The organism is Methylomonas rapida (assembly GCF_024360925.2).
In the GTDB taxonomy this organism is placed as follows: Bacteria; Pseudomonadota; Gammaproteobacteria; order Methylococcales; family Methylomonadaceae; genus Methylomonas; species Methylomonas rapida.
The window spans coordinates 3992673-4050343 of record NZ_CP113517.1; the positions used below are offsets into that span (position 1 = coordinate 3992673).

Sequence of the window (57671 nt, forward strand, 5' to 3'; positions counted from 1 at the left end):
GTCGTCATCGTTTGCTGAATGGCCTGGACGACATTGGCTTGACCTTGCAACATGCCGACAAGATCAAGGCCTATGAAGCGGAACGCGCGAAACGCGCACCGTGGCTGTTCAAAGACGCATAAGTTCGATGCAAGGTAGAGTCATGGCTAAAAAAATTGCAGTTTTGCCGGGTGACGGGATTGGCCCCGAGATTGTCGCCGAGGCCCTCAAGATTTTGAGCTTTTTGAATACCGATATGAATCTGGATCTGGTATTCGAGAACGCGCTGATCGGTGGCGCCGCATACGACGCTTTCGGTACGCCGCTGCCGCAAATCACGCTAAACCTGTGCAAAAACGCCGATGCGGTTTTACTGGGCGCGGTGGGCGGGCCGAAATGGGAACCTTTGCCTCATGCGGTGCGCCCAGAACGCGGTTTGTTGAGCATACGCTCGGAGCTAAACCTGTTTTCGAATCTGCGTCCGGCGATTCTATGTCCGCAGTTAGTCGATGCCTCTACCTTGAAACCCGAAGTCGTGTCCGGGCTGGACATCATGATCGTGCGCGAATTGACCGGCGGTATCTATTTCGGTCAACCGCGCGGCATTCGCCTATTGGAAAATGGCGAACAGCAAGGCTACAACACGCTGGTTTATAGCGAATCAGAAATTCGCCGTATTGCTCATTCGGCCTTCAAAACCGCGCAAAAACGCCATAAAAAGCTCTGTTCGGTAGATAAGGCCAATGTACTGGAAGTCACCGAACTGTGGCGCAATGTAATGACCGAAGTCGGCAAGGACTATCCGGACGTGCAGCTCACTCACATGTATGTCGACAATGCCGCGATGCAACTGGTCCGTGCGCCGAAACAGTTCGACGTGATCGTCACGACCAATATGTTCGGCGACATCCTGTCGGACATCGCCGCGATGCTGACCGGCTCGATCGGCATGCTGCCGTCGGCTTCGCTGGATGCCAGCGGCAAAGGCATGTACGAGCCTATCCACGGTTCGGCGCCAGATATTGCCGGCAAAGGCATCGCCAACCCGCTGGCTACCATTCTGTCGGTTGCGATGATGCTGCGCTACACCTTCAATCAGCCCGCAGCCGCTGATCGCATCGAACAAGCCGTCAACGCTGCATTGGATGCACAAGTCAGAACGGCGGATATTCATTCTGAGGGCATGGTCAAAGTCAGCACCTCGGAAATGGGCGATACTGTGCTCGATGCATTGCGCCGCCAGTCACGGCAAACCAGCCTTCAAATGCATGATTCCCAATCGGTCGGAGTTTAAACATGTCGAAAACCTATAATGTTGCAGTAGTCGGCGCTACCGGTGCGGTCGGCGAAACCATGATTGCCATCCTGGAAGAACGCAACTTTCCAGTCGGTAACGTCTATGCCCTGGCCAGCGAGCGCTCGGCCGGCAAACGCATTCCGTTCAAGGGCGGTTCATTGGTCGTCGAAGACCTTGCCACTTTTGATTTTTCCAAGGTGCAGATCGGCCTGTTCTCGCCCGGCGCTTCGGTCTCGGCCGAATACGCGCCGAAAGCCGCGGCAGCCGGTTGCGTGGTGATCGACAACACCTCGCAGTTCCGTTATGACGACGACATTCCACTGGTCGTACCGGAAGTCAATCCGGAAAAAGTGGCCGATTATAAAAATCGTGGCATCATCGCCAATCCGAATTGCTCGACGATACAGATGCTGGTGGCGCTGAAACCGATTTACGACGCAGTCGGCATCAGCCGCATCAACGTCGCCACGTATCAAGCCGTATCGGGCACCGGCAAGGAAGCGATAGAGGAACTGGCGACGCAAACCGCCAACCTGCTGAACGCCAAACCCATCAAACCTAGCGTCTATCCAAAGCAGATTGCCTTCAACGTGTTGCCGCAGATCGATGTATTCATGGACAACGGTTACACCAAGGAAGAAATGAAAATGGTCTGGGAAACCCGCAAAATCATGGGCGACGACAGCATTCAAGTCAATCCGACCGCCGTGCGGGTGCCCGTGTTTTACGGACATTCCGAAGCGGTACATATTGAAACCAAGGAAAAGATTTCGGTAGAACGCGTGCGCGAGCTATTGAGCAAAGCACCCGGCGTCACGTTGCTCGATGAGCGCGTGAACGGCGGTTATCCGACAGCCGTCACCGAGTCATCAGGCCACGATGACGTCTATGTCGGCCGGATTCGCGAGGATATTTCTCATCCCAATGGAATCGACCTGTGGGTGGTAGGCGACAATGTCAGAAAAGGTGCGGCACTTAACAGTGTGCAGATAGCCGAGGTGCTGGTAAAAAATTACATCTAGTCTAAGATTAGCAAGCGACTTAAATGCGTCTGTCAGATAGTGCCGAGGTAATCCCAGTGAAGGAAAAGAATGTGAAACATTTAACTAAAACGTTAGCGGTTGTATCGTTGCTCGCACCGATGACCGCGCAGCCGTTAGGGATCGGCGATATCCAGTTGCATTCTGCCCTGAACGAAAAACTTAACGCCGAAATCCGCTTGCACTTGGCTCCTGGCGAAAACCCTTCCGATGTCACCGTTCGACTGGCCCCGCCGGAAAAATTCGATAAAGCGGGCGTGCCGTGGAATTACTTTCTATCGAAAATCAAGTTCCAGACGGTAGAGCAATCCAATGGAAATCTGGTGATCAAAGTCACCTCCCGCGAACCGCTCACCGAACCGTTTTTGGACTTTTTGCTGGAAGTAAACTGGCCACAGGGCACTCAATTCCGCGAGTTTACCGTGCTGCTGGACCCGCCTGCCGACTACCGTCCGCCGGTAATTCCAAGCGCCACAACTCCCGCGTATCCCAGCTATCAAGTTGACCCCCTAGACGATTACCAGCCGCCGGTTCGCAAAGCTCGCACCGTCAAAAAACGTGCTGCGCGTGCGCCCGCTGTATCCAATATCACGCCGCAAACGCCAACCAGCGGCGAATATGGCCCGACGCAGAAATCCGACACACTATGGCGTATCGCCGAACAGTTGGGTAGCGAACGCGGTGTACCAACCCGGCAAATGCTGACAGCGCTTTATCAAGCCAATCCCAATGCCTTCAACCGAAACGACATGGATGCGCTGAAGGCCGGCGTCGTGCTGAAAATCCCGGAAACCGATGCCATTTTGCAATCCGGCAAGGCCCGCCCTGAACAAAAGGTGGCACGCAAGGAGCCAGTACCTGCGCCCAAACCCGTTGTCAGCGAAACCAAACAGCTGGAACTGGTAGCCCCCACCGACGGCAAAGTACCTGACACGGCACAACTGGCCGAACAAACCAGACCGGGCGCCGAAACTGGCACCCCCGGAAGCACTGGCGCAAGTCCCGATAGCGAAGCCGCCACGGGTAAAGATATAGCACTGCAAGATCGCATCGATAGACTGGAACAGCAGCTCAACATGATGCAGCAGTTGCTGGCATTGAAGGATCAACAGCTGGCCGCCCTGCAAAGCAAGGATACTACAGCCGCTCAACAAGCCGCGGAAACCGCCAAAACCTTGCAAGCTCAGCAACCGCCGGCTCAAGCCCCTGTTGAGCAAGCACCGGCCACTCCCGAGACGCAAGCCACTACTGTACCGGCACCAGCCCCAACGCCCGCGCAACCTACTCCCCCGGCTCCCGCACCGGAGATCAAACCAGCGCCGGTACCCCAGCCCCCGAAACCCGCACCGGCCGCCCCCGTCGCAGCCGAAGAAAGCTTATTTTCATCGCCCGCGTATTACCTCACCTTTGGCGGTCTCGGTACTGGCATACTCGGCGCGCTGGGTTGGCTATGGTGGCGCAAACGCAAAATAGAAAGCCAAACCAACACCGAAAGCATGTTTGCTAGCGCCAGCCAGATCAGGCTGCCGGATTCCGACAGTAGCCTGTCGGTCCCCGTACTGGACATGACCAGCCCGGGTTCTTACGATGTCGGCACGGTAGGCGAAAGTTCGTTCATCAGTGACTTTACGCCCAGCGATTTCGAAGCTTTCGATACCGATCAAAGCGAAGTCGATCCTTTGTCCGAGGCCGATGTCTACCTGGCTTACGGTCGCTATCAGCAGGCCGAAGACCTGATCCGGCATGCGATTCGCGAGCAACCGAAAAAGGACGAATACAAATTAAAATTGCTGGAGATTTTCTACGCCAACGAAAACAAGGAAGGTTTTGCCGCGTATGCGCAAGAACTGGCCGACGCCGGCAAATCCGCGGACAAATCATTCTGGACCAAAGTCTCCGACATGGCCAAGGAAATCGTTCCGAATTCGCCGTTGTTTGGAGGCGCGCCTACTCCGGATAATCAAGCATCCACTGATGCCCCGGATACCGATTTGAAAATCGATCTGGAAAGTCCGGCCACTAAAAAACCCTCAATACTCGATAGTGACGACCGGTTCGACTTCAACGAAGCCAGTGATTCGGAAGATGATCTGGTCGATCTGGAAGCGCCGACATTGCCCGATCTGGAATTGATGAAAGAGGTCGATGCCGAACTTGCCGATTTTCAGTTGAATCAGGAGCAGACCGAAGCAGACGACAACAGCCTGGATTTCGATCTAAGCTCGTTCTCGGAAAAAAAACCAACCACTTCACAGACTGACGCGGAAGAGTCCGTTGTCGACATCGAATCAATCGACTTCGATTTGAGCGGTTTTGCTAACGAACCGGCGGAAAAACCGGAGCCCGCAGCCGAAACACCTGGCGACACGCTGGAAACCTTCGACTTTAATTTCGATTTCGATGCGGAGAGCTCCGCCGAAAACAAGGATTCTGCAACTCGCGATATCGGCACGCCCGCCGCCCAGGAAGAGTTCGACCTGGCCAGCCTGGAAAGCTTCGATTTCCCTGAGTTGGGTTCGCTGACCACAGAAGCAAAGCCTGCCTCGAGTACACCCGAGTTAGGCAGTACCTCGCTGGAGACTCCGGACGAATTTGATTTCAATTTCGATTTCAACGCCCCAACCAGCGAAAGTGACGACGACAGCATCGATCTTGGCGAGGTTTCCGACTTGACCGACATGGACGAGTTCGAAACCAAGATCGATCTGGCCAAAGCCTATATCGACATGGGCGATGCGGAGGCCGCCAAAAACATTGCCTCGGAAGTTCTGGAAAAGGGTAATCAGGCACAAAAACAAGCCGCCCAGGCCATTCTGGACGAATTGCAATGATTCGCCGCTGCTCAGAGGCATCCATAAAGAACAGTCTTTCGAGTCTGTTCTTTTCCGCTACCCTGTTTTCTCCCCCGTAGCGCCGCTAGGTACAGGCTATTTCACCAGCAACTCGATCCAATGCAATACCGGAACGGTGGATTTTTCCTGTAAATACAAACAGCAGCCGATATTTGCACTGGCGATCAACGCCGGATTGCAAGGCACTTAATTTGTCATCGCGCAAACGGCCCGCCAATCGCGGCTGCAACATCGAATAGCTGCCGACGGAACCGCAACATAGAATGCGCATCGGCCACCGGTGGCCAGGGTAAACCCCAAGCGCGTCAACAGCATTTCCACGATCCCACTGAGCCTTAAACCATGTTGTAACGTACAAGGTACGTGAAAGGCGATTCGCCTTGGTTTTATGCGCAATCCCGACACATCCTCGGCTTGCAAAATCTCGGCGAGGTCTTTCACCAAGCCGAGCAAGCCTTCCGATCCTATCGCCAATGCCAGCAAATCATAGCCCGGCGCATCCAGTCCGCCCGAGTCCAAGATCAAGATCAAAAGCTCGCCATCCATCGTCACCAGTTTGATTTGCCATACATTGTGCACGGTCAGGCCATATTTCAAGCAGTGGACGCCGCCGGCATTTTCAGCGACATTGCCACCTATGCTACAGGCGATTTGCGAGGATGGATCGGCGCGTAATACAAACCGTGAGCCTTGGCGGCTTCGGAAATCGCCACGTTGCGTACGCCGGGCTGCACTGTCGTGCTACCGTTTACAGGATCGACCGCGAGTATTTTGTTCATCTTGCTCAAGCCCCGCACGATGCCATCGGCAACCGGCAAGGCAGCGCCGGCACCTGTCGATAGGCGGACAAGGCATCGCATTCGTATGCACCTAGGCTTTCAGGGTCGCTAATCACGTTATCGACGCCCAGCAAAGACCGACAATGCTTAACAAACGCATTCGGCAACGCCATATACTCTCCCGATAAAAAGCGAAATTTTGCCCGATCATGCGAGAAGCTTAGCCCAGGCACAAGCCTGGTGCCACCGAGCCTAGTAGACGCCATGACCGAATTAAGTTAGTTTTAAGCGAGCCTGCGCAAAATCCGCCGCAACTGAAACATTTTCCAGATTAGGAGTCGATATGTTCAGAATCGCAAAAATCATCATCGTTAGCGTGCTGTTTTCATCGCCGGCATTGGCCGATCACCGCCACTGGCACGATCATCACGGCCATGGGCATCATCGCCATCACCATCATCATGGCCATTACCCTCGTTATCGTGAAGAGATCGTTTACGTTCCTGGCCGTATCGTCGAGTACGTCCCCGCGCCGCGTTATTATGCTCCACCGCCTCCACCGCCAGTAAGCTACTATCGTTACGACCAACGTTCGCCGCAGGGGTTGGTGGGCGGCATGGTCGGCAGCGTCATGGGTTATGAAATGGGTCGGGGCGATCCGCTGGCCGCCGGAATCGGGGCCGCCGCCGGTGCCTGGCTAGGCAACGGCATGTACTAAATCCAGTGCAATGAGGGTATGATGCAGCAGACATGCCATCGCGTTACCGCGAATGAACGCTTCATGTCAGCCATCGACTCAGCCCTAATCATCACCCGCAGTCGACTGTAAGATAATTTATTTTTCCCGGAGGATTCATGAAATCTTTGCTGAAAACCTTGCTCGTCATTGCAACCTTGAGCTTCACGGCAACCGGTATCGCCGAACAAGCTCATCATCCCAAACCCATAGATGCAGGAAAGAGCGACAAAGCCATGGCCCACGACATGGAAGGCATGGACCCTGCCAAAATGTCCGAGCATCTGAAACAAAAGCAGGAGCACATGCTGATGATGCACGATCTGTCCAATAAGATCCTGGCCGAAACCGATCCCGCCAAACAACAAGCCCTGAAAGACCAACAACTGGAAATCATGAAAGCGCATCATATGAAAATGATGTCGATGCATCATGGCAAAGGCATGATGCACGAATAAACCGTTGCCGATTGCTGCTTTAACCGGATTACCGGCGTCATCCAGGATGACGCGGTTATGGTAAGTGCGTAATCGCTGCGGCCTTGTTTTTTCGAACAAGGCCGCAGCTTTTATTGCCCAGCTGGCACGATCAAGCCATCGATTTCATGCATCAGCTTGTTAAAACCAAGCTCGGCATGGTTCATCATCGGTTCGACAAGCACTTGACTCGGCTCTTCAATGAATTGTTCTTGTAACGCTTTCATTAAAGCCGATAGCTGCGCGGCCCCGATCGCACTCAAGGCACCACTGAGTGCATGCGCCTGCTGTGCGGCGGCTTGATAATCCCCGGCGGCATAGGCCGACTTGATCATCGATATCGTGTCGGCGTGTTGCTGCCTAAGAGTCCGCAATAATCTGCAATATAGGCCAGCATCACCCGAGACGCCATTCCTGGCCAGGTTGCGATCCACACCGGCAAGCGCGGGAAAATCACCTGCAACACCTCTTTTTTCTGGCGTCAAACCCAACTCACGCAAAGAGCGCGGCTTGGTCCAGTGCCCAAGCTTTTCCAGTAGCTGATCCCAGTGAATCGGTTTGCCGATATGATCGTTCATTCCACTCGCCAGACAGCGTTGCTTTTCTTCGGCCATCACGTTCGCAGTCATCGCAATGATGGGTAGATCGGCAAAGCGAGGATTTTTGCGGATGGTTTCGGTAGCAATAAACCCGTCCATGACCGGCATCAAGCAATCCATCAGCACGGTGGCATATTCATGTTTTGCCACCAATTCCAGGGCTTCCGCGCCGTTGCAAGCCAAATCCACGATTAAACCATGATTGCGCAAGACTTCCTGAACCAGCTCCTGATTGACCGGGTTGTCTTCGACCACCAACAGATGCACGCCTTCCAAATCGCTCCAGTGATACGCGGGCGCTTCCGCCGGAAGCGCCTTGGCGAGTCTTCCGTTACTTGCAAGTCCCAGTTTGATCGTAAAGGAAAAGCGACTGCCAAGGCCCACACGGCTTTCAATACTGATGCGCCCCCCCCATCGCCTCGACCAACTCCTTACAGATGGTCAGGCCCAATCCCGTGCCGCCATATTGCCGCGTGGTCGAGTCATCCGCTTGGGTAAACGGCTCGAACAATCGCTCCTGTTGTTCTTCACTGATACCGATGCCAGTATCGATCACGTTAAAACGCAAAGTCACGTCCTCGGCGCCAATAGTTAGCGGCTTGATTTGAACGGTAATCGTGCCCGCTTCAGTAAATTTGATGGCATTGCTGATCAGATTGAGCAAAACCTGACCTAAACGCAGCTGATCACCCACCAGTAGTGGAATATTCGGATCGACGGCAAACCGCAAGTCCACCGGCTTGTCGTTTAACAGGGGCGTTGTGACGTCCGCCAGATACTTGATAACCGTATCTAGCCGAAAGCTCTTCAGTTCCAGGCTAATCTTGCCGGATTCGAGCTTAGAGTAATCCAGAATATCGTTGATAATGCCCAATAACCATTTGGCCGCGTCATTGGCCTTGATGATGTAACTACGTTGTTTTGCCGATAATTCGGTTTGCAGCACCAAATGCAACATGCCTAAAATCGCATTCATCGGCGTGCGGATTTCATGACTCATATTGGCCAGGAATGCGCTTTTGATTCTCAAGGCGGCACTCAACTCTTCCGTACGTTGCCTGACCTTGTTCTCGAGCTCCGAATTCAATTGCAGAATTTCCGCCTCCCTGCTGCGAACCTGTTGCATCAGAAAGTTAAAGGCTTCGGACAGCCGGCTGATCTCGTCGTTTTGTCGCTTCGGATAGGAGAATAATTCGTCCCTCCCTGGTTGGCGCGCGATTCGTCGCGCATGGGTTTCGAGCCGCTGGATCGACGACATCACGAATTGCCTCAATAATAACGACAACACGAAGCTGCAGATCACCGCAACCAATACAGCCGCGATAATAAACACCATTTCCAAACGCTGAAGTTCCCGATATTCATCGAGATGAAAGGCGCCTTTCAATAGGCCTAGATTTTGCTGATTGTGTGAGATGGAAATGTTGAAATAAAGCTTGTTACCGCGCCAGATATATTCCTGCCCGGCAGCCATTAACGGCGACTCGCTGGCGATATTCACAGGGTCGTAATTCGTCATGATCTCGCCGTTGGCATTTTCCAGCCGCACATAGGCAATACGGGAATCCTGCAGGAGTTTGCTCAATTGCTCTTCTGCTCCGGCCTTGTCGTTAAAGACCAGCGGCAATGTCGTATATTGACCGACCAGTTTGACAAGCAGCAAATTGTTGCGAATAAAACTCTGCCGATGCTGCTGGTCGTTATGCCAATATAAAAAGCCAGCGATAGAGACCACCGTAATGATTACGACGGTCATGATCACGCCCAATATTTTTGTCTTTAGCGGCTGAAACAGCAGCCATTGCGTTAATTTATTCAACAATTCTAGCCGCCCCTAGCAAATGATAACTAGCCTTCAGATTATTCTTACTTAACGCCGCGCGGTTGACCTCCAAACGCAGACGATTATCTTCCACAAAGAAATCCACGTGAGCGCCCCGGCTTACATCATCCCTTTTCTCGGTAATGATCAGGACAGGTTGAGAGGCTATTGTTTGCAGAATATCTTCTAGCCTTGCATTTTCCCCTACCCCTAAATATAAGATATGGCACTCGGAAAAAGACTTGAAGTTCTTTGCCGTAAACAGCTTGATTGGATTATTGTCTGTGTCGCTGCTTGCATAATAGGTTTCCAGAGCCGGCAACAACGACGTATTTGCATACACGCATAAGTTCATGGGACCTTGATTCGAGTCCGGCCATTGGATAAAGCCCGCGATTTTCTCTATCACGGACGCGCGGATCAGTTCACTGTTTGCCACGGCTTCGGCATTAACAACCGATGGCAAAGTGAACCCTGTTGCTAAAACCAATAGAATGACTATCCGGAATATGGCCATCAATGTCTGTTTGAAATAAGCATCGCAGAATGCTAGAAATTAATGGCTATTTCACCGTAGACCGATCTGCCGGGTGACGCGGGAATGGTATTGATGACCTTTCGATTAAACTCCGGATAATAAAACTTCTCGTCCAGCACGTTATCGAGATAAAAAGAAAAGGTAACCTGCTTAACATGCGAAATCCCTAACAATTTATCCAGACTATAATTCGTCTGGATGCTGAGATTATGATAATCCTCGGCGGCTGGATTGACGGCCATGGCGGACGGCATGACCTTGGCCGCGCTAAAATAGGTATCAAAGGCGCTGATTTGCAACTCAGGTGTAACGTCGAAACTCAAGCCGATTTTTGCCATATGATTGGGCATCTGAGTGGCATTGTTTTGCCCATCTCCCTTCTTATTGGTTTGAAACGTATAGGAACCTTTCCAGGACAAACGCTCGGTCAACCTGGCGTCGGCTTCGAATTCCAGACCTTCGAAGGTGGCGCTACCGGCATTGTTGTATTGTAAACGCTGCGGATCGGTATTGGGCACCGGAACCCTAACAATTAGATTGCGCACCTCGCTTCTAAAGGCGGTTATGGAGGCCTGATAATCGTCGGCATGGTAAAAAAGCTGCGCATCCATGGTATCGACCTGTTCTGGCTCTATGTTTCTGTTGCCCAGCACCACTGCGGATTGCGCGCCCAATTCCCCCGCGCTTGGCGCCCGATAGGCCTGATTGTAGAGCAGCTTGGCGCCAAACTCCGAGTTTATCTGATATACCAAGCCGGCCCGCCCGACCAGACCCGTAGTGGGCTCGCCATCATCCCAAATGCCTTCCGGCGTTTGTTTTAAGTTTTCATAATGATGATATTGCCCACCCAGGGTCAATTCCAAGTCATCCAGTAACGGATAACTTGCTTCTCCGTAAATGCTCGCTCTTAACTGCGAATAAGGTTCCAAGGTATTGGGATTGGACTGTTGCTTTACCCCGCCGTCCTCCCAGGCAATCAAACCGCCCAGCGTGATATTCAATTTATCATCGAGGAACGTCAAATAATTGGTTTGTTCCAGCAAGATGTTGTCTTCGTATAAATCAGTGAGATAAGGCACGCCATTGACAGGTAAATCATAATTTTGCGTGAAATGGGTGTAAGTCAGATTAAGCGTGCCAAGCCAGTTGCTGGCGATTTGATTTTTATAGCCGGTATCGAAAAAGAATTTCCGATTCTAAATCGGCTGACCTGAGCCAATGGGCACAGCTCCCCAATGGTTATGCTGATTGTTCACGACAAATAGATTGAAGTTGAAATCGCCCCACTCCCCCCACAGGCTGGCGCTAATATCTTCGCCGTCTTTACGAAAATTCGCCGGCTGCCCTTTTTCATCGATCGAGGAAGATAACCAGCCATCGCTGCCGCGATAGCGCACTGCCCCGGTAATGGCCGCATCATCGTTTTTCCAGGCAAATTCGCTTTCGGCCTGGCCGGTGTTGAAGCTACCGTAACGTCCGCGCACGGTAAACGCATTGTCCCGATGTTTTTTGGTCACGACATTGATCACGCCGGTAAAGGCATTGCTGCCGTAAAGCACGGAACCCGGCCCGCGTATCACTTCGATTTGTTCGATGTGGTGAATCGGAAAGTCGCGGAACATGGTTTCGTTCAAGCCGCCATAAGCGCTGTCGCGAATCGGCCTGCCGTTGATCAAAACCAGGGTATGGTTGTTGACATGGGTCAAGGCGTCGCCTCTGACGGCGGCAGTGCTATCCGACCAGATATACGTGCTGAGCATATAAATGCTGGTCACTCGATTCAGCAGGTCGGCCAGGGTATTGCCGCCGTACCGCTTGATATCGTCTTCCGTCACCACGCTGACGATGCCGGCGGCGGTGTTTTTATCCTCTTTCTTTTTGGAAACCACCTCGACTTGTAAAATTTCCTGCAAAGACATGGCCTTAAGCTTGGAAACCGACAAATCTTCCTCGCCATGACTGATTGGCGCGTAGCCTTGCAAGCCGACAAAAATACCCACAGCCGATAATAAACGCCGCATCACATCGATGAACTTATACGCAAACGTTACTCTGAAAGTAGCAAAAGGTGCGGTTGCTTGTTGGACAGGCGTCGGCGGCAAGGATGCCGACGTCGAGCCTACATGGATGTATTCACGGCGGCCTGTCCGGCAAGCAACCGAACCCTGAGAGACTATTTTCATTTGCCGGGACGATAGCGCGCTAAGGTGATTACACTGATGCATAAGCCGGAGGGGCCATCCGATAAAAGGGTTAGAGTCAAGTCAAACACGGTTTCAGTCGATCAAAGCGAAATCAAAATCGGCACCGACAACCTATCTTATTGCTGCGCAAGTCGCTTCAGCCAGTCGGCAGCCAATTCAGGCTTGCTGAATAAATATCCCTGATGAATCACGTCACCACGCGCATTCAAAAAACTGGCTTGCTCCTCGGTTTCCACGCCTTCGGCGACCACTTGCAATTTCATGTGCTTGGCCACCGCTAGAATAGACTCGACCAAAGTGGCATCGTCGGGATTGATCGTCACGTCCTGCACGAACGAGCGATCGATTTTCAACTCCTGGATCGGCAACCGCTTGAGGTAGGCCAGCGACGAGTAGCCGGTACCAAAGTCATCCAGGGAAAAACGAATCCCCAATGCCGCCAATTCGATCATTTTGGCGATCACATCATTCATGTTGTGAATCAACAAATTTTCCGTGACTTCCAGCTTGAGATGCGTCGGGTCGGCTCCCGTCTCTGCCAGCAGATGCTTGATGCTGGCGGCGAAACGAGGCTGTCTGAATTGCTTCGGGCTGATATTGACCGATAAAACAATCGAGCGCCCGGCTAAACCCTCGCAAGTCAAAAGCCGGCAAGCTTCCGTGAGCACCCAGCGCCCAATCTCGATAATCAAATCGGATTCTTCGGCGATGTGGATGAACGCAGTCGGCGAGATGAAACCGCGTTCCGGATGCTGCCAGCGCACCAAAGCCTCGGCACCCACAATGACACCGGCATTATTGACCTGGGATTGCAGGAACAACTTCAATTGCCCGCTGTGTACCGCCTGGCGCAATTCACGCTCGATCAAGAAATGGTTCTCGACGGATTTGCTCATGGAATGATCGAAAATGATGCTTTGATTGCCGCCCTCGGTCTTGGCGCGATGCATCGCCGTATCCACCCGCCTCAACACATCGCCCGTCGTATCGTCGGCATCCATGGGAAAAGATGCAATGCCAATACTGCTTGAAACCGTGATTTCCTCGGTATCGACCCGTAACGGGCGCGTGAGCGCGATTTGAATCTTTTCCGCCAACTGGTCGGCCAATACATCGATCGATGGCGAATTCTGCTTTGCCCGCACCAGCAAAATGGCAAACTCATCCGCCGACATGCGCGCCAGCATATCGCCCGCCTCCACCACGGAGTTGATACGCTCCGCCACGGCGCGCAACAGGACATCGCCCGAAGCGTGGCCGCGCGCATCGTTAAGAGTCTTGAAACGATCCAGGTTGAGCAATATCAGCGCGCCATCACACTGCGCCGCCTCGCACTTCGAAATGGCTTTGTCGATGCTTTCTATCAACAGCGATCGGTTGGGCAATGCCGTCAACGGATCATAATAGGCTAGCTGTTCGATGTTGAGCCTGCTTTTTTCCCGTTCTTCATAATCTTGAAAAAGCAGGGAAATCAGCATGGTTGCCAACGGATAAACCAAAAAGATGGTAGCGCCCAGTTCCTTGAATACCTGGTATCCCTTGTAATGCGGCAAAAACATGAAAATAGCCAACATCACGCCGTGCACCAAAAAACCGAACCCCAGCAAACTGAGCGGCCCCAAGTAATGCCCCGTCCTTTGCCTGATGAAATAGAACATGACACCCAAAGCTGCCGTGGCGAAGATGACCGAAATGCCAACGGGCGCGCCAATACCGCCTAGCCATAGCCTGTATACAGCCATTATCAGGGCGCTGAGAGTAGCCACCAAAGGGCCGCCAATCAGGCCGGCAACCGCCAAAAGCACCGATCTGCCGTCGAAAATGATGCCATCATTATCATAGTGAATCGGCGTCATCATCCCTAACACCCCCACCACGCCAAACATCAGGCCAAACAAAATCCGCTGGGAAAACAAACTTTTGTTCAGATGGGCAAGCATTACGGGATACATGGCGGCCAATGCCACCAGAAGCGCTGTGTTCTTGATTAATTCAACGATGATCACGCAAGACCCGCATTAGTGATTCGAAAAAACCAACACACCTGCATGACATTTGTTGTCGGTTGATAGTAGACAAATTATCCATCCTCGCTGGGGACATTTTTTTGAATCGTAGGCTATCAGTGTTTTGCCTGTGTTTCAAACCAGACCCCAAATTCAATCACGAGCAAACCGCGGCGTCTTGTTCCCGTCGTCGAGTAAGGCGAGCCCCCTAAAACTCATCTCCATTTAACTTTAATAAAGGAGATTAAACGGTTGTTTATATTGAAGCTATTGATTTCATTCACATTCCAAGCCTGAACACCCCGTAAAAGTGCTATTGAGTTTTGCTTCATTAGTGGCAAACTGTCTTGCATCCGTCCCACTCAACTATAAAAATTGGTCAAAAAACCACGTGGCCGGATGAGGAGAGTGATATGAAAATAGTAACTGTACTGATAGTAGTCGGCTTGGGTTATGGTTTTGTGCGTCTCATAACCGGCGTCATCAAAGAGCTGGCGGAAATTGCCGCCGAAGCATGGCACAGCGGAGAAACCGGCCGGTAATCTGGGCTGATTGAAACCGCCAAATCGACTCGAGCCCGCATGGAAGCTCTTGGCGCAAAGCCAGGAACTCCATGCGGCAATTTGATTGCAAATCCAGCCTTAGCCTAATCCTTGCGCAACTGATCCCGTATCGGCAATTGCCGGATGCGCTGACCGGTAGCGGCAAAAATCGCATTGCACAACGCCGGCGCGATGGGCGGCACGCCGGGTTCGCCGACGCCACCGAGCGGCGTGTCGTATTCGGTGGGCGCCAGCAGATGCACGCGGATGTCGCGCGGCGCATCATCGATGCGGGTCAGCTGATAGGCATGAAAGTTATCCTCCACTACCGCACCCTCTTTAAAGCTGATTTCCCCCAAAGTCGCCAAACTGACCCCCATGATGCAGGCGCCTTCCAATTGCGAGCGAATGCGTTCCGGGTTGACCTGGGGACCACAGTCCACGGCAATGTCGACGCGCGGAATCGTCACTACCCCTTCCTCGTCAACCATCACTTCCAAAACCACCGCAACATAAGTGACGAAACTGTAATGCGCCGCCAGGCCCAAGCCCCCGCCTTTAGGCAAGTTACGCCCCCAACCGGCTTCGCGCGTGGCCGTTTCGATCACACGCCGCAAGCGCCCGGTATCGAGCGGATATAACTCGGGCGATTCCCCTTGATTCCAGTTGTCTCCCAAGCTGCGTGGATCGATACGGCGCGGCGGGCCGATCAAATCCAGCAAATAGTCTTTATGATCCCGTCCCGCGGCGGCGGCCAGTTCGGCGACGAAGGATTGAATGGCAAAGGCGCGCGGAATATTCGACACCGAACGAAACCAGCCGATGCGGGTATGCGCCTCGGCTTCCGGGTTTTCGACCCGCAGATTGGGAATCGAAAACGGCACATTGAGCACGCCCATGCCCAACTCGGCCGGCATTTGATGCTTGCTGTCCGGCCCGAACGTCGATGCAATGCTGGGCGCCACGGTTCTATGCAACCAGGCCAGCGGCTTGCCTTGCGCATCCAGCCCCGCCTCGATACGCTCGACCGACACGGTGTGAAAATATGAATGCCGCAAGTCGTCTTCCCGGGTCCAGGTCAGCTTGACCGGACTGCCTTTCATGGCCTTGGACAGCAAGGCCGCTTCGATGAGGTAATCGGGCTTGGATTTGCGGCCAAAACCGCCGCCCAGCAAGGTGACGTGCACGGTGACCTTATCTTCGGACAATTTCAGCCATTTGGCGACGCGCTCCCGCGAGGCTTGCGGCGCCTGCGTACAGGCCCACACTTCGCAATGACCATTGACGATGCGGGCGGTGGCCGCGGGCGGCTCCATCGGCGCTTGGGCCAGATGCGGCGCGTAATATTCGGCTTCCACGCGTTTGGCGGCCGTCTCGAAGGCGGCATCGACATCGCCGTCGTTACGCACCACCTTGCCCGGCTGACGGGCGGCCGCTTCCATTTCGGCCCTGAACTTCATCGAGTCGTAGGCCGCATGCGGGCCGTGATCCCATTCGATTTTTAGTGCATTACGCCCTTGAATCGCCGCCCAGGTATGCCTCGCAATTACGGCAATGCCGCCGAGTGGATTGAAATCGGCCGGCGGCGGGCTGCTTTCCAGCTCCACCACCTTGACGACGCCGGGCACTTTCAGCGCGGCAGTGGCATCGTAACGCGCAACCTTGCCTCCGAACACCGGCGGCCGCGCGATCACGGCGTAATACATGCCGTCCAGGCGCGTGTCTATCCCATACTGACCGCGGCCAGAAACGATATCGAGACCGTCATAAATCTTCAATTCGCCCTTGCCGATATATCGAAATTCCGCCGACGGTTTCAGACGCAAGGTTTCGCGCGCCGGCACCGGCAATTTGGCCGCCGCCGTCGCCAGTTCGCCATAACTCAAGGTGCGGCCGGAGGCGGGATGCACGATGCGGTGCAATTCGGCCTTGACCTCCTGCACCGGCACTTGCCATTGGGCAGCGGCCGCGGCTTCCAACATGTGCCGCGCGGCCGCGCCAACCCGGCGCATCGGCATGAAAAAATGCCGCATGCTGCGGGAACCATCCGTATCCTGATTGCCGTATTTCTTCTCGTCGCCCGGCGCCTGCTCGACGCGGACATTCAGCCAGTTGGCCTCCATCTCATCCGCCACCACCATGGGCAGACTGGTACGTACTCCCTGCCCCATTTCAGAACGATGACAGACTATCGTCACCGTACCGTCTTCGGCAATGGCGACGAATACCAGCGGATTGTCCACCCAGCCGTGCGGCATCGCATCGGCGCCGTATTTAGTCGAATCACCGGAACTCGTCGTTTCATCCGCTCGAATCAGGCTTGGAAAACCGGCCACCAACACGAATCCGGTCAGCGCCATGTCCTTCAAAAAACTGCGCCGGCTGACATTGACAATGCTGAACTGAGCCTCGGTGTCAGCGGATACAACGCTCAGGTCGAGCAAATCGCTGGGCTTTTTCATGACGAGACCTCCGTCGAACCTGCCACCTGTTTGATAGCGGCCCGAATACGCGGATACGTGCCGCAGCGGCAGAGATTGCCGCTCATGGCCTTGTCGATATCGGCATCCGTGGGCTTTGGCGTATGCTTGAGCAAGGCCGTGGCTGCCATCACCTGTCCCGGCTGGCAATAGCCGCATTGCGGTACATTCACGCTGAGCCAGGCATCCTGTACTTTTTTGCCGATCTCGTCCTGGTCGATGGCCTCTATCGTGACGATTTGCTTGTCGACGACGGCGGAAATGGGCGTCACGCAGGCGCGAATGGCCTCGCCATTGGCATGCACAGTACAAACACCGCAGGCCGAAATGCCGCAACCGAATTTAGTCCCCGTCAGCCCCAAATAATCGCGTAGCGCCCAAAGCAATGGCGTATCGGAGGGGAGATCGATCTGGCGGCGCAAACCGTTGATATTGAGCGTAAACATCGGGTATTCCTCCTGCCGGCCGGCAAAAGTCAAAGGCATTTTCAGTCAATGCCTGCAAATTGGTGTTCGAATACTACACGGCCAACAGCAGGCGGTAAAGGCAAGTCTTCAGGGGGTTACCGCGCTCAAGGGCTGTCCATGGCCGCCGCGCCTGATCATGATCATCTCACTGACAATGGACAAGGCAATTTCCTCCGGCAGCTTACCGCCCAAGCCCAGCCCGGCGGGGGCGCGAACCCGAGCCAGACTGTCTTGGGAAAATCCTTCTTGCGCCAGCCGGTTCAAAACCAGTTGCGCCCTTTTACGGCTGGAAACCAGCGCAATATAGACAGCATCGGACTGTAACGCTTGCGTCAGCGCTTCATAATCCCCCTTGTGATGCGTGGCGATGACAACGAAATCGCCGGCTTGCGGCCGTAATTGCCGATAGCGCTGATCGTCGTTGATGACCTGGCAAGCCATGGGGAAACTTTCCATGCACGCTTGCGGATCGTCGACGCTAATGTCAAACCCCAAACGAAAAGCGAATTCAGCCAGACTCTCGACGATGCGACCATGCCCCATCAACCACAACATGGGCTTGGGCAGCACAGGCTCGACATAAACCCGCATGTGACCGCCGCAGGGCATGCCGGCACCAAAAATTTCGTCGGTCAAATCGATGTCGATCACCTTCGGCTCCCCTGTCGCAAAACATTCAATGGCGGCTCGAGACACCATGGACTGCGCGCAACCACCGCCGATCCAGCCGGCGACGACTTTCCCGGTTTGATCTATCAGCGCCTTAGCCGCCGGTTTGGCCGACGAGGAACCGATGATTTCCACGACGGTAGCCACGGCATGAGGCCTGCGGTTTTTCTGGAGGCTGAGCTGTAGTTCCAGGATATCCAAGGTCACAAGAATCGTTTGCCGTTTCGTTTGTTCAAATCATTTGGCTGGTCTATGTCCAGCAATATACCCGGATCATCGCATGGCAACAGCCGAAGCTGAGCGCCGTGTGCCTGAATGACCGATTTTGCCCCCACGTCGCCGGTCAATCCCTGCAACGGCTGGCGCAACGCTCCCGCGAAACCAACCGGATGCCCGCGCTGACCTTGCCAACTAGGCGCTGCGATCGTCGCTCCGGCTCGCAAGGCATCGGTTACCCTGACGATGGTCGAGGGCTCTATCCAAGGCATGTCGGCCAAAGCCACCACCCAGCCCAACGCATCGGCGGAAGCCTGAACAGCAAAAGCCAGGCTTGCCCCCATGCCCAACCCGGCATCGTCACAGACGTGCACGCTAGCACCTTCATCGCGCAATCTTTCGGCCAGTACATCGCTTCCCGACCGCACCACCGCCAGCACCTGATCCGTGCCGAGCAATAAGTTACGGCAGGCGCGCACCGCTACCGCTTCGCCCTCCGTCAAAGGTTGCAGCAATTTGTCGGCGCCGAAGCGGGTACTGGCACCGGCGGCCAGCAGAATACCAACGACAAGCGACATTGGTCTCAACCCTCGCCAGCGAGATGACGGACCAAGGTGTTTTGTCTAATCATCTGAAGTATCCCGGTTGATTGATAAAATGTCATCCTTGTCCGTGCAAGGCTAACCCAAAGCGCCAGCTCAACCCTATATTTGACATGGCCTGCTACAAACTCATGCAGGCTAGTGTAGCGCTTTAGGCACCGAATCGGTTAATCGGGATTTTGCGGAGCCTCTGCGGATACAGTATCCTCGAAGGCGCGAATTTTTTGCAACACTCCCTGCGTCATCGATGAAACCTCATCGCCGTTTACCGCCAAGTCCATCCGATAAACGCCATTGTCGTATTTCCCCACCGCACCCAATTCGCCCAGCCAGTTAAGCATGACGTCATTTTCCGGAAGCACGTAACCCCTGAGTATTTCAACGCCTTCCAAGCCAGCCATGAGATGGAGCACCGCCATTAACACGCGGCCAATACCTCTATGCTGATAACTATCGATGACCGTCACGGCAAATTCGGCAATCGCAGGCTGATCATCCGAGCGGATGAAGCGCGCTATCCCCACGCCTGGATGTTCCATCCGCTGATGGACAAGCGCAATCCACGCCACATGCTGGTGTTGGTCGACTTCCGTGAAGTAGCGCAATAAATCATCCGGCAACTTGGCAATGGGCGAAAAAAATCGCAGATAACGCGATTGCGCCGACAATGCGGACATACCGTCTTGTATCGTCTCCCAATCCGTCGGCCTAACCGGTCTGAAATCGATCAACTCGCCATCCGCCAATGGCAGGGTAAAGCCATTGAGGCCGTCAAAATATTTTAGTGCCATTTTATGCTCAAACTTTTTGCCATAATGGCAATTCTAGTGCGTTGCCTGACAAACAGCTATCAACGCCTTTCGCCAATCTTCGCATCGACGTTGCTTGCGTTGCGCCGCATTCGGCACGGCCAACAAAAAACTGTGAAATCAGCCACTTATTCATTTAGTTTTCAGCCAAACGCGTATCATTACACAGGCGGCTTTCAAAAATCTCGCCACTAAATGCGGGTAAATTCAAATTCGCTTTGCAATCAAATGCTATAATTAGAAGCTGCCCGTTTGGGCTATAGACTTCGGAATCAATAACTATCCGAATGATGTTGAATTGGGAGATTATGGATGCTGAGACATAATGTAGAAAATGATAGCCATGTGAAAGACGAGATAGAACGATCTCGACGCAGTTTTTTCAGTCGCTTGGCTGTTGGTGCGGTTTTATCCATAGCAATGCCCGGCGTAGTTCATGCTGCAAAAAGCGCGGCCGTAAAAGCCGACAAAAACCATCGGTTGGCAAAGTCCACTCGGAGCGCCGTGCGCCTGCCGAAACAAAGCGACATCCAGAAAACCAAATTAGCTCGTCAAACAAGTAAAGTTGTGTCAAGCCATAAAGCTGGGAAGCCACAGAAAACGTCGAGCGGAAAATCCACCACTCATCACAAGCCGGCCGCTGCCGAACGGGGCCATTTACATACTGCCCACGGGCAACACAATGCCCGGGTGCGTGATGTTTACAACGGCAAAAATCACACGACACATGTTGCCGCCAATCACTCCGGCAAAAACATTAACCATGCAGGCAGAACACAATCGGTCATTCAACCCGTTGAAAGAGAACCGATTATAGAAACGACTCAACGGCCGATGTTTTTGGCCGACCATGGCCGCCTGCCCAGCCATCGTTCCCTGGCATTTCAAAATCCGCATACCGGCGACAAATTGAGCCTGACGTATTTTGAAAAAGGCCGTTATTTGACCGATGCATTGGAGGAAATCAACTTTTTGCTCCGCGATTATCGCACAGGTGACGTACATCCGATTGATCCGGGCCTCCTGGACCAACTGCATGACTTAAAGCAAATGCTGGGCTTAGCCCAACCGTTTGACGTAATCAGCGGCTATCGTTCGCCTTTGACCAATGCACGCCTCCACGCCGAACACGCGGGTGTCGCCAATAACAGCTTTCACATTCAAGGCCGCGCGGTGGATATTCGTATCGAGCGACTGGATATCCGCCGTATCCACAATGCAGCAATAGCCATGCATCGCGGCGGCGTGGGTTATTACCCCAAGTCCAATTTTATCCACCTGGACACCGGAACCTTCAGAACCTGGACGCTATAAAGGCTTGCAAGCATCACCAACAAAGGGCCCGGATTTTCCCTCAAATCCGGGACCTTCCTGTTTAACATCATCCGTCAAACCCAACCAAGGCCGCGCGAATGCCTTTATGCTCCTGTCGAAGACAGCATAAAATTTGCTGATGATATTGGCGTGACCGGCTAATATCGTGCCGCTATTTGCTGCAGGCTGAAATCAACCAGCGCTTGCGCCCGTTCGATGCTGTCTGCCTCGGCATAGCAACGTAGCTCGGGCGCATTACCCGACGGCCGCAGATGCACGATTTCGCCGTTCTCGAACAGCAAGCGCAAACCATCGGTCGAATCTCGCCGCGCAACCACGCCCAACGCATCCCCCCACAAGCCGCGATAAGCGCCATCGTCGTCTTGCAGTTCGTCCAACAATGCTCGACTATTGCTGCCCGGAAAATTCTGCAAGCGATCACTCGCAGTAAAGCGCCTGGGCAAACCCGTCATCAGCTGCGATAGCTTGACACCCTGTTGCTTGGCCATGACCAACAGAGACAAGGCTGGCAACACCGCATCACGGGTCGGTAACGCCACCAAGGCCCGACCGTTTACCGCCAGGCCTTTACCGGCCAGAAAACCGCCGTTGGCTTCAAAACCGGCTACGGCCACGCTGCCGCCGGCTTCAGCCTGTTCCATGCCAGCAATCACGTACGGCGAGCCTATCCGCGTGCGCAAAACCTGCTTGAACAAACCCGAGGCCTCGATGGCCGTATTACAACTGACGGGGGTAACGACCGTCTCGGCGCCCAGGAAACGCGCGCATAGCAAACCGACGATGTCGCCGCGCAACCAGTCGCCGGTTTCATCGGCGATCAGCGGCCGGTCGCCGTCGCCGTCGGTCGAAATGATCGCATCGAAGCGATGCTCCCCGGCCCAGCTTAGGCCTCTTTGTCGATCTTCTTCGCTGACCGCTTCGGTATCAATGGGCACGAAGGTGTCGGTGCGCGCCAGGCCTATGACCTCCGCGCCCAACGCCTGCAAGATGTCGCGCAGGCAATCGCGGGCCACGCTGGAATGTTCGTAGATGCCGATGCACCAACCGGCCAGCAAATCGGCGGAAAATAGATCGGTATAGCGTTGTTTATAGTGCTTCAGCGCGGCGGCATTGACGGAGGGCATGACGCCGTCGTCGCGGAAATCGGCCACTTCGACGACGGCTGCGGTCATTGCTGCTTCATCGGCTTTACTGATTTCTCCTTCGGCCCGGTAAAACTTGATGCCGTTGCGGTCAAAGGGAATATGACTACCTGTCACCATGATCGCAGGCACTCCCTGCGTCATGGCATAGCATGCCAATGCCGGCGTGGGCAACGCGCCATAAAAATCGACCTCGCAACCGGCCTGCCGGATCGCGGCGGCGCAGGCGCGAACGATAGCCGGACTCGAAGGCCGCAAATCCATGCCTAACGCGATTCTTTGTCCTGGCTTGGCCAAACCGAGTCCATATATAAATGCAAGCGTGTAGGCAGCACAAACCTGATCGGTCATTTGGCTGACCAATCCGCGCGCGCCACTGGTGCCGAATGCAACACCGCTGTCGACCATCATTTGTTGGATACCGATTGTAGTCATGATATTTGTCACGGAGTTCTTAGGCATGGGAAAAATGGCGCAAGTGTAATAGGGCGGCACCAAATCCGCCAATGTAGTCGAAGGCATGGAGTAGAAAAACGCCGTCCCTGGCATGCATACCCCCCTGAGCGCTAGCGCATGGGTTTTTAAGCGATACCGGCTAGGCAGCCGAGGCTTTGCGGCCAAAAAATCCAATCATACCCAGCAAACCACCGCCAAACATCCAGACCGCGGGCGGCAACGGAACTTCCGAGACAGGGGCACCCAATGTGACGCTGCTGTTACTGCGCGCCCATACTTCCGCATTCAACGAACCTGAAGTTGTATGAATCCCATCGCTGAATATAGCCAAGCTGAACAAGCCACTCTGGCTATACGCGCCATTATAGGTGTCAAGTTCAAAAACGGAAGATGATGAGCCGAAAGCCCCCCAGCCATTTGAGAAGCTACCCGTAATATTGACACCGGAACTGGCGTAATCAGAAAAATCATTCGTGGCGTCGCTAACGCCCGAGATTGACCAGGCCAGAGAGATCAAGGCTATGCCTTTGCCATTCATCGTAAAGCTACCCCAATTAGAGACACTGGCGTAGGCGTTGTTATTGTCAGGAAGCGACAAGATAGTCTCGGATGTTTCGGAAGCGTCGCTTGCGGCGTTGACTTCGAGAGTTTGACTGCTCCTCAAGCCACTGCTTTGCGCATACTGAGTAATGGCATCGGTAAACAAGCTCTTGGTGAAATTAGATGCCTGTCTATAATGAGCTCTTTGATCGTTTGGATCATAAGTGAAAGCTTCCGAATTCGAATTGCCATTTTGGCCTGACCAGCTAAGAACGGGGTGGTTGTTGCCAGACGACATGTCGAAATATTGAACCGTCAAGCTATCCCAATCGATACTGGCTTGCGCGGAAGATGAGGCGTTGGCTATTTCCGCGCTTACCGCGAATGCAGTTGTCAAGCTAACGGCGAGAATCCTTTTCGAAAAATGACTCATATTGATGATCTCCAGTGAAAAATACTCGGTTTCCTGTTTCTCCTTTTAAGATTGCGATCCATGTACTGGCTTACCAAGCAAAAAGCCAGATTTTTTAATGCAAATATTGGGGCAAAAAACGCATTTATTTGCAGCGGGTCACATTATATATTGAGAAGCGTAATACGCATCGGCAAAAAACTGACATTGATTATTCTCAAGTATTATCTGCGTTTCGCACCGCCCAACAATGACCCCAAAACACCTCGGATGAGTTGTCTGCCGACTTCCTGGCCTATGCTGCGGGCGGCGCTTTTGGCGGCGGATTCCAATACGCCTTGACGCTTACGACCCCCACCGCCGAGCAAAATATTGGCGATATCAAATCCACCAAATGACGAATTCGATGATCCTCCAGCTTCTGTTGAGCCGGATGCCGCCTCCTCGGCACGCGCCTTGAGAATTTCGTAAGCCGATTCCCGATCGATCTGTTTCTCGTAATGACCATAAATCAACGACTGTTCGATGCTTCGTCGACGCTCCTCGTCGCTGACCGGGCCTATGCGCGAACAAGGTGGCTTGATCAGCGCGCGCTCGACCGGTAGCGGCGCGCCTTTTGCATCCAGAAACGACACCAACGCTTCACCTACACCCAATTCGGTAATGGCTTGCTCCACATCCAAGCCGGGATTGCTCCTGAAGGTTTCGGCCGCGGCTTTGACGGCTTTTAGATCGCGCGGGGTGAAGGCGCGCAACGCATGCTGCACCCGGTTGCCCAATTGACCAAGGATTACATCGGGAATATCCAGCGGATTCTGGCTGACGAAATAAACGCCCACGCCTTTGGATCTGATCAAGCGCACGACTTGCTCGATTTTTTGCAGCAAGGCCGCCGGCGCATCGTTGAACAGCAAGTGCGCTTCATCGAAGAAAAACACCAGTTTGGGCTTGTCCAAATCGCCGGCTTCCGGCAAGTTTTCGAACAGCTCCGACAGCAGCCACAGCAATAGCGTCGCGTAGACCCTGGGTGAATTGTACAGCGTGTCGGCCGCCAGGATATTGATCACGCCACGGCCACCATCGGTTTGCAGCAAATCATTGAAATCCAGCGCCGGCTCGCCGAACAAATTTTCGCCGCCTTCGTGCTCCAGCTGCAGCAAGCCGCGCTGAATGGCGCCGATGCTGGCCGCGGACATGCTGCCGTATTCACTGCGCAGTTCGGAGGCATTATCGGCGGCAAACTGCAACAGCGCGCGCAAATCCTTCAAATCCAGCAATAACCAGCCATTGTCGTCGGCGATCTTGAAGGCCGCCGTCAGTACGCCGGCTTGCGTTTCGTTGAGATTCAACATCCTAGCCAGCAATAACGGCCCCATCTCGGAAATGGTGCTGCGCAAAGGGTGGCCATTTTTGCCGAAAACATCCCAAAACAACACCGGCGCAGCGCGGTAGTTAAAATCGGTCAGGCCTAGCTCGGCCGCTCTGGCCTCGACTTTGGCGTTGCCGCCACCCGCCAGGCAAATGCCGGACAAATCGCCCTTGACGTCTGCCAGAAACACCGGCACGCCTATATTGGAAAAACTTTCGGCCAGGGTTTGCAGGGTGATGGTTTTCCCGGTGCCGGTAGCGCCGGCAATCAAACCGTGGCGATTGGCCATCGCCGGCAAGATACTTAATTCCGCAGTGGTCGATTTGGCAATCAATAATGGCTCTGTCATGGCGATTTCCTTAGGATGCAAACAATGATCGAAAGCAACCATAGCACGGCTGCCCTGGGTTTGACATTTTCTTGCGGCCAGACCGGCGCGATTTATCCTAGAAAAATCATTGGGTCCACGAAACACGCAAAACCTGTCCTGAGCGGGGCCGAAGAGATCACGAAAAGTTTCAAACAGTTATCACCCCAAAGAGCCGCGCAGAACAGATGAATCGACAAGCCTAATAACGCACTGATTTATTTAGTGTATTCCGTGTCCTTATGAACTTGCTGCCGTTTTTTAGGTTTATGGCGCTCGCTATGAACAAGCTTGTGCGGTTGACAGGTTTCCAGTCGTGGCCTCGGCCGTGTCCGGCACGACAACCACTTGGGCAAAGCCGCCGCCGGGCGTGCGGAAATTGGTAGTTTGCCCCTGATAAAGCCGGGCGCAAATCGACTGAACTCGCCCTTGGTAGACGTAGTTGCGCAGATCCAGTTTTAATTCGACCGCCTGCTCGCCGACCTGCATTTGCCTTGCACTGGGCTGAACCAGGGCTTGAGCGACATAGTCCCCCTGCATGATTTCGCTGAAAACGCGGCGTGTCAGTTTGTCGCCCCGATAAGCCGCCTTGCTGCCATAGCCTCTGGCGGGCTTGAAAAACAACTGTTTACGTTGTTGCCACAGCATGTCTTCCTGCCGGGTTTCAACACAGAGGGTCTTGGCAATCCCATTCAGCAAAATGGCGCGGGTAGCGGCGTCTACGCCGAGTTCTTGCAAAAATTCAGCATCGGTCAACAGTGCCAGATTGCGCTTGTCGGCATATAAGGCATGATTTCTCGGATGTGGCGTGACCACGACGGCGCCAGCAACATAAGCCTCGCACAGCGCTAGGTGACTGGCGTCTTCTAGCGAGAAGTCGGTCAGGCGGTTGTAGACCAAATCGATCGCGATATTACCGTGCCAGAGCCTGCCGCCCCGGAATTGCAATTCCGTCGGATCGCAGACGATGGCATCGATCTGGTGTTTGGCAAACAGGTTTTGAAACAGCATGAATTCCGGCAACATGTACTGTTGTAGCGGGTTGTCATCGACGATGGCGATGGAACGCAAAGGTTCGATATGACCTTCCAGCTGCCATTCGTTTTGAAACATTTCGACAAACACGCTATTGGCGTCCGGCGCCGATGCCGGAAAAGCCAGCTTGCAGGGACAGCTATCGCAATCGCCGTGAGCTTGGGCAAGCAGTGCATTGATCAAGGCCCCGCCCGCGTTGGTATTGATTTCTATCAAGCGCGGTCCATCCTCGGCCAGATGAAAATCGTATCCCAGGAATACGCCTTGAGCCTTGGGTTGAAATTGCGCGGTGGCTGGCGCATAAGATAGCACTCGCCGCTGATACTCGGGTAAGGCTATCACACGCTCCAAGGCCTCTATGATTTCGCGCTGTTTTTGCAAGCTGGACTCGGCGACGAAAACCTCGACATCGGCAATCAGATGCGGCCGTTCTTCGCTGATCATCTGGTACAGCAGATCGCCATTTGGTTGCTCGGCCAGAATTTTACGTAACTGCTGTCGATTCAAGGGCACGCAATGGCACTCGCGATTGAGCTCTTCTGCGCGCTGGGTACCTAGCTTATGATCGAAAACAGTCATGCATGAATCAGAAAATGCGGTTTAACAAAATAAAAGCGGCGACGAAACCCATGGCTTCGTCGCCGACAAACATTAAAACAAAAGCCGAATTAATCGCGGAAATTATTGAATTGCAACGGCTGGCCCAAGTCTTCCGTGCGCAGCATTTGAATCACTTCCTGCAAGTCATCGCGCTTTTTGCCAGTGACGCGCACTTTATCGCCGTTAATTGCGGCCTGCACTTTCATTTTTTTGTCTTTGATCAGTTTGACGATTTTTTTCGCCAAGTCGCTGCCTATCCCTTGTTTCAAGGAGATCGGCTGCTGGGCGGTTTTACCGGTATCGGTAATCTTGCCGCTTTCCAGGCTGGCAATGTCGATGCCGCGCTTGCCCATTTTGGAATACAGAATGGGCAACATTTGCTGTAATTGAAACGTCGATTCGGCTTTCATGAGGATGCTGTCGTCCTGCTGTTCAAAGCAGGCGTTGCTGCCCTTGAAATCGAATCGGGTAGAAACTTCTTTGTTCGCCTGATCAACGGCATTGGTCACTTCGTGACTATCCAATTCGGAAACGATATCGAATGATGGCATGGTATTGATTTGCAAGTTAAAAACGGTAGGCACTATAAAGCCGATACATCTGGAATTCAACCTCTATCTGGATAACATCAATTCGGTTAAACTGCTTTTCCATCATGACAGTCGTATTAACGGGGAGACAACACGATGACATCAGCATTGAAATCAGTCTTGATCATCAGCTGTATGGCTTTGTTTGGCGGCGCTTTGCTGGCGGGTTGTGACTCCAAACCCAAAGCCTCCAGCATAAGCAAGCCGAGCGTGCAGAAATATGAACAAGCCAAAACCTTGCAAGGCTTGGTGACGAACGATGCGGGCCCGGTAAAAACCGGCATCATCAAGGCCTTGAGCGAACAGGGCCAGGAATTGGCGCGCATGGCATTGACCAATGGCCCGCACTATAGCCTGGAAATACCCGCCGGTACGGCATTGCCCATCGTTTTGGCTTATTGTCCAGCCGCCGATGCACCTGACGATCAATGTATGATTTCGGCGGTAGTGCATGCGGGCGCCAGCAAATTCGACATCAATCCGTTGAGTACGCGCATTGCCAAACAAGCCAAGGCTCTAGGCGGCTACACGCATAAAAATCTGGTCAGCGCAGCAGAAAACACGGGGACCGTGCCAGCCAGCAACAAAACCACGGCCGGTTTCCGCGGCGACCCAACCACGCAGTATGGCGGCTGGCATTAAAGGCGTCTGAGCGTTGCATGGGCTACCGTTAGTTGTGCGGTAGCCTGTTCGGCGAATTGCATGGGCGCAGAGCAAAATAGAGGGTACAAAATTTCGTCCCTCGATTCTTACGAAATCCCGACTTGATAAGTCATTGCTTATAAAAAGTTATTTGACTTCGTCAAGCTAAGCACTAGACTTCTGGCAACGGAGGATGGCAATTAGAGCGAGATGCCTGGTCGATCACGGATGACTATTGCAAGCAACTGTTACAAACGTGCTGATACAAACGATGAGACTTAACCGGTGAGGAGGCATTGTTTATTCGTTGATTCAGTGAGCCTAAACATACCGAAAAAACTTACCGAGTCGATCGGTTGAAACATTACAACGAGATAGGGGAACAACATGAAACAGTATGGTGCAGAATTTTTTGGAACATTCTGGTTGGTTTTGGGCGGCTGTGGCAGCGCCGTCTTGTCCGCTGCTTTTCCAGAGGTAGGCATTGGGCTGCTCGGCGTGGCTTGTGCTTTTGGCTTGACCGTTTTGACCATGGCTTTTGCGATCGGGCATATTTCCGGTTGTCATTTAAACCCGGCGGTATCGATTGGCTTATGGGCCGGCGGACGCTTCCCGGCCGATAAGTTGTTGCCGTATATCGCGGCTCAAGTGTTGGGTGGCATCGTGGCCGGCGGTGTCTTGTATTTGATTGCCAGCGGCAAGGTCGGCTTTGATGTCTCGGCGGGATTTGCTTCCAATGGTTATGGCGAACATTCACCAGGTGGCTATTCGTTGCTTTCGGCCCTGGTCACCGAAGTGGTGATGACGATGATGTTTTTACTGGTCATCTTGGGCGCCACGGACGCTAGGGCGCCGCAAGGCTTTGCCCCGATTGCGATTGGTTTGTGTTTGACGTTGATACATTTGATCAGCATCCCGGTCACCAATACTTCGGTTAATCCCGCCCGCAGCACGGCCGTGGCGATTTTTGTCGGTGACTGGGCCATCGTGCAGTTATGGCTGTTTTGGCTGGCGCCGATTGCTGGCGCGGTAGCTGGCGCAGCGATATATCGTTTTTTGGGCTCCGATCAGTCCTGACGTTAATGCTATGACAAGCCAGGGGAGCGGCTGCGCTCGCTCCTCCGTTGCTTTTCGTCATGGCCCGCATTCGGGCATCAGCGAGCTGCGCCAGAATTGGTCTTCTTTTTCAAACAGCCGTCGGCTCTCCGCCGGCCCCCAGGAGCCGGCCGGATAGGTCGGAATATAATCGCGCTCGGTGGCCCAGGTTTGCAAAATGGGATCGACGATACGCCAGGCGTATTCCACTTCGTCGAAACGCAAGAACAATGAACGATCGCCCTGAATCACGTCCAATAACAAATCCTCGTAAGCGTCTACCGGCCGTTGATTCGGCTGGCGGAAACTGGTGTCCAGGCTAGTCGTGTGCGTGCGCATTTCCAGGCCCGGTTCCTTGACCGTCATTTCGACGCGAATACATTCCTCCGGCTGAATCCCCAAAACCACCCAATTGGGGTTCATGCAACTGACGTGGGTGCCGCGGAAAAACTGCAAAGGAGGATGCCTGAAACAGATCGAAATGCTGGACTGGCGCGCCGCCATGCGCTTGCCGGTACGCAGATAAAACGGTACGCCGCGCCAGCGCCAGTTGTCTATCATCAGCTTCATCGCCGCATAGGTTTCGGTGGTGCTGCCGGACGGAATGTTGGCTTCTTCCAGGTAACCGTTGACTTTTTGCCCTTTGATGGTGCCCTTGCCGTACTGGCCGCGAAAGGCGTGGGCATGCACGGCGGATTTGGGAATCGGCCGGATCGACTTCAACACTTTGACTTTTTCGTCGCGCAGGGCCTCGGCATCCATCGCCACCGGCGGCTCCATCGCCACCAACGTCAAAAGCTGCAACAAATGGCTTTGCAGCATGTCGCGCATCGCGCCGGCGCTGTCGTAGTATTCACCGCGCGTGCTGATGCCCATGTCTTCGGCGTGGGTGATCTGGATGTGATCGATGTAGTTACGGTTCCACAAAGGCTCCAACATGACGTTGGCAAACCTGAATACCAACACATTTTGCACCATGCCCTTGCCCAGATAATGATCGATGCGATAGATTTGCTCTTCCGACAGATGGCGTTCCAGGCGTTTTTGCAGCGCCTGTGCGCTTTCCAGGTCATAACCAAAGGGTTTTTCGATCACGACTCGGCGCCAGCCGTATTCTTCCGTCAGTAAAGCGACCTGGCTGAGCGATTCGATCACATGGCCAAAATCATCGGGACCTACCGCCAGATAAAACGCGATGTTTTTCGGAAATTTCGCTGCTTCATCGTTCAAAGTATGCGCCAATTCCTGATAACAAAGTGCTTCATCCAAATTGCCACGGTGATAAAACAGGCGTTCACAAAAACGGCTGAACAACGCTTCGTCCAGCTTGCCGCCGAATTTTTCCTCCAACATGGCGCGAACTTCAGCCAGCCACTTTTCCCTGTCCCAGGGTCTGCGGCCGACGGCGACGATGCGCGTGCCTTCCGGGAGCTTGTTTTCCATGTCCAGATGATAAAAACCGGGCATCAGTTTCAGTCTGGCCAGATTGCCGGTCGCACCGAAAATCACATAGGTACAGGATTCAATGGTCATGGTGCATACTCCTTGGATTTGAACGGTTGAAGGCTAGGTTTCTGGCTACTTTACTACTGTGTCGCGCATTCGGGTAATGGAATGACGTTGGCTTGTCCCCAAGCCTGATTATTTTTTTAATAAAACAGTATCTTTGTCGGGATTTTTGTAGTAAAAGCAATTTCCTCGTTAGTGTCGATTTTAGTCAAACAAAACGATGCGGCGACCTGTTGAATCAATCACTTAATAAAAAATGACAGGAGGAGGACATGGCTACACTACAAGACCTTTTGGGAATTTTGAATACGGTAGATACCGCTCAATTGACGGCGATCCTGGCGTTAGTGAGTTTAGTGCTCATCGTATTGATTTATCTCGCCATCCGACGACGGGAAAACGACAATAATCTTGCCATCCCGGAGCCGGAACGCAACAGCCGGCGCAGCCATCGCCCCGAGCCGGCCCCACGCCCCGTCAACCCCCAAGCCCGACTCAATGAAGCCGTCATCAAGCCACAAGTAAAACCCACGCCAGCTCCGATTATAGAGAGCGCACCGTCTATAGCCGAAAAGCCGATGGCGACGGCAGTATCCAGTGCTCGAACATCAGAAATACCGGCTATCCCGCAAGACTCGATACTGAGGCGCCACTATCTTGCCAACCTGGAGGCCGAAAAACGAGCGCGCGCCAATCCTTATCCGACGGATTCGGTGTTGCGCCGTCATTACGATGCGCTGCATAGACTGGCCGTTGACACACGAGTCGGAAGCGAAAATCCTGCCTCAAACACGATACGAGTTGCGCCGACTTCACCCAAAGCCAGTATCATCGAGAAGGCGATCGGCAAAGAGTCGCTGGCCGGCTCGCCAGCGGCCAATCCGAGAGAAAATATGTGCCTGCCGCAGGATTCGGTTTTGCAACGGCATTTTCTCAGCCAGTTGCGTGCCGAAATCGAAGCTGGGTTTTGTGCGCGACCCACGGATTCGGTCTTGCGACGACATTACGACAGCCTGATCGCGAGCGAGCTGAAAAAACGCCTGACTGGCTGACGCTTCAAGCCCTGTTTTCGCTGCTAACTTGGGCGCTTAGCGGCTTTATCGGATGTCTGGCTCCGGTTGACCGGTTTTAGTAGACTGCGCGGTTTCAGCTTGTTTCTACAGAGATTGGGTATGACTTATTGTATTGCGGTAGCGGTCAAGGACGGCTTGGTGTTGACCTCCGATTCCAGAACCAATGCCGGCATTGATCATGTCAGCGTGCATTGCAAAATGCACGTGTTGCCCACGTTCATGGATCGCAAGATCATCCTGCTCAGTGCCGGTAATTTAGGGACCACGCAAGCCGTACTGGATAGTCTGCGGCGAGACATCAAGGAAAATGCGACCACCAATTTGAATACCGTGCGTTATTTGTCGGAGGCCGCGGAATACTTGGGGCAACTCAGTGTCGAAAAACAGCAGCGCCACGCCAATGCGGGGCAAAGCGGTTTTTTCCCGGCGGCAACCTTTTTGTTGGCCGGGCAAATCAGCGGCGAAGCGCACGGGGCTTATCTGATCTATCCGGAAGGCAATTACATCAAAACCTCCAGCCAAACGCCCTATCTGCAAATCGGCGAGAACAAGTACGGCAAACCGGTGCTGGACAGGTTTTTGAAAATCGATACTTCGCTGGATGAAGTCGCCCGCTGCTGTCTGATTTCTATGGACTCGACCATGCGCAGCAATGCCAGCGTCGGTCCGCCGATCGATTTGTTGATTTATCGCAAAGACAGCCTGAGCCTGGACGAATATTACAATTTCCAGGACGACGACGAGTACTTGATTCAAGTTCGCCGGGTCTGGCAGGAAAAACTCAGCGAAGGCTTTGCCGCCTTGCCTGATCTGAACAAGCAAGACTGTAAAGCGTTCGAGCCCGCGGAGTAATCACTTCCGACACCTGCATCCGCGGGGGATTGCTCGAAAAATCCCTGATCTGGTGCAAGCGCACCGTCCAATCCCCCGATTTGGTGCGGAAATCATCCCTCTATCAAGCTTCCATCGCCTGAAACGCGCATAAATGTCCAGTGGCATGCCCTTTGCTCAACAAAAGGCATGAATACCGAGCCCAGCAAAACATACTTTGACGAAATGCGCAGCGCCGACGGCCTGGTGCGTGAGATTTACCAGCCTTACGCCGCTTGGCTGTCGCAATTGCCGGAAGGCACGCTGGAGCGCAAAAGCCAGGAAGCGGAGTTGTTGTTTCGGCGTCTGGGCATCACCTTTGCCGTTTACGGCGAAAGCGCCGGCTCCGAACGCCTGATACCTTTCGACATCGTGCCGCGCATTTTTGGTGCGACTGAGTGGCGCCGCTTGGAAAAAGGCATCAAACAACGGGTCAGAGCGCTGAACGCGTTTTTGCATGACATCTATCACGGTCAGGAAATCATCAAGGCCGGCGTGATCAGTGCGCATCAGGTGCTCGATAACGTGCTGTATCGCAAGGAAATGCAAGGCGTCGATCTGCCGAATCAGGTCTACGCCCATATCGCCGGCATCGATTTGGTACGGGTGGCGGAAAACGACTTTTACGTGCTGGAAGACAACTTGCGCACGCCTTCGGGCGTGTCTTACATGCTGGAAAACCGCAACACCATGATGCGGCTGTTTCCGGAGTTGTTTGCCAACCACACGGTCGAGCCGGTGGAACATTATCCGCAAATGCTGCTCGATACCTTGCGCGAGGCCGCCCCCGCGCATGTATCCAACCCCACCATCGTGGTGATGACGCCGGGTTCGTATAACAGTGCCTATTTCGAACATGCGTTCCTGGCCAGTCAGATGGGCGTGGAGCTGGTCGAGGGGCAGGATTTGTTCGTGCACCAGCAAAAGGTTTACATGTACACCACCGAAGGGCCGCAACAAGTGCATGTGATTTATCGCCGGGTGGACGATGATTTTCTTGATCCGCTGGCGTTTCGGCCGGATTCGGCGCTGGGCGTACCCGGCTTGCTGGAAGCATATTGCAGCGGCAATGTTTCGCTGGCCAACGGCGTCGGTACCGGCGTGGCGGATGATAAATCGACCTATCTGTATGTGCCGGAGATGATTCGCTTTTACCTGGGCGAAACGCCGTTGCTGTCCAACGTGCCGACCTGGCGCTTGAGCGAAAGCGAAGACCTGAAATACGTGCTGGCGCATCTGCCGGAATTGGTGGTCAAGGAAGTGCAAGGTTCCGGCGGCTACGGCATGCTGGTCGGGCCCACCAGTTCCAAAGCGGAAATCGAGGCCTACCGGCAGCGCATATTGGCGGAACCAGAAAATTTCATCGCACAACCGACGCTGGCGCTATCGACTTGTCCGACCATGGTCGAAGCGGGCGTTGCCCCTCGGCATGTGGATTTACGCCCTTTCGTATTGTCCGGCAAGGACATACGCCTGGTGCCAGGCGGATTGACGCGGGTGGCCTTGCGCGAAGGTTCGCTGGTGGTCAATTCATCGCAAGGCGGTGGCACTAAAGATACCTGGGTTTTGGAGGATTGAATCATGTTGGCTCGTACTGCTGATAACTTGTTCTGGATGGCGCGACATATCGAGCGCGCTGAAAACACCGCCAGGGTGCTGGACGTCGCCCATCGTTCGGCGTTACTGCCGCTGGATATCGAAGGCACCGAAGCCTACCTTTGGTACGCTCCGCTGAACATCACGGGTTGTGCGGCCGGCTATGAAGTCAAACACGGCCTGGCTCGCGCCGATACTGTCACGCATTACATGGCGCTGGACCCGGAAAATCCATCCAGCATCTACAGTTGCCTGAAGCTGGCCCGCGAAAACGCCCGCTCGGTACGCGGAGCGATTACCTCGGAAATGTGGGAAGTCATCAATGCCACCTGGCTTGAACTCAATCGCATGACCTGGAACATGGACAACGAAAAGTTTCCGGATTTTTTCGATTGGGTCAAGGACAGGTCGCATCTGTTCCGCGGCGTTACCTTGGGCACGATACACAAGGACATTGCGCTCAGTTTCATCAAGCTGGGTACTTTTCTGGAGCGGGCTGACAATACCGCGCGCATTTTGGATGTGAAATACCACATCCTGCTACCTAGCGTGAACGATGTCGGCGGCGCGGCCGATTACTACCAATGGGGATCGTTGCTGCGTTCGGTCAGCGCCTTCGAAGCTTACCGCAAGATCTATCGTGACGTGATTTCACCGCTGCGGGTGGCCGAGCTTTTGATCCTGCGCGACGACATGCCGCGTTCCCTGCACGCCTGCATGAACGAAGTAGAAGCGGCTTTGATCGACATCAACGGCGCATCCGGCCAGGAAGCCCGTCGCCACGCCGGCGAGCAGCATGCGGCCTTGCATTTCGGCCGGATAGAGGACGTGTTTGCGCAAGGCTTGCACGAATATCTGACCGATTTTTTGAGCCACATCGCCGTATTGGGCCGCGAAATCCGCGACGCTTACATGTCTTGCCGCGATCACTTCGAGCCGTTACCGGTGCGCCGAAGCCCGATGTTGCAAATGCAATGACGCGTCACACTCGTTGAAATCGTCATGACTTATTGTGTTGCGCTGAAATTGAATGCCGGCCTGGTATTCGCGTCGGATTCCCGCACCAATGCCGGGGTCGATCAAATTGCTTGTTTCAAAAAGATGCGCACTTTCGTCAACCCCGACGATCGGGTAATCGTGATCATGAGCTCCGGCAATCTATCGATTACGCAAAACGCCATCAATTTGCTGGAGCAGCGGGGCCGCCATTTCGATCAACGTAACATCTGGGATGTGGATTCGATGTTCGAGGTGGCTCAATTACTGGGCGAGGCTTTACGGGAGGTGCGCCAACACGATGGCGTTTTTCTGGCTCAGAACAATGTCGATGCCAGCGCCAACTTCATCGTCGGCGGCCAGCTGCGAGGCGAGGCCATGCGATTGTTTCTGGTTTATGCCGAAGGCAATTTCATTGAAGCGGGCGAGGAAACACCGTATTTCCAAATCGGCGAAACCAAATACGGCAAACCCATCATCGACCGCGTGATCAATTCGGACACGCCGCTCAGCGATGCGGTCAAATGCGTGCTGGTGTCGTTCGACTCGACGATGCGCAGCAATTTGTCGGTCGGCTTGCCGATCGATCTGGTCTGTTACAACCGTTCCAGCCTGAAGCTGGATTTCCAGCGACACATTACCCAGGACGATGCTTATTTTTCCCAGATCAGCCGACGCTGGAGCGAAGGCCTGAAGGGCGTGTTTGCCTCGCTGCCTAATCCGGAATGGTTGCGGGATATCGATATGAGTCATCGATTTTCCGCGGATTCTTGAAGTGGATTTAATCAGCCGCCCTAGCATGACCGTGTTCTTGATGCCGGCCCGCGAATCCCCTGGCACAAGCCAGACGCGGCAGCGAAACCCAAACATCACACAGCCAACCCCATGACCATTCGAGTTGCCCTGCATCACAAATCCCATTACGTTTTCGACCGGCCCGTGGTGGCGTCGCCACACGAAATCCGGCTGCGGCCGGCTGCGCATAGCCGCACCCATGTCTCGGGTTACTCCTTGCAAGTCAAACCGGAAAAGCATTTCATCCATTGGCAGCAGGATGCCTATGGCAACTTCGTCGCCCGTATCACCTTTCCGGAACCAACCAAGGAAATCGACATCACGGTGGATTTGCTGGCCGACATGACGGTGATCAACCCGTTCGATTTCTTCGTCGAAGATTGGGCGGAGCATTATCCGTTCGTCTACCCGGATACCTTGAAAATCGAGCTGGCGCCTTTTCTGGAAACCGAGCCCGCCGGACCATTGTTGCAAACGTTCCTAGAAGATTTTTTGCAGGGCGTTGCCAAAGACATCACCACGACCAATTTCCTGGTGAGGCTGAATCAAAAATTGCATGATTTGGTCAACTATGTGATCCGAATGGAGCCCGGCGTGCAAAGCTGCGAAGAAACCCTGCAAAAAAAATCGGGTTCCTGTCGCGATAGCGCCTGGTTATTGGTGCAGCTATTACGGCGCCTGGGCATCGCCGCGCGCTTCGTGTCCGGCTATCTGATCCAGTTGGTCGCCGATCAAAAGCCGCTGGACGGGCCGGCCGGTCCTGGTGAGGATTTCACCGATCTACATGCCTGGTGCGAGGCCTATATCCCCGGCGCCGGCTGGGTCGGTTTGGATGCCACCTCAGGTTTGCTGGCCGGCGAAGGCCATATTCCGCTGGCGGTCAGCGCGACACCGGCATCGGCCGCGCCAGTGACCGGCATGACCAGCATCTGCGAGGCGCTGCTCAACGTGGAAATGAAAGTCTCCCGCATTCACGAAGACCCGCGCGTCACCAAGCCATACAGCGAAGAACAGTGGCAACAGATTCAGGCCTTGGGGCGGCGCATCGATCAGGAGTTGCGTGACGGCGACGTACGTCTGACGCAAGGCGGCGAGCCGACCTTTGTTTCGCTGGACGACATGGACGGCGCGGAATGGAACATCGCTGCCTTGGGCGAGGAAAAATGGCGATTGGCCAATCAATTGCTGCGTCGCTTGCAGACGCGCTTTGCCAAGGGCGGGGTGTTGCATTTCGGCCAAGGCAAATGGTATCCCGGTGAACCGTTGCCCCGTTGGGCTTTGAATGTGTTCTGGCGCACCGATGGCATGCCAGTCTGGCGCGATGAGGCTTTAATTGCCGAACAGGGCGGCGACATCGATGCAACCACGCTGAAACGTTTTGCCGAAGCCTTGGCCGTGCGGCTGAATCTGAATACGGGTTATCTGATCCCGGCCTACGAAGACCCTTGGTTGGCGCTGGACGAGGAAAGCCGCTTGCCGACCAACATCGATCCACATGCCGCCGACCTGGAAAAGGCCGAAGTCAGAACGGCGTTGGCCAAGCAACTGCGCGCAGGACTGGCGGCAGTGAAAGGCTACGTGTTGCCGTTGAAGGCCATTGAAGACAAAGATGAGGCCTACTGGCAATCCAGCTTGTGGCCGTTGAAACATGAGCGTTTGTATTTGGTGCCGGGCGAGTCGCCGATGGGTTTGCGCTTGCCGTTGAACAGCCTGCCGTGGCTGGCGCCGGAAGACTTCGAGCTTGAGCTGCCGCTCGATCCTTTCGAAAAGCACGAAAAGTTGACCGAACCGCTACATAAAAAATCGGCCAAGAAACCTGAGCCGGTCAAGTCCTCGCCAGCCGCCAAGGAAGTGATACATACTGCGCTGGCACTGGAAGTGCGTGAGGGTCTGTTGTATGTGTTCATGCCGCCCTTGACTCGCTTGCAAGCCTGGCTGGAACTGGTGGCGGCGATCGAGGATTGTGCCGAAGAACTGCAGCAACCGCTCAGGTTGGAAGGTTACCCGCCGCCGCGCGATCCGCGTTTGTTGTCCTTGTCCGTGACGCCCGATCCCGGTGTCATCGAGGTCAACATCCATCCGTCCGCCGATTGGGATGAGCTGGAAAGGCACACCCAAACCCTGTACGAAGAAGCCCGGCTTACTCGGCTGGCGACAGAAAAATTCATGCTGGACGGCCGTCATACCGGCACTGGCGGCGGCAACCACATTACATTGGGTGGAGCGACTCCGGCCGACAGCCCGTTTCTGCGTCGGCCGGATTTATTGAAAAGCCTGATTACGTATTGGCAGCAGCATCCGGCTTTGTCGTATCTGTTTTCAGGCCAGTTCATCGGTCCGACTAGTCAAGCGCCGCGGGTCGACGAGGCGCGCGACGACAATCTGTACGAACTGGAAATCGCCTTCCAGCAAATGGAGGAAAAGCTCAAAGTTGGTGAGGAAAGTGCTCAACCCTGGCTGGTTGACAGATTGCTGCGTAATCTGTTGATCGATTTGACCGGCAATACTCATAGGGCAGAGTTTTGCATCGACAAGCTCTATTCGCCGGACAGCGCGACGGGCCGCTTAGGCTTGGTGGAATTGCGCGCCTTCGAAATGCCGCCGCATTACCGGATGAGCCTGCTGCAATCCTTGTTGTTACGGGCGCTGGTGGCACGATTCTGGAAAACCCCGCATCGCGGCAAGCTGGTGTATTGGGATACGGCCTTGCACGACAGATTCATGCTGCCGCATTTCATCGAACAGGATATGCGCGATATTTGCCGTGATCTGCGCAGCGCAGATTACCCGTTCGACGATGCCTGGTTCGCGCCATTCCTGGAATTTCGCTTTCCGCATTATGGCAGTGTGGTCTACGAAGGCGTGCAACTGGAATTGCGCCAGGCCATCGAGCCGTGGCATGTGTTGGGTGAGGAGGTCAGAGGCTCCGGTACCGCCCGCTATGTGGATTCCTCGGTGGAGCGTTTGCAGGTCAAGGTCAGCGGCATGATAGGCAACCGTCATCAGGTGGTGTGCAACGGCCGTATCGTGCCGCTGCATCCGACCGGCGTGCCAGGCGAATATGTGGCCGGCGTGCGTTTCAAGGCTTGGGCGCCGCCGTCGGCACTGCATCCAAGCATAGGCATACATGCGCCACTGGTGTTCGATTTGCTGGATGGCTGGAATGGACGGTCGATCGGCGGCTGCACCTATCACGTCAGCCATCCCGGTGGCCGCAATTATGAAACCTTTCCGGTCAACGCCAACGAAGCCGAAGCCCGCCGCCGCGCCCGTTTTTGGGATCACGGCCATAGCGCCGGGCCGTTGCAGGTCAAAGAGGAGCCGGTCAATCCGTGTTTTCCGATGACGCTGGATTTGCGCTGGCGGCCAAGATGATGATTTAAAGTGCGAAAGGCGAAATTCGATAAATTTTTAGGAGCTAGTGATGTTGTGCTCAACCCATTTGCCGCGTTACGGAGACAAACAAAATTCGGTTTTTTTCGAGGAATATCTGCCACGCTTGCTGGAAGAACGCGACCGCAGCGGTCTGACCGAGATGATAGGCGGCATCGAGGCCCTGATGATCAGCGTCGAACCCGGCAATTCGGTGGAATATATCGCCGAATTGGCGCTGATGACGCCGTATCAATATCTGGTGACGCTGGACAGTGACAAACACATGACCCATGTGCTGCGCATAGACATGAACTCGCCGGATATTTTGCTGCGCGAGGTGAAAAATCCCGAGCACAATGACATCTTTCGCAGCCTGAACGATTTGTACCCCGTCGGCGCCAAGCGCCCGCATAGCCGCTATCTGGGCGAGATTTTGCTGGCTAGCGACCGCCATGCCGTGGTGGCGGAACAGCAGCAGCGCGAGTTTCGCTTTTTTTCGGTCGGGCAATTGGCCGAATTGGATTTGCCGGTCAATGTCAGTCTGTCCAAGCCGTCGCCCTATACGCAAAACCTGGTCGGCTACATGGAGCGACCGATGGACGGCATTCGGGTTTATCACCACGGCGAATGTGTCATTTTGAACGCGGCGCAGGCCGCCAACGACCGCGGCAAGGAAATGCAACAGCGTTTGGGCGTAGCCGACTTGATTGGCCCCATCGACCATCTGGCGACGCGGGTCTACAGCCAAAACCGGGAAGCGGCGATATTGGAATACCTGGCGCTATCCAGCTACTACTGGGGCAGTTACGACATCAAGGATCAAAACTCGTCGACCAACGTCACCAAAAACGTGCGGCAGCAGCCAGAGTCCGCCAGTCCGGCCAAGGTATTCACCGCCAATAACCTGCCTTATTGCGTCAATCATCTGGATAAATTGCCCAGCCCGACCGAGACTTTCGTGCGCAATTACGGGCCTCGCTTGCATCATATCGCCGTGGAAGTCAAGGACGGGCAAACGCAGAACAAGGAGAACATCGATTACGTGGTGGAAGCCATCGCGGCGCAAGGCAAGGGGTTTTTACTGGAAACCGTGGGGTCGCGCGAGGAGGGTCTGAAGCAGATTTTTTCCTCGGCCTCGGATTTTTCGTCGTTGATCATCGAATACGTGCAACGCTTTGGCGACTTCCAGGGTTTTTTCACCCGCGAGAACGTGGCCTTGTTGACTTATGCGGCCGGCCAGGAGGAAGGCGTGAAAGACCGCTTCAACGGCAGCCGCTAGTCTTGGGGAGACGCTCGCTCGAAAGCAAACGAAAATCGGTTGACTTTTGGGTAGGTTAAGGCATACATAATTCATCCGCTTTTGTCGTGCTAAGGAGGATCATCATGTCTCAGTCTAATGCTTACCTGGATTCTGTCGCCCACCCACTGGTGGCCATCGTGAACGGCGTCGATAAGGACGTCGAACGCGGCGAGGATATGTTGATGCTGGGCTACAGCCTGGTGTTGATGGCGCCGATTTTTGCGCCTATCGCCCCGCCCAGGATATTGCTACCGTTAATGGCGCTGGCTTTCGCAATCTCGGTCTGCAGAGCCAGACTGAATTTCCTCGGCATTCGCGCCAAAGTGGCCGCCGCCATCGAGGCATTGGACGGCCGGCAAGACTTGTATTTGCTGCGACCTATCAACGAAATTTTGACCGAACACCCCAAGACCACGCTGACCGAGGGTTTCAATCCCTTAAAGAATTTGCTGCGAACGGCCAAGAGCATTTTGGGCGCTATGCTGATCAACCCGCTATGGATGCCGATTTTTTACACGCTGGGATTGCAAATTGCCGAGGAAAAACAGCTGGGTTTATTAAACCGGGCCGTGATCGCCGTTGAAGAGAAAACTGCTCACTGGCGCTGAGGGATGACATCGCCAGCGATACCCGATGCGCCGCCGGCTCAAATACGCTTATTGCACCCTGATCAAATAACCTTCGGTTTTTTCGCAGCCAGGTTTGCTGTGCGCGGTAAGGCTGATGTGAATAAAGCCGTGCTGAAAAGGCCGGTCGATTTTGCCTGTGACTTCGAACTGGCCGCTGGGTTTGGATGTAATTTCCAGCTCTTTTGCGCCGATATGCTGCTTGTATTGTCCCGCGCTGACATTGACTTCAATCGAAGTCGGCGTCGTATTGGCCGACGCTACAAACGAAAACTCCCGAAAGCTTTGCAGATATTTATTGGCTGAGGGCTGGAACTCGGAAAATGTGGGTTTGACGCATTTACTCGAACTCGAGCCATTGCCGTAGGCGTGAACAGCGTCGATGTTTGCGCCAAACAGTAAGGCCGCGGCGATCAGGTATTGGGGTTTCATGGTTTTGCTCCGCAATGAGTTGTTATTATTTTTTGGCTAAGATTACCAATAATTTGTCATAGAGGGAGGAAATTAGCGATGCCTTATCTAAAACTCAACACCAATGTCGAGATCACTGAAGAACAATCGCAGCAACTGCTGACGGATTTATCGCAATTATTGGCCAGGGAAACCGGCAAGCCTGAGCGCTATGTGATGGTCGAAGTGGCGGGAAGCCGGGCGATGATATTCGGCGGCGGCACTCAACCTTTGGCCTATCTGGAATGCAAGAGTATCGGTTTGTCGACGACACAAGCCAAAGCACTGGCTGCATCGATTCCGCCACTATTATCAGCCCGATTGCCGCTGCCCGCCGACAGGGTGTATATCGAATTCAGCAATTGTCCAGCGGAATTCTGGGGCTGGAATGGTTCGACATTTGCGTAGGCAAGCGCTGATTAAACCGTCGTCTCCACGAAAGCGGGACCAATGCGCTGATTTTTCTGGGATTCCTGCTTTTAGGAGAACGACGGGAGGCAAGTCTTCGTCGCGACGAGGTCGTCTCTCCCACAAGCGCCTCATGATCGGTAGGTTAATAACCCGCACCCCCCAAAAGCATACCATCGAGCGAGAAACACGCTCATCAAGCCACCATCAGGTGCGCGTGAACGATGCACCGAACTTTTTGACTTTCTCCGCAATAGGCGTGAGAATTGGCGCTAGGTTCGTCGCGAAACCGGGCTATTTTCCTTTCCGGCAAAAGGTGGTTGCCACATAGTTCGACAGACAATACCATCAGGACAAAATCCGCCCGCGGTCTTTCCCCGTCACGGCTCGACGAATCCATCTCGCACGGCGCAATCCGACAAAATCAAGCCAGATAGCGCGGTTTCTCAACAATGGAAAACAAAAACCACGGATGGAAGCATTTTCAAGAAAATCATCTTCGCCAGGTTCACGATGAACAACAGCCAAGCCATGTCTTTACGCGCAAATCCGTCATTTCGGCCGCCATGGCCAAAACCCTGGCGCCTGAAATCAGCGAAGCCTGCCTTTCGTAATCCCGTGGAACCCCACATGACGGTGGCTATTGGCAACAATGCTTTTTTGACAATTTCCCCCCTATACCAGCAAAAGCCCTGCATGGCAGGTGCGGCATTTCCCTGTAAACAAGGAAATACGTTGACCGCCGGTTACCATGTTTTTATCGCTACCCTGATTAGATCGAGCATTTCTTGCCGAAATGTAAAAAATGGCCGAGCCACTCAAGCCAAAGGGAGAGATCACCATGAATACCTCTACCAAAATTCTTATCGTCGATGACGACCACTGGAGCCGAGAATTGCTCAAAACCATGTTGGCGGTGGACGGCTATGTAATCGATAGCGCCGAATCGGGATACGCGGCATTGGCCAAGGTTGCCGTCGACGTTCCGGACTTGATTCTGCTAGACCTCATGATGCCCGGCATCGATGGTTTTGAAGTCGTCAAACGCTTGAAGGCAGTTCCCGATACGCATGGAATTCCCGTCATCATGGTAACGGCACTGGACGACGCCGGCTCCCGCGCCCGCCTGCTGAGCGCGGGAGTCGCCGATGTCATCAATAAACCCGTGGATCGCTGGATTTTGCAAACCAGCATCGATAAAGTTTTGGGAGATACCCATGGCCAGTAGTGAATCAGACATCTCGCTCAATCAGGTCCAGGCCGAATTGGAGCGGCTGAACCGTCTGTATGCGATGTTGAGCCAGGTAAACAGAACCATCATTCGTACCGAAGCGCCACAGGAGCTATATCAGGCTGCATGCCGCATCGTGATCGAGTCGGGCGCTTTTGCCCTGGTCTGGATCGGTTTATCCACCCCTGATCGTAACGAATTGGTACCTGTCGCTGTCGCTGGCGCGACAACCCTTGCGGAACTCAAGCGCATCAGCGGCTTGAGCAGTTCGCCCGATATGTCCCCGCGCACCGGCAGCCCAGGCGCGGCCGCCATCGTCAATACCTCGCTGGATGAACAACAGTTCAGTTATTTACGCGGCATGATAGGTAGTTTGGGACTTCAAGCCGGCTGCGCATTTCCCATTCGCCTGGACGGCAATATCATTGGCGCCTTGAATATCGCGGCGACGGAGGCGGATTTGTTTGGCGACGCCGAACTCAGTCTGCTCAATGAAGTCGCCGACGACATATCGTTCGCGCTGGACGTGCTGAGACAAAAAGAAAAACACATGGCGATGGAATCGAAAATGCGCTACCTGACCCATTACGATGCGCAAACCGGCATGCCAAGCCGGGCCCTGTTCGAGGATCGATTAACCGAGATCTGTAAACAATCATCAATCAAAAGCGTGACGGTATTGATCGTCCACTTGCGCAGGTATCACGACATCGCGCAGATGCTGGGCCCGGAGGTGGGGCCACTCATCGCCCGCACGATGGCAACCCGGCTGGAGTCGACATTGAACGCCATCCCTATCGCCCGCATCAATGAATCGAAGTTCGGCGCCATTTTACAGGACCCGGAAGGACTGGATGTCGTGGAGGAACTGGCTTGGCAGATTCATCGCGCACTCTCCGAAGCCATCAAGCTAGACGGCAAAGACCTGTTTCTGGACCCTTTCGTCGGTATTGCGGCATATCCACACGATGGCGCGCCATTGGAAGTGCTCAAACATGCCATGCAGGCGGCAACAATTCCCGACAGCCCGGGACATTGCCGCTTTTTTTGCGCGGACATGGATCAATCCTCCCGGCTACGCATCAATCTCGATAGCGCCTTGCGCCTTGCCCTGGAGCGCCAGGAGTTCGCGCTGCATTATCAACCGCAGGTCGATCTAGTCAGCGGTCAAATCATCGGCGCCGAGGCACTCTTGCGTTGGCAAAGCCGCGACTATGGCGCGATTTCGCCGCAAGACTTCATTCCCTTGCTCGAAGATAACGGCATGATCGCCGAAGTCGGCGAATGGGTGCTGCGAGAAGCCTGCATGACAGCCAAGCAGTGGCAACAGGCAGGTTTGCCGCCATTCCGTGTCGCGGTGAACCTATCCGCCAAGCAATTTCACGGTGACGACATTCAGACCATGGTCAAACGCGTCCTAGACGTTACTCGGCTCGATCCCAAATGGCTGGAACTGGAACTGACAGAAAGCCTCGTGCTGCAAAATGCCGAAAACGTGATAAACACCATGCATGAGTTGAAATCGCAAGGCATCAGTTTCGCGCTGGACGACTTCGGGACCGGTTTTTCATCCCTGAGTTATCTGCAACGCTTACCCGTCGCCCGCATCAAGATCGACCGCTCGTTCGTCACCAACATCACCTCCAATCCCAACGATGCGGCGATAGTGCGCGCGGTGGTCGGCATGGCGCACAGCCTGGGGATTCGGGTCATCGCCGAAGGTGTGGAAACCGAAGGTCAACTCGGCTTCCTGCGCGGCGTGGCCTGCGAAGAAATTCAAGGTTATTTTTTCAGCCGGCCGTTGCCAATGGATGAATTTGCCTTGTTGCTGCGGGAAGGTCGCTCCATTCCGCCCGAGCCAGCCGGCAACCCCGAAAGAGTGTTGTTGCTGGTGGATGACGAGCCCAATATCCTGTCCGCGCTGACGCGTTCCCTGCGCCGGCGAGGTTTTCGTATCGTCAGCACCACAAGCACCCGCGAGGGTTTCGACCTGCTGGCGATGCATCGACCGGGCGTGGTCCTCTGCGACCAGCGCATGCCGGAGTTGACCGGCACCGAATTCCTGCGCCGGGTCAAACAGCTTTATCCCGATACCGTGCGCATGGTGCTATCGGGTTATGCCGAACTCAATTCAGTGATCAGCGCCGTCAATCAAGGCGCGATTTATAAATTTCTGACCAAGCCCTGGGAAGAAGAGGTTCTCTTTCAGAGTATCGAGGACGCTTTTCGCATTTACGAACTCAATCGCGAAAAAAACAAATTGCCGCGCATTCATCCAATAGACTGATAGTCGTCCACATCGAGCCACGACGTCAGCAAACTGGGTTCCCCCCGCAGGAACTTGACGATCTCGCTTCTGATTTCCGCCTCGGGAATAGACCGCTCCCGCAGCAAGGCGTGCATCCGGTCAAATGCCTGCCGTTGCCTTTGGCCTTTTTCCGAATGGTCGCGACGAGAACCGAATTCATCCATCAACGTCGAGCCGCAACGGCAATTTCTAAACACTTCCACGATGACGACACCATCCTCTTCGGTAGCCGCTTTCAACGAGGATCGCCCCGAAGCCATGCCTCGCGTTTCGGCGAAAAATTGTTCCGCCGTTTCATAGACAAACCCGCAGCTATGGCAAGTTTTAGGGAAGGTCGATACGAACAAGGCTTTTAACCCTTCAAAGCTCGCTTTGTCCATTGCATTTCTCTTGGTATTTCATGGCATTATTGCGCAGTATAAGGGACACTAGTAATATCGCGGCATATCTTGGATCAGCATCTCGGCACTTATGAGCATTTTGAATTGGAACGATCAACTCTCGGTTGGCATTGACAGCATCGATAACCAACATCGCAAATTGGTAGCGTTGATCAATAAGCTGGATGAAGCCGTGGCACTGGGCGAAACTCAGGATGCCATAGCCGGCACCATCACCGAATTGGTGAATTATACGGTCTACCACTTCCAGCATGAAGAACAGCTGATGACCGAGGCCGGTTTCAAAGCGGAAATGTTCGTCAAGCATCAGCACGAACATCAGGAATTCGTCGAAAAAATTCAAGGCATCCAGGCCGAAACGCAAAACAGTGCCCACATCATCATTTCCAAGGAATTACTGGACTTTTTGATGAACTGGCTCTATCACCACATCCTCAAAACCGACAAACTGATGGCCCTCGGCCTTAATCACGATATCGATGCCGGTCTGCTGGAATTCGATCAACATGAACAATTCGATATTTTCCATAGCAATCTGTACTCCGCACTTCGCGAAAGCGAAGATCGTTTCAAAGAACTAGCCGACAATTTACCCGCCCTGATTTGGATCACCAACGCCAGACAGTTACCGATTTTTTGCAATAGCTTCTGGTTCAAGACCTTCGGCATTACCCCGGGCGCCGTCGATAAACAGCAATGGTTGCAACGTATTCATGAAGAGGATAGCGAAAAGGTTCTGCAAACCTATCGAAAGGCCTCGACCGAACGTACTCGCTTCAAGATCGAATATCGGTTGCGCAAGCCAGATGGCTCTCTCGTCTGGATACTGGAAACAGCGGTACCGAGAATACGCAAGAACGGTAATTTTGCCGGCCTGATGGGCTGCGGCATGGATATCACTGCGCAAAAAGAGGCGCAAGCCGCGTTGGTCAAAATCAATCAACAACTGGAAGAGCGAGTCAACGAACGGACACGGGCGCTCACGGCAGCCAATAAAACCCTGGAATTCGAGAAAAACCAGCAAACCCAGCTCAACCAGCAACTCAGGGAAGCCCAGACCCATTTATTACAGTCTGAAAAAATGGCCTCTATCGGACAATTGGCGGCCGGCGTCGCTCACGAAATCAACAACCCCCTCGGCTACATTTATTCCAACCTGCAAAGCTTGAAGCAATATATTCAAGATTTGATTCAGGCCGCGGAATGGGCGGAACGCTTGAGCGACCATTTGCCGGGAGATCATCCCGATCGCCATGCCTTTAACCAACTCAAACAAAGTGTGGATTTGGCTTTTCTGAAAACCGATGCGATCGATTTAGTCACCGAATCCCTGGAAGGCGCCACCCGAGCCAAAAAAATCGTACAGGATTTAAGGGACTTTTCCCGCATCGACAAACAGGAAAGAGAGTTGTTCGACTTGGAAGCCGGCATGGATGCGACGCTGAATATCGTCAATAACGAACTGAAGTACAAGGCCGAGATCGTCAAGGAATATGCCGGCTTGAAACCTTACGAATGCGTTGGCGCCCAGCTCAATCAGGTGTTCATGAACCTGCTGGTCAACGCGGCGCATGCCATCGAGACCTTCGGCAAAATCACCGTTCGCACCGGCTATCAGGGCGACGACTGGCTGTGGGTGGAAGTGGAAGACACCGGCAAAGGCATGAGCGAGGAAACCAAAGCCAAGATATTCGACCCATTCTTTACCACCAAACCCGTCGGCAAAGGGACGGGACTTGGCCTGTCACTGTCCTATAACTTCGTCAAGGAGCACGAAGGTAGAATCGAAGTCGATTCCACGCCGGGCAAGGGGAGCAAATTCCGGGTATATTTGCCGGCCACGCCTCCACGCCACACGCCTACCGCAAAATCATGAACCCGCCGACAGCAACACCCCGGCCAATAAATGCCTTTCGCAAGGACGACGCCCACGTCGCACGCCCATGATGACTTTCACCGTAACGATCTGACCATGGATGCCACTTCTAGCGCCCATCTGCTGTTTGTCGACGATGAACCCAACGTATTGAAAGCCTTGAGGCGCTTGTTTCGCGCGCAAGAATATACCCTGCACCATGCAGAAAGCGGCGCGGACGGCCTGGAAATCCTGCGCCACCACCCCATCGATCTGATTATTTCCGACATGCGAATGCCGCAGATGGATGGCGCCGAATTTTTGACCCAGGTGGCCGAACAGTGGCCGAACACGATACGGATTTTATTGACCGGTTATGCCGATCTCGAATCGACCATTGCAGCGGTCAACAACGGCAAGATTTATTGCTACTGCGGCAAACCCTGGGAAGACAACGAGCTAAAGATTCTGGTCAATAACGCGCTCGAACAAAAACGCATGCGCGAGGAACGGCAACATTTGTTCGAGATCATCAATCAGCAGAATCAACAACTCAAGACCTTGAACGCCAGCCTGGAAGAGCAAGTCGACAAACGGACCCGGCAACTGCGTAAATCCTTGTCGATGATTGAGCAAACCCATGACGCCTTGAAAAAACAGTATGCCGAGTCCGTTAAAGCCTTTGCCAAAATCATTGAAATGCGGCCCGGCATCAAGAGCGGGCACGCCAAATACATTGCCGAAACTGCCAAGGAAGTAGCCCAGCGTCTGGAAATGGACCCAACGGAAATCAAAGATCTCATCTATGCCGCTTTGTTATTGCAAATCGGCAAAATGAATTTGCCCGATAGTTTATTGACTCTGCCGTTGATGTCGATGAACCCGCAGCAAAGAAAACGTTTTCTGAATCATGCGCAGGAAGGCCACAATCTGTTGAAAGGCATAGAGCCACTTCGCAACGCCGCCAGCCTGATCGGCCACCAATACGAATATTTCGATGGTTCCGGCCATCCCGCGGGCTTGGTAGGGCAAGCCATTCCCAAAGGCGCGCGGATTCTGGCCTTGATCAGGGATTACATCAATTATCTCGATGGCTCCATCACCGGGGTCAAGATGACGACCGCGCAAGTCAAAAACTGGTTATTGTCGAAAAGAGCCATCTTATACGACCCGGAAGTGCTGGACATTTTTCTGGCCTGGCTCAACGAGCCTGAAGCCCAGGACGATAGACCGGTGATTGAAATATCCTGGACCCAAATTCAGGCAGGCATGGAGGTTGCCGAAGTCATTTGTAACGGCGTGCTGTATATGAAGGATCAGATGTTGAACGAAAAAAATGTCGAAGACATATTGAATTTACGGCAACATGGCAAGAACTTGGTCATATGGGTGCGCTTGGGTAATGAGCGGATCAAGCAATGAAGCGGAATTCATCCATTTTCTCCAATGCTCGCCGCGATTTCGTGTTTTTTCCGTCTGCCAGCGGCGGATCGTTTACTCAAAGTCCTCCTCATCGAGAATGATCGAACCATCGCTGGCCCAATTGACCTTGGTGATGCCAGGCTCCTCGGCTTCCAGTGCCCTGAGTATGGCTTCCTTCTCGTCGAGTAATGCCTGTTGCGCGCGCACCTGGTCCGCCAATGCCCGATTTTCCAGCAAGATGCGTCTATGTTCCAGCCCATTTTCCACCGCGCTGATGATCTCCAGGGTATTCCAGGGCTTGTTGATGAAACGGAATACCTCCGCTTCGTTGATAGCCTGTTGCGCGCCGTCAAGGTCGGCATAACCGGTTAAAATCATGCGAATCGCATCCGGCTGCAGGAGTTTAAAGCGGCTTAAAAATTCGACGCCATTGATACCCGGCATGCGGTAATCGGAAATCACCAAGTCAAACCGAATCTCATGCGCCAGCAACAAACCTTCCTCGCCACTGCTGGACGTCGTCAGCCGATATTGCTTGAGCACACGCGACAAGGACTTCAGCACGTTGGGTTCATCATCGACGAGAAGGATATTAATTTCTTGTTTGTTCATATTTGCTGGACAATGGGTAAACTACACCTGAAACCGAATTTTCGTACCGAATGGCGTTCGGGGAAGTTTACAGCATAGAATTGATTCTCGGGAAAAACTGATGAATGGTCCTAGATTGCATTTTCTATACAAGTTACTGTTTCCCGATGACACCTTGATCGAGTTCCCCATTGTCGTCGAGCAAAACAGTTGCAACTTTATTCCCCAGGCTACATTCGTTCCTCCCGATTGGGCCAAACTGGAGCATGCGCAGTGCAGCAACTGCCCACTGAACCCTGTGACAACTCCATTTTGTCCGGTTGCCATCAATTTGATCCCGGTATTGAAGTTGTGCAGCGACATTCCCTCGCATAGAAATGTAAAACTAGAAGTAATTACCGCCGAACGCACCGTCAGCGGCGAAACCTCCATGCAGCGCGCGCTGAGTTCGATTTTGGGCCTGCTGATGGCGACCAGTTCCTGCCCGCATACCGAATATTTAAAGCCAATGGCTCGCTTCCATTTACCGCTTGCCAGCGAAGAAGAAACCGTCTATCGCACCACATCGATGTATCTATTGGCTCAATATTTCCTGCATCAAGACGGTCAGGCGTTCAAGCCGGATTTGGATCAATTGAAAGCCAATTATCAAAATCTGCAAATCGTCAATAAAGCCCTGGCCAAACGTCTGAAAGACGCCGTTGCCAACGATGCAACCGTCAACGCGGTGATTTTGCTGGATTTGCTCTCCAAAACAGTGACCTGGTCAATTGACGATGGACTGGATGAAATGAGGTATCTATTCAAGGGTTACGGCATAAAGCCTCCGGCAACCGGTGAATAGCGCATTCCGCGCCCTGCCCAGCCGCGATCCTCAGGTTATTTTTGCGAGCGGACTAGGCCGGCCGGCAACGAATGTGTTAATTTGCCGCCATGCCCCACGGCGCCAAGATTTCACTTCACTCTCATGGAGATCGATCATGCAAGGCGATAAAAAAGTCATCGAATATTTAAACAAAGTACTGGAAAACGAACTCACCGCTATCAATCAATATTTTTTACATGCCAGGATGTTCAAAAATTGGGGCTATCAAAAACTCAATGAAAAGGAATATCACGAGTCTATCGACGAAATGAAGCATGCCGATCGTGTAATCGAACGCATTTTGTTTTTGGAGGGACTGCCCAATTTACAAAGCTTGGGCAAACTGCTGATCGGCGAAAATCCAAAGGAAATGCTGGAATGCGACTTGAAACTGGAAAAACAGGCCATCCCGGTACTGAGGGAAGCGATTGCTCATTGCGAAAGCATTGCCGATTATGTTTCCAGGGAATTGTTCGAACATATTCTGGAAAGCGAGGAAGAGCATATCGACTGGCTGGAAACGCAACTTGAACTGATCGAGCAGATCGGCATCCAAAATTACCTGCAAGCGCAAATCTAACCGGCGAAGGCGATGGAGGCATGAACAACACCTCCATCGCATCTGGACGGACTCGGCTTCCATGGCCCAGCCTCCACCGGGCTTATCTCCGCACAGCCATAAAAAACCGCATCAGCCCCCCAACCGCGCCATTGGCCAATCTCCGCTTAACCTAGAAAAAGTTTTTACCCACGAAAGGCAAAAATCACGAATACCCTCAAGCATTTATCATCATAAATTGCGACACCCTATCGGTTAACGCATAAGGTTAATCACTCACTGATAATTTTCGTTTATTTCGTGCTTTTCGTGGACAACTGATATCTTTGGGTTTAACGAAGCATCGACGCCGGTTTTTTGATTGATTTTTCATCAAACATGCCGCACTCTTAAAGCGTGCTAATCTTTCGCTTCCATTACAACAATAAAAAAGGAAATCGCATGAAAAAATTACTCAATTACACGCTAATTGGGATTTTGGCCTTAATCCCGGTTGTCGTGATTTTGCAGATTATCTTGTTCGTAAAAGACCGCATCACCGATCTGTTTCAGTTTGTTTATGGTTATTCGGATAACTACTTCATTACCTTTTTGCTGTTTGGCTTCAGCTTTGCGCTGATCACCTATATCGGCCACCGCGTCAGCATGGGGCGCTTTTCCATCATTGCGGCCTTTGAGAAGCTGATCGAGCGGATTCCGCTGCTGAGCACGATCTATCGCGTCACCAAAAAATTGGTGCATATGATTGCGGGACATGAGTTGAAAGAGCCGCGCGAAGTGGTCTATGTCGAATATCCCAAAGAAGGTCTCTGGGTGCCTGCTTACGTCACGAACAAAGTGGATGATCGCTATGTGTTGTTTGTGCCGACTTCGCCTAATCCGACCTCCGGTTTTGCCATCATCGTGCACGAATCCAAAATCATTAAATCGGAAATGAGCATAGAACAAGTAACCAGTTTCATCATCAGTGTAGGCGCCGATTTCGAAAAGCTCGGCGAAGTCAAGCAACTGCCGCAATAATCCGCCAGTTCCCAAGTTGCTCGGCTAAATGAGTATTGAAAACTGTCACGCTGATCTGTCCCGATTTTTGCAATGGATAATAACCCAATCTACTCATTGGCCGAGTCGCTTGGTGCAAAATTGCTCAAGCGGCAGTGGCAATTAACGCTCGCGGAATCTTGTACAGGTGGCGGCATTGCTCAGGCCATAACGGATGTGGCCGGCAGCTCGGCTTGGTTCGACCGGGGCTTTGTAACATACAGTAATGCGGCCAAGGTAGACATGCTGGGCTTGCCTCCCTCGACGCTGGCTAGCTTTGGAGCGGTTAGTCAAGAAACCGCCTTGGCAATGGTTGCAGGCGCGCTGGCACACAGTGCGGCCGATCTCGCCATTGCCGTGACCGGAATTGCCGGCCCCGGTGGCGGTAGCGAGGAAAAACCCGTAGGCACCGTTTTCATCGCCTGGCAGTTGCGCGGTCACGAAGGCGCATGCGTCAGGAAGCAATTTTCGGGTGATCGCTTGTCGGTGCGCCGGCAAGTCGTGGCTTTTTGTTTGCAGCTGACTCGCGACGTCGCCGAAGGCATTGCATTAGACCCGTTTGTCGAAAAAGGCTTTAGTCCCTCCTGATCAATTACGTTAAAATACCGGCTTTGTTCAATTTGCGGGTGTTTGCGTCATGTTGAAAAAAACTCTGCTCTCAACTATTGCCGGTTTGATCTTAAGCGCGTGCGCCACCAGTCCTACCGGTAGGACACAGTTGATCTATATGCCGGATAACCAAGTCAATCAGATGGGGTTGCAGGCTTTCGATAGCATGAAAAGCAAAAATCCGGTCAGCCGCAATCCGCGTTATAACCAGTTTGCCCAGTGCGTGACTTATGCACTAACCCGCGAAACCGGCGGTCAATGGGAAGTGGTGGTGTTCGAAGACGAAACCCTGAATGCGTTTGCCTTGCCTGGCAACAAGATCGGCGTGCATACCGGTCTGATCAATCTGGTGGACAACCAGGACCAATTGGCCGCCGTGATCGGCCACGAAATCGGCCATGTCTTGTCCCGTCATAGCAACGAACGCCTATCGCAGGAAACCGCCGTCAGCACTGGTTTGGCGATGGTACAGGCCGTGGCGCAACCTCAATCCGCACTGGGACAAACTGCGTTGGGGCTGCTTGGCGTTGGCGCGGAATATGGCGTGATATTGCCTTATAGCCGCATCCACGAAACCGAAGCCGATACCATCGGTCTGGACTTGATGGCGCGCGCCGGTTTCGATCCGCGCCAAAGCATCAATCTATGGCTGAAAATGGATAAAGCCGCGCAAGGCGGCCAGCCCATCGAATTTATGTCGACGCACCCTTCGCACGGCACCCGCATCGACAATTTGAATCAAAACATGAACAAAGCCCTCCAGCTACAGCAACAAGCCTGGCAAATGGGCAAACAGCCGCGTTGCATGAAATAATGAATCCACATTTATCACAGCTGCATCCCTATCCATTCGAGAAGCTGGCAACGCTGAAACAAGGGATAGCTCCGCCGGCCGACAAGGCTCATATCGCGTTGTCGATCGGCGAACCTAAACACGCCACGCCGCACTTCATTCAAGAAGCCTTGATTCGCCACCTGCATGGGCTAACGCTGTATCCAACCACCAAAGGCTTGCCGGAGTTACGCCAGGCGATTGCCGACTGGACTTGCCACCGCTTTCAGATGTCCACCGGCAGCGTCGATTGCGAAACCCAGGTGCTGCCGGTCAATGGTACTCGCGAGGCTCTGTTTTCTTTCGTACAGGCCGTGATCGACCCACGCGATAGACCTGTCGTCATCATGCCCAATCCGTTTTACCAGATTTACGAAGGCGCGGCCTTGCTGGCTGGCGCTGAACCGTATTACTTGAATACGACAGCGGAAAATGACTATCTTCCTGACTTCGACAGCGTGCCTGAAGCCATCTGGAGACGCTGTCAACTGATCTTCATTTGCTCTCCGGGCAATCCGACCGGCACGGTGATGTCGCAAGCACAGCATGTGCAATTGCTGGCGCTGGCCGAAAAATACGGCTTTATCATTGCTTCCGACGAATGCTATACCGAGCTTTACGACGACGAGGCCAATCCGCCACAAGGATTGCTGCAAAGCGCATGGCATAGCGGCAATACCGCGTTCAAACGCTGTGTCATTTTTCAAAGTCTATCCAAGCGATCCAATGCGCCTGGCTTACGCTCCGGTTTCGTCGCCGGCGATGCCGGGGTCTTGGGGCAATATTTCAAATACCGCACTTACCACGGCTGCCCGATGCCGGTTTCTACTCAACAAGCCAGCATTGCGGCGTGGAATGACGAGGAACACGTCAAGCACAACCGCCAGTTGTACCGCGACAAATTCACCGCTTTCATCGACATCTTGCAGGATGCCTGCGAAATCAGCCGTCCGCCGGCCAGCTTTTACGTCTGGCTGAAAACACCGATGGATGATGCTGGCTTCGCCCAGAAGCTGTTCGCCGAACAAAACGTCACAGTACTGCCGGGTAGTTATTTGTCGCGCGATAGCAATGGTATCAATCCCGGCGCCAACCATGTTCGCATTGCCTTGGTTGCGCCCATCGAAGAATGCGTCGAAGCCGCGCAACGTATTAAAGAATTTTTAACAAAATAGGCTCAAGGCTAAAGGCACAGGGTGCAAACACCTTGGCCTTGAACCTTGGCCCCTGAACCTAAGAGAGCTCATGTCAAATCTGGAAACCATCATCAATGACGCGTTTGAAAACCGCGCCGAAATCAGTCCGTCCACCGTTTCCGCCGAAGTTCGAGAAGCTGTTGCCACTGCATTGAACATGCTGGACAAAGGCGAAGCCCGCGTCGCCGAGAAAAAAGACGGCGACTGGGTCACCAACCAATGGCTGAAAAAAGCCGTGCTGCTGTCGTTCCGCATCAACGAAAACAAGGTCATCGAAAGCGGCGACGTGCGCTATTACGACAAGGTGCCGACCAAATTCGGCCAATATAGCGAAGACGATTTCGCCAAAGCCGGCGTCCGCGTGGTGCCAAACGCGGTAGCCCGTTATGGCTCCTACGTCGCCCCCGGCGCCATCCTGATGCCTTCCTACGTCAACATTGGCGCCTACGTCGACAGCGGCACCATGGTCGACACCTGGGTAACCGTGGGTTCCTGCGCGCAGATCGGCAAAAACGTGCATTTGTCCGGCGGCGTCGGCATTGGCGGCGTGTTGGAACCACTGCAAGCCAACCCCACCATCATCGGTGACAACTGCTTCATCGGTGCCCGCTCTGAGATCGTCGAGGGCGTCATCGTCGAAGACAACTGCGTGGTTTCGATGGGCGTCTACATCGGCCAAAGCACCAAGATCTTCAACCGCATGACCGGTGAAGTGACTTACGGCCGCATCCCCGCCGGCTCGGTAGTGGTTTCCGGCAACCTGCCTTCCAAAGACGGCAGCCACAGCCTGTATTGCGCAGTGATCATCAAGCAGGTCGACGAAAAAACCCGCAGCAAAACCGGCATCAACGAGTTATTGAGAGACTAAAATCGCTGCTTGTCGCCCAAAGGCCGGGAAATTTCACTACCGGACTTTGGGCTTTTCGCCAGCATCGAACGCCTTTTTATAAAAAATTTAAAAATTAGTTTGACAGACCCTTAAGTGGGCTGTAATATAGCGACTTCATCACGAAGCAGCATCACTGCTTCAGAATAGAAGGTCAATATCGGGGTATAGCGCAGTCTGGTAGCGCGTCTGCTTTGGGAGCAGAATGTCGGGAGTTCGAATCTCTCTACCCCGACCAAGATTTGCGCTTGTAGCTCAGCTGGATAGAGCATCGGCCTTCTAAGCCGAGGGTCGCAGGTTCGAGTCCTGCCAAGCGTGCCATTCCTAAATTCTCATTATGGTGAGCGTAGCTCAGTTGGTAGAGCCCCGGATTGTGATTCCGGTTGTCGTGGGTTCGAGCCCCATCGTTCACCCCAATAACTTCAATAAGTTAGCGCTTTAAATGGTTGTCATGAATGATACAGTGTCAACTAAAAAACAACTTTTCCTTTTTGCCGTCTAAGCAAGATCAAAATATAAACAAAGATCGGGTATTCCGAACTGCTGTTCCTGCGGGCGATTATGCGCGTTTAGAATCTGAGGCTGTAGAGCGTAGGACTACTCTCCTTACCGATTGGCGGGGCTGATTGTCAGCGCTTATCTTGACGGCAAATTTCAGGCTTCTGAGGAACTTGCAAAATACCACTATTAGTGGCCAATTAATTTTAAAAACCACTATATCTAGTGGTTTTTGCGTAAAATTTCATAATTTTGCAAGCACCTCTTCTGATTAGCCATCCCTGAGATCAATATAATTGCACGCGTTTAGCTGGGGCTTCCAGTGGCATTTAAAGCACGTGCGGCGGCGGACGGGTCCTTCCAACCCAGAGCCGTCGCCGGCGTTGGGCAACCCCGCTTGCCCGCTTCTTCTTGCCACTGACTACCTCTTCTAAGTTGCGGTGGTTCTTTGTCTTGCTTGCCGCAAAATTCACTTTAAAAATTATTATTTTTATTTATTTTTTAATAAAAAATGATAATTTCTTTGTGTAATATCTGTAATAATGTAATTACACTTTGTTTAGGCTTGCGTATGGGCTTAGTGTCTTAGCCTCTTCCGGATGCTCCGGCGCTAGATGAGCATAACGGATAGTCATATCAAGGCTGTGATGACCTAAAATTTTCTGCAAAGTCAATATATTGCCGCC

50 protein-coding genes, 3 tRNA genes and 3 pseudogenes (2 of these 56 cut by a window edge) are annotated in these 57671 nt (G+C 53.4%); 34 read left to right on the forward strand and 22 right to left on the reverse strand.

The window, feature by feature from the left end; all coding sequences use genetic code 11:
* The 4 genes from leuD to NM686_RS18855 all read left to right on the forward strand — a co-directional run.
* A protein-coding gene (gene leuD / locus NM686_RS18840; RefSeq protein WP_255189365.1) for a 3-isopropylmalate dehydratase small subunit crosses the window boundary here: on the forward strand, positions 1-122 show its 3' portion. 517 nt of this gene lie to the left of the window's left edge; 122 of the gene's 639 nt are visible here — the last part of the coding sequence; its start codon lies beyond the left edge, outside the window; the stop codon is at positions 120-122.
* A gap of 20 nt (positions 123-142) precedes the next feature.
* Positions 143-1273 carry a 3-isopropylmalate dehydrogenase gene (gene leuB, locus NM686_RS18845; RefSeq protein WP_269021896.1) on the forward strand — a complete coding sequence of 377 codons (1131 nt, stop codon included), beginning with the start codon at positions 143-145 and terminating at the stop codon, positions 1271-1273.
* Between the two features lie 2 nt (positions 1274-1275).
* A complete protein-coding gene (locus NM686_RS18850) occupies positions 1276-2298 on the forward strand; it encodes an aspartate-semialdehyde dehydrogenase (RefSeq protein ID WP_255189367.1) in 1023 nt (340 codons plus the stop codon).
* A gap of 71 nt (positions 2299-2369) precedes the next feature.
* Positions 2370-5147, forward strand: coding sequence for a FimV/HubP family polar landmark protein (locus tag NM686_RS18855; RefSeq protein WP_255189368.1), 2778 nt, complete (start codon positions 2370-2372; stop codon positions 5145-5147).
* A gap of 207 nt (positions 5148-5354) precedes the next feature.
* Here the strand turns inward: NM686_RS18855 and NM686_RS18860 are convergent.
* Positions 5355-6028: pseudogene (locus tag NM686_RS18860) on the reverse strand (FAD-binding protein).
* A 262-nt stretch (positions 6029-6290) separates the two neighbouring features.
* Between NM686_RS18860 and NM686_RS18870 the strand changes: the two are divergent.
* Positions 6291-6665 carry a hypothetical protein gene (locus tag NM686_RS18870; RefSeq protein ID WP_255189370.1) on the forward strand — a complete coding sequence of 125 codons (375 nt, stop codon included), beginning with the start codon at positions 6291-6293 and terminating at the stop codon, positions 6663-6665.
* 137 nt (positions 6666-6802) lie between these two features.
* A complete protein-coding gene (locus tag NM686_RS18875) occupies positions 6803-7141 on the forward strand; it encodes a hypothetical protein (protein WP_255189371.1) in 339 nt (112 codons plus the stop codon).
* Positions 7142-7251: 110 nt separating this feature from the next.
* Here NM686_RS18875 and NM686_RS18880 read toward each other — a convergent pair whose 3' ends face one another.
* The 6 genes and pseudogenes from NM686_RS18880 to NM686_RS18905 all read right to left on the reverse strand — a co-directional run bounded on the left by NM686_RS18880 (position 7252) and on the right by NM686_RS18905 (position 14328).
* Positions 7252-8142, reverse strand: coding sequence for a response regulator (locus NM686_RS18880; RefSeq protein WP_255189372.1), 891 nt, complete (start codon positions 8140-8142; stop codon positions 7252-7254).
* A gap of 7 nt (positions 8143-8149) precedes the next feature.
* Positions 8150-9577, reverse strand: coding sequence for an ATP-binding protein (locus tag NM686_RS18885; protein ID WP_255189373.1), 1428 nt, complete (start codon positions 9575-9577; stop codon positions 8150-8152).
* Positions 9570-10097 carry a YfiR family protein gene (locus tag NM686_RS18890; RefSeq protein WP_255189374.1) on the reverse strand — a complete coding sequence of 176 codons (528 nt, stop codon included), beginning with the start codon at positions 10095-10097 and terminating at the stop codon, positions 9570-9572. The genes NM686_RS18885 and NM686_RS18890 overlap by 8 nt, the downstream gene beginning before the upstream one ends.
* Positions 10098-10129: 32 nt before the next feature.
* A pseudogene (locus tag NM686_RS18895) lies at positions 10130-11287 on the reverse strand (TonB-dependent receptor plug domain-containing protein); the annotation flags it as partial.
* A 27-nt stretch (positions 11288-11314) separates the two neighbouring features.
* Positions 11315-12301 carry a TonB-dependent receptor gene (locus tag NM686_RS18900; protein WP_255189375.1) on the reverse strand — a complete coding sequence of 329 codons (987 nt, stop codon included), beginning with the start codon at positions 12299-12301 and terminating at the stop codon, positions 11315-11317.
* 137 nt (positions 12302-12438) lie between these two features.
* The gene (locus tag NM686_RS18905) at positions 12439-14328 is read right to left on the reverse strand and encodes a putative bifunctional diguanylate cyclase/phosphodiesterase (protein WP_255189376.1); all 1890 of its coding nucleotides are present in this window, start codon (positions 14326-14328) and stop codon (positions 12439-12441) included.
* 413 nt (positions 14329-14741) lie between these two features.
* On the opposite strand from NM686_RS18905, the gene NM686_RS18910 reads away from it, so the two are divergent.
* Positions 14742-14870, forward strand: coding sequence for a hypothetical protein (locus tag NM686_RS18910; protein WP_255189377.1), 129 nt, complete (start codon positions 14742-14744; stop codon positions 14868-14870).
* Positions 14871-14974: 104 nt separating this feature from the next.
* Here the strand turns inward: NM686_RS18910 and NM686_RS18915 are convergent, their stop codons facing one another.
* From NM686_RS18915 to NM686_RS18935, 5 genes are all read right to left on the reverse strand, one after another.
* On the reverse strand, positions 14975-17332 hold the full coding sequence (locus NM686_RS18915) for a xanthine dehydrogenase family protein molybdopterin-binding subunit (RefSeq protein ID WP_255189378.1): 2358 nt from the start codon (positions 17330-17332) through the stop codon (positions 14975-14977).
* Positions 17329-17796, reverse strand: a complete 468-nt coding sequence (locus tag NM686_RS18920; protein ID WP_255189379.1) for a (2Fe-2S)-binding protein — start codon at positions 17794-17796, stop codon at positions 17329-17331. Before NM686_RS18920 ends, NM686_RS18915 begins: the two co-directional genes overlap by 4 nt.
* 108 nt (positions 17797-17904) lie before the next feature.
* Positions 17905-18693, reverse strand: coding sequence for an XdhC family protein (locus tag NM686_RS18925; protein ID WP_255189380.1), 789 nt, complete (start codon positions 18691-18693; stop codon positions 17905-17907).
* Positions 18690-19280 (reverse strand): nucleotidyltransferase family protein, encoded by a 591-nt coding sequence (locus NM686_RS18930; RefSeq protein WP_255189381.1) that lies wholly within the window; start codon positions 19278-19280, stop codon positions 18690-18692. The genes NM686_RS18925 and NM686_RS18930 overlap by 4 nt, the downstream gene beginning before the upstream one ends.
* A gap of 191 nt (positions 19281-19471) precedes the next feature.
* Positions 19472-20095, reverse strand: a complete 624-nt coding sequence (locus tag NM686_RS18935) for a GNAT family N-acetyltransferase (protein ID WP_255189382.1) — start codon at positions 20093-20095, stop codon at positions 19472-19474.
* A gap of 852 nt (positions 20096-20947) precedes the next feature.
* Here NM686_RS18935 and NM686_RS18940 point away from each other — a divergent pair.
* Entirely contained in the window at positions 20948-21427 is a 480-nt protein-coding gene (locus tag NM686_RS18940; RefSeq protein ID WP_255189383.1) for a YcbK family protein, read from the forward strand.
* A 158-nt stretch (positions 21428-21585) separates the two neighbouring features.
* On the opposite strand, the gene NM686_RS18945 is transcribed toward NM686_RS18940, so the two are convergent.
* The 5 genes from NM686_RS18945 to NM686_RS18965 all read right to left on the reverse strand — a co-directional run bounded on the left by NM686_RS18945 (position 21586) and on the right by NM686_RS18965 (position 27920).
* Positions 21586-23025 (reverse strand): phosphomannomutase, encoded by a 1440-nt coding sequence (locus NM686_RS18945; RefSeq protein ID WP_255189384.1) that lies wholly within the window; start codon positions 23023-23025, stop codon positions 21586-21588.
* Between the two features lie 160 nt (positions 23026-23185).
* The gene (locus NM686_RS18950; RefSeq protein ID WP_255189385.1) at positions 23186-24019 is read right to left on the reverse strand and encodes a hypothetical protein; all 834 of its coding nucleotides are present in this window, start codon (positions 24017-24019) and stop codon (positions 23186-23188) included.
* A gap of 203 nt (positions 24020-24222) precedes the next feature.
* Positions 24223-25716, reverse strand: a complete 1494-nt coding sequence (locus tag NM686_RS18955) for a helicase HerA-like domain-containing protein (protein WP_255189386.1) — start codon at positions 25714-25716, stop codon at positions 24223-24225.
* Between the two features lie 297 nt (positions 25717-26013).
* Positions 26014-27348 (reverse strand): hypothetical protein, encoded by a 1335-nt coding sequence (locus NM686_RS18960; RefSeq protein WP_255189387.1) that lies wholly within the window; start codon positions 27346-27348, stop codon positions 26014-26016.
* Positions 27349-27437: 89 nt separating this feature from the next.
* Positions 27438-27920 (reverse strand): YajQ family cyclic di-GMP-binding protein, encoded by a 483-nt coding sequence (locus tag NM686_RS18965; RefSeq protein WP_255189388.1) that lies wholly within the window; start codon positions 27918-27920, stop codon positions 27438-27440.
* A 135-nt stretch (positions 27921-28055) separates the two neighbouring features.
* Here NM686_RS18965 and NM686_RS18970 point away from each other — a divergent pair, with 135 nt between their 5' ends.
* On the forward strand, positions 28056-28601 hold the full coding sequence (locus NM686_RS18970) for a hypothetical protein (RefSeq protein ID WP_255189389.1): 546 nt from the start codon (positions 28056-28058) through the stop codon (positions 28599-28601).
* Positions 28602-28988: 387 nt separating this feature from the next.
* The gene (aqpZ, locus tag NM686_RS18975) at positions 28989-29678 is read left to right on the forward strand and encodes an aquaporin Z (protein WP_255189390.1); all 690 of its coding nucleotides are present in this window, start codon (positions 28989-28991) and stop codon (positions 29676-29678) included.
* Positions 29679-29735: 57 nt separating this feature from the next.
* Here the strand turns inward: aqpZ and zwf are convergent, their stop codons facing one another.
* Positions 29736-31229 carry a glucose-6-phosphate dehydrogenase gene (zwf, locus tag NM686_RS18980; RefSeq protein WP_255189391.1) on the reverse strand — a complete coding sequence of 498 codons (1494 nt, stop codon included), beginning with the start codon at positions 31227-31229 and terminating at the stop codon, positions 29736-29738.
* A gap of 248 nt (positions 31230-31477) precedes the next feature.
* Between zwf and NM686_RS18985 the strand changes: the two genes are divergently transcribed.
* The 8 genes from NM686_RS18985 (at position 31478) to NM686_RS19020 (ending at position 41818) form a co-directional block, all read left to right on the forward strand.
* Positions 31478-32257, forward strand: coding sequence for a hypothetical protein (locus tag NM686_RS18985; RefSeq protein WP_255189392.1), 780 nt, complete (start codon positions 31478-31480; stop codon positions 32255-32257).
* A gap of 120 nt (positions 32258-32377) precedes the next feature.
* Positions 32378-33130: a peptidase gene (locus NM686_RS18990; RefSeq protein ID WP_255189393.1), complete on the forward strand. Its 753-nt coding sequence runs from the start codon at positions 32378-32380 to the stop codon at positions 33128-33130.
* Positions 33131-33298: 168 nt separating this feature from the next.
* On the forward strand, positions 33299-34726 hold the full coding sequence (locus NM686_RS18995; protein WP_255189394.1) for a circularly permuted type 2 ATP-grasp protein: 1428 nt from the start codon (positions 33299-33301) through the stop codon (positions 34724-34726).
* Between the two features lie 3 nt (positions 34727-34729).
* The gene (locus NM686_RS19000) at positions 34730-35722 is read left to right on the forward strand and encodes an alpha-E domain-containing protein (protein ID WP_255189395.1); all 993 of its coding nucleotides are present in this window, start codon (positions 34730-34732) and stop codon (positions 35720-35722) included.
* Between the two features lie 24 nt (positions 35723-35746).
* A complete protein-coding gene (locus NM686_RS19005; protein WP_255189396.1) occupies positions 35747-36514 on the forward strand; it encodes a proteasome-type protease in 768 nt (255 codons plus the stop codon).
* Positions 36515-36625: 111 nt separating this feature from the next.
* Positions 36626-39910 (forward strand): transglutaminase family protein, encoded by a 3285-nt coding sequence (locus NM686_RS19010; protein ID WP_255189397.1) that lies wholly within the window; start codon positions 36626-36628, stop codon positions 39908-39910.
* 49 nt (positions 39911-39959) lie between these two features.
* Entirely contained in the window at positions 39960-41189 is a 1230-nt protein-coding gene (locus tag NM686_RS19015) for a VOC family protein (RefSeq protein ID WP_255189398.1), read from the forward strand.
* Positions 41190-41293: 104 nt separating this feature from the next.
* Entirely contained in the window at positions 41294-41818 is a 525-nt protein-coding gene (locus tag NM686_RS19020) for a hypothetical protein (RefSeq protein WP_255189399.1), read from the forward strand.
* A 48-nt stretch (positions 41819-41866) separates the two neighbouring features.
* Here NM686_RS19020 and NM686_RS19025 read toward each other — a convergent pair whose 3' ends face one another.
* Positions 41867-42268 (reverse strand): hypothetical protein, encoded by a 402-nt coding sequence (locus tag NM686_RS19025; protein ID WP_255189400.1) that lies wholly within the window; start codon positions 42266-42268, stop codon positions 41867-41869.
* Positions 42269-42346: 78 nt separating this feature from the next.
* On the opposite strand from NM686_RS19025, the gene NM686_RS19030 reads away from it, so the two are divergent.
* From NM686_RS19030 to NM686_RS19045, 4 genes are all read left to right on the forward strand, one after another.
* Positions 42347-42694, forward strand: coding sequence for a phenylpyruvate tautomerase MIF-related protein (locus NM686_RS19030; RefSeq protein ID WP_255189401.1), 348 nt, complete (start codon positions 42347-42349; stop codon positions 42692-42694).
* Positions 42695-43146: 452 nt separating this feature from the next.
* Positions 43147-43308: a hypothetical protein gene (locus NM686_RS19035; protein ID WP_255189402.1), complete on the forward strand. Its 162-nt coding sequence runs from the start codon at positions 43147-43149 to the stop codon at positions 43306-43308.
* Between the two features lie 227 nt (positions 43309-43535).
* The gene (locus NM686_RS19040; protein ID WP_255189403.1) at positions 43536-43922 is read left to right on the forward strand and encodes a response regulator; all 387 of its coding nucleotides are present in this window, start codon (positions 43536-43538) and stop codon (positions 43920-43922) included.
* A complete protein-coding gene (locus NM686_RS19045) occupies positions 43912-46212 on the forward strand; it encodes an EAL domain-containing protein (RefSeq protein ID WP_255189404.1) in 2301 nt (766 codons plus the stop codon). Before NM686_RS19040 ends, NM686_RS19045 begins: the two co-directional genes overlap by 11 nt.
* Here NM686_RS19045 and NM686_RS19050 read toward each other — a convergent pair.
* Entirely contained in the window at positions 46197-46613 is a 417-nt protein-coding gene (locus NM686_RS19050; RefSeq protein ID WP_255189405.1) for a hypothetical protein, read from the reverse strand. The two genes, NM686_RS19045 and NM686_RS19050, sit on opposite strands and share 16 nt — an antisense overlap.
* Before the next feature lie 91 nt (positions 46614-46704).
* Between NM686_RS19050 and NM686_RS19055 the strand changes: the two genes are divergently transcribed.
* Entirely contained in the window at positions 46705-48510 is a 1806-nt protein-coding gene (locus tag NM686_RS19055; RefSeq protein ID WP_255189406.1) for a bacteriohemerythrin, read from the forward strand.
* Between the two features lie 30 nt (positions 48511-48540).
* A complete protein-coding gene (locus NM686_RS19060; RefSeq protein ID WP_269021913.1) occupies positions 48541-49911 on the forward strand; it encodes an HD domain-containing phosphohydrolase in 1371 nt (456 codons plus the stop codon).
* Between the two features lie 72 nt (positions 49912-49983).
* Here NM686_RS19060 and NM686_RS19065 read toward each other — a convergent pair whose 3' ends face one another.
* Positions 49984-50523: a response regulator gene (locus NM686_RS19065; protein ID WP_255189408.1), complete on the reverse strand. Its 540-nt coding sequence runs from the start codon at positions 50521-50523 to the stop codon at positions 49984-49986.
* Positions 50524-50623: 100 nt separating this feature from the next.
* On the opposite strand from NM686_RS19065, the gene NM686_RS19070 reads away from it, so the two are divergent.
* From NM686_RS19070 to NM686_RS19115, 10 genes are all read left to right on the forward strand, one after another.
* Entirely contained in the window at positions 50624-51346 is a 723-nt protein-coding gene (locus tag NM686_RS19070) for a DUF6901 family protein (protein WP_255189409.1), read from the forward strand.
* 136 nt (positions 51347-51482) lie between these two features.
* Positions 51483-51947: a bacterioferritin gene (gene bfr / locus NM686_RS19075; protein ID WP_255189410.1), complete on the forward strand. Its 465-nt coding sequence runs from the start codon at positions 51483-51485 to the stop codon at positions 51945-51947.
* Between the two features lie 420 nt (positions 51948-52367).
* Entirely contained in the window at positions 52368-52946 is a 579-nt protein-coding gene (locus NM686_RS19080; RefSeq protein ID WP_255189411.1) for a DUF502 domain-containing protein, read from the forward strand.
* 72 nt (positions 52947-53018) lie between these two features.
* Positions 53019-53552 (forward strand): CinA family protein, encoded by a 534-nt coding sequence (locus NM686_RS19085; RefSeq protein ID WP_255189412.1) that lies wholly within the window; start codon positions 53019-53021, stop codon positions 53550-53552.
* 49 nt (positions 53553-53601) lie between these two features.
* Entirely contained in the window at positions 53602-54387 is a 786-nt protein-coding gene (locus tag NM686_RS19090; RefSeq protein ID WP_255189413.1) for a M48 family metallopeptidase, read from the forward strand.
* Positions 54387-55580, forward strand: coding sequence for a succinyldiaminopimelate transaminase (gene dapC / locus NM686_RS19095; RefSeq protein ID WP_255189414.1), 1194 nt, complete (start codon positions 54387-54389; stop codon positions 55578-55580). Before NM686_RS19090 ends, dapC begins: the two co-directional genes overlap by 1 nt.
* A gap of 70 nt (positions 55581-55650) precedes the next feature.
* Positions 55651-56469, forward strand: coding sequence for a 2,3,4,5-tetrahydropyridine-2,6-dicarboxylate N-succinyltransferase (dapD, locus tag NM686_RS19100; RefSeq protein WP_255189415.1), 819 nt, complete (start codon positions 55651-55653; stop codon positions 56467-56469).
* Positions 56470-56648: 179 nt separating this feature from the next.
* Positions 56649-56725, forward strand: a tRNA-Pro gene (locus NM686_RS19105).
* Positions 56726-56731: 6 nt separating this feature from the next.
* Positions 56732-56808: transfer RNA gene (locus NM686_RS19110), tRNA-Arg, on the forward strand.
* A 19-nt stretch (positions 56809-56827) separates the two neighbouring features.
* A tRNA-His gene (locus NM686_RS19115) sits at positions 56828-56903 on the forward strand.
* A gap of 630 nt (positions 56904-57533) precedes the next feature.
* Here the strand turns inward: NM686_RS19115 and NM686_RS19120 are convergent.
* Positions 57534-57671: pseudogene (locus NM686_RS19120) on the reverse strand (tyrosine-type recombinase/integrase); its annotated part runs 108 nt beyond the window's last position; the annotation flags it as partial.

Excerpts from the sequence above, each read along its gene's own strand:
- NM686_RS18900 (WP_255189375.1), bottom strand. The coding sequence starts at position 12,301 with ATGAAAATAGTCTCTCAGGGTTCGGTTGCTTGCCGGACAGGCCGCCGT.
- NM686_RS18950 (WP_255189385.1), bottom strand. The coding sequence starts at position 24,019 with ATGAGTCATTTTTCGAAAAGGATTCTCGCCGTTAGCTTGACAACTGCA.
- NM686_RS18870 (WP_255189370.1), top strand. The coding sequence starts at position 6,291 with ATGTTCAGAATCGCAAAAATCATCATCGTTAGCGTGCTGTTTTCATCG.
- NM686_RS18890 (WP_255189374.1), bottom strand. The coding sequence starts at position 10,097 with ATGGCCATATTCCGGATAGTCATTCTATTGGTTTTAGCAACAGGGTTC.
- NM686_RS18850 (WP_255189367.1), top strand. The coding sequence starts at position 1,276 with ATGTCGAAAACCTATAATGTTGCAGTAGTCGGCGCTACCGGTGCGGTC.
- NM686_RS19010 (WP_255189397.1), top strand. The coding sequence starts at position 36,626 with ATGACCATTCGAGTTGCCCTGCATCACAAATCCCATTACGTTTTCGAC.
- zwf (WP_255189391.1), bottom strand. The coding sequence starts at position 31,229 with ATGACCATTGAATCCTGTACCTATGTGATTTTCGGTGCGACCGGCAAT.
- NM686_RS19035 (WP_255189402.1), top strand. The coding sequence starts at position 43,147 with ATGGAAAACAAAAACCACGGATGGAAGCATTTTCAAGAAAATCATCTT.
- NM686_RS18930 (WP_255189381.1), bottom strand. The coding sequence starts at position 19,280 with ATGTCGCTTGTCGTTGGTATTCTGCTGGCCGCCGGTGCCAGTACCCGC.
- leuB (WP_269021896.1), top strand. The coding sequence starts at position 143 with ATGGCTAAAAAAATTGCAGTTTTGCCGGGTGACGGGATTGGCCCCGAG.
- NM686_RS19020 (WP_255189399.1), top strand. The coding sequence starts at position 41,294 with ATGTCTCAGTCTAATGCTTACCTGGATTCTGTCGCCCACCCACTGGTG.
- NM686_RS19085 (WP_255189412.1), top strand. The coding sequence starts at position 53,019 with ATGGATAATAACCCAATCTACTCATTGGCCGAGTCGCTTGGTGCAAAA.
- NM686_RS18945 (WP_255189384.1), bottom strand. The coding sequence starts at position 23,025 with ATGACTACAATCGGTATCCAACAAATGATGGTCGACAGCGGTGTTGCA.
- NM686_RS19060 (WP_269021913.1), top strand. The coding sequence starts at position 48,541 with ATGCCTTTCGCAAGGACGACGCCCACGTCGCACGCCCATGATGACTTT.
- NM686_RS18965 (WP_255189388.1), bottom strand. The coding sequence starts at position 27,920 with ATGCCATCATTCGATATCGTTTCCGAATTGGATAGTCACGAAGTGACC.
- bfr (WP_255189410.1), top strand. The coding sequence starts at position 51,483 with ATGCAAGGCGATAAAAAAGTCATCGAATATTTAAACAAAGTACTGGAA.
- NM686_RS19015 (WP_255189398.1), top strand. The coding sequence starts at position 39,960 with ATGTTGTGCTCAACCCATTTGCCGCGTTACGGAGACAAACAAAATTCG.
- NM686_RS19030 (WP_255189401.1), top strand. The coding sequence starts at position 42,347 with ATGCCTTATCTAAAACTCAACACCAATGTCGAGATCACTGAAGAACAA.
- NM686_RS18990 (WP_255189393.1), top strand. The coding sequence starts at position 32,378 with ATGACTTATTGTATTGCGGTAGCGGTCAAGGACGGCTTGGTGTTGACC.
- NM686_RS19065 (WP_255189408.1), bottom strand. The coding sequence starts at position 50,523 with ATGAACAAACAAGAAATTAATATCCTTCTCGTCGATGATGAACCCAAC.
- NM686_RS19080 (WP_255189411.1), top strand. The coding sequence starts at position 52,368 with ATGAAAAAATTACTCAATTACACGCTAATTGGGATTTTGGCCTTAATC.
- NM686_RS19050 (WP_255189405.1), bottom strand. The coding sequence starts at position 46,613 with ATGGACAAAGCGAGCTTTGAAGGGTTAAAAGCCTTGTTCGTATCGACC.
- NM686_RS18875 (WP_255189371.1), top strand. The coding sequence starts at position 6,803 with ATGAAATCTTTGCTGAAAACCTTGCTCGTCATTGCAACCTTGAGCTTC.
- NM686_RS18935 (WP_255189382.1), bottom strand. The coding sequence starts at position 20,095 with ATGGCACTAAAATATTTTGACGGCCTCAATGGCTTTACCCTGCCATTG.
- NM686_RS19090 (WP_255189413.1), top strand. The coding sequence starts at position 53,602 with ATGTTGAAAAAAACTCTGCTCTCAACTATTGCCGGTTTGATCTTAAGC.
- NM686_RS19000 (WP_255189395.1), top strand. The coding sequence starts at position 34,730 with ATGTTGGCTCGTACTGCTGATAACTTGTTCTGGATGGCGCGACATATC.
- NM686_RS18920 (WP_255189379.1), bottom strand. The coding sequence starts at position 17,796 with ATGTTTACGCTCAATATCAACGGTTTGCGCCGCCAGATCGATCTCCCC.
- NM686_RS19005 (WP_255189396.1), top strand. The coding sequence starts at position 35,747 with ATGACTTATTGTGTTGCGCTGAAATTGAATGCCGGCCTGGTATTCGCG.
- NM686_RS18955 (WP_255189386.1), bottom strand. The coding sequence starts at position 25,716 with ATGACAGAGCCATTATTGATTGCCAAATCGACCACTGCGGAATTAAGT.
- NM686_RS19025 (WP_255189400.1), bottom strand. The coding sequence starts at position 42,268 with ATGAAACCCCAATACCTGATCGCCGCGGCCTTACTGTTTGGCGCAAAC.
- NM686_RS18960 (WP_255189387.1), bottom strand. The coding sequence starts at position 27,348 with ATGACTGTTTTCGATCATAAGCTAGGTACCCAGCGCGCAGAAGAGCTC.
- NM686_RS19070 (WP_255189409.1), top strand. The coding sequence starts at position 50,624 with ATGAATGGTCCTAGATTGCATTTTCTATACAAGTTACTGTTTCCCGAT.
- NM686_RS19045 (WP_255189404.1), top strand. The coding sequence starts at position 43,912 with ATGGCCAGTAGTGAATCAGACATCTCGCTCAATCAGGTCCAGGCCGAA.
- aqpZ (WP_255189390.1), top strand. The coding sequence starts at position 28,989 with ATGAAACAGTATGGTGCAGAATTTTTTGGAACATTCTGGTTGGTTTTG.
- NM686_RS19040 (WP_255189403.1), top strand. The coding sequence starts at position 43,536 with ATGAATACCTCTACCAAAATTCTTATCGTCGATGACGACCACTGGAGC.
- dapD (WP_255189415.1), top strand. The coding sequence starts at position 55,651 with ATGTCAAATCTGGAAACCATCATCAATGACGCGTTTGAAAACCGCGCC.
- NM686_RS18995 (WP_255189394.1), top strand. The coding sequence starts at position 33,299 with ATGAATACCGAGCCCAGCAAAACATACTTTGACGAAATGCGCAGCGCC.
- NM686_RS18940 (WP_255189383.1), top strand. The coding sequence starts at position 20,948 with ATGTTTTTGGCCGACCATGGCCGCCTGCCCAGCCATCGTTCCCTGGCA.
- NM686_RS18910 (WP_255189377.1), top strand. The coding sequence starts at position 14,742 with ATGAAAATAGTAACTGTACTGATAGTAGTCGGCTTGGGTTATGGTTTT.
- NM686_RS18985 (WP_255189392.1), top strand. The coding sequence starts at position 31,478 with ATGGCTACACTACAAGACCTTTTGGGAATTTTGAATACGGTAGATACC.
- NM686_RS18970 (WP_255189389.1), top strand. The coding sequence starts at position 28,056 with ATGACATCAGCATTGAAATCAGTCTTGATCATCAGCTGTATGGCTTTG.
- NM686_RS19055 (WP_255189406.1), top strand. The coding sequence starts at position 46,705 with ATGAGCATTTTGAATTGGAACGATCAACTCTCGGTTGGCATTGACAGC.
- NM686_RS18915 (WP_255189378.1), bottom strand. The coding sequence starts at position 17,332 with ATGAAAAAGCCCAGCGATTTGCTCGACCTGAGCGTTGTATCCGCTGAC.
- dapC (WP_255189414.1), top strand. The coding sequence starts at position 54,387 with ATGAATCCACATTTATCACAGCTGCATCCCTATCCATTCGAGAAGCTG.